Source organism: Nitrosomonas marina (assembly GCF_900110145.1).
GTDB lineage: Bacteria > Pseudomonadota > Gammaproteobacteria > Burkholderiales > Nitrosomonadaceae > Nitrosomonas > Nitrosomonas marina.
The window spans coordinates 1-57,671 of record NZ_FOCP01000020.1 but is presented as its reverse complement, the minus strand read 5'-3'; the positions used below and the strand labels follow the sequence as shown (position 1 = coordinate 57,671).

The window sequence follows — 57,671 nt, the reverse complement described above, 5'->3', positions numbered from 1 at the left end:
TGCATACCCGGAGGATCGTCGATGCCGGTTCTACCGGGTGAGATTATGATGGAAACAGATATGGATTATGATTCCATTGCTAAAGCGGGTTCAATGCTGGGATCTGGCGCTGTCATAATTATGGATGAAACGACCTGTATGGTGAGAGCTCTTGAACGTTTATCGTATTTCTATTTTGAGGAATCCTGTGGTCAGTGCACTCCCTGTCGTGAAGGCACAGGATGGCTTTATCGCATCATAAATCGTATTGAACATGGAAAGGGCCGTCAAGAAGATATTGAGCTGCTTGACGATATAGCTGACAACATTCAGGGTAGGACAATTTGTGCGCTAGGTGATGCTGCAGCAATGCCAGTTCGAGCCATGATTCAGCATTTCAGAGATGAGTTTGTATATCATATTGAACATAAGAAGTGCATGGTGTGAGTAAGTGAGTGTTTGATTGGCATCCCAAATGAATATGCTTCGCTTTATTTAACACGAAATTTTTAAAAAAGAATTGTAGCCGATGGTCAATATTGAAATCGACGGTAAAACTGTTTCCGTACCTAAAGGCAGCACCATTATGGATGGTGCCAAAGAAATCGGAATTTATATTCCACATTTTTGTTATCACAAAAAGTTATCGATAGCGGCAAATTGTCGGATGTGTCTGGTTCAGGTAGAAAAAGCGCCTAAGCCATTGCCAGCCTGTGCTACGCCAGTTATGGATGGTATGAAAGTGTATACCCATTCTAAGCAGGCCGTGACGGCACAAAAGGGTGTTATGGAGTTTTTGTTGATTAACCATCCTCTGGACTGTCCGATTTGTGACCAAGGCGGTGAGTGTCAACTGCAAGACCTTGCGGTTGGCTATGGTTCAAGTGGATCGCGCTATCAGGAAGCAAAACGGGTGGTTACCAATAAAAACCTGGGGCCACTGATTTCTACTGATATGACTCGATGCATTCATTGTACTCGGTGCGTGCGTTTCGGCCAAGAAATCGCAGGTATTATGGAACTTGGAATGGCTGGTCGCGGTGAACACTCAGAAATTCTGTCTTTTGTTGGTAAAACAGTTGATTCAGAATTATCAGGGAATGTAATAGATTTATGCCCTGTGGGCGCTTTAGTCAGTAAACCTTTTCGTTATACGGCTCGTACATGGGAGTTGTCACGTAGGAAATCGATAAGCCCGCACTGTGGTCTGGGATCGAATTTGGTTGTTCAAGTAAAACAGAATCGCGTTATGCGAGTACTTCCTCGAGATAACGAAGCGATTAATGAATGCTGGCTTTCAGACAAGGACCGCTTTGCCTATGAAGGCTTAAATTCGGAAGATAGATTGACGCGGCCGATGATCAAACAGAATGGAGTTTGGAAGCAATGCGGTTGGCAGGAAGCGCTGGAATTTGCAGCGAACAATATACTGATGATCAAGGAAAAATATGGTGCTCAAGGACTGGGTGCACTCGGCTCTGCACATAGTACAACAGAGGAGTTATATCTGCTTCAAAAATTGATGCGCGAATATGGAAGTGGCAATATTGATCACCGATTACGTCAATCAGATTTCAGTGCTGATAAGCAATTGCATGGTATTCCATGGCTAGGTACGAGTATTGCGGAAATATCTGAGCAGAAATCAATTCTGATAGTTGGTAGTACATTAAGAAAAGACCACCCGCTGATTGCACAAAGAATCAGACAGGCGGTAAAGAAAGGCATGGCGCTTAATGTTATCAACCCGGTAGATGACGATTTGTTGACTAAAGTTAGCAATAAAGTCATTGCTGCTCCGGATATGATTGCGAGAACACTGGCTGGCGTGCTAAAGGAGGTGTCAGCGGCGAAAGGCATTGAATATCCGCACGAACTTAAAGAAATACTGTCCTCTATTCAAGATGAAGAAACATCGCAAACTAAAGCCATTGCCCTGAGTTTGATAGAAAATACACCAGCTGCGGTGTATCTAGGGAATTTGGTGCAGCATCATCCGGATTATACAAAGATTCATATTTTATCAAATGCAATTGCTGAGGTATCCGGGGCGGCATTTGGAGTATTGGGTGAAGCAGCTAATAGTGTAGGTGCATACATGGCTGGAGCCATACCTGATTTAACTGGCCTGTCAGCAGCGGTTGGATTATATACAGGAGCACCTGCTGGGCTGAATGCTGCGCAAATGCTTGGCGGGACTGTTGAAAATAAATGCCGCGGTTTTATCCTCATGAACGTGGAACCTGAATTCGATACGTATAATGCTCAGCAAGCAATGAACACAATGAAAGCATCAGATTTCGTGGTGTCTCTGAGCATCTACAAAGGGAACGTACATGAATATGCTGATGTAATGCTACCTATCACACCATTTACTGAAACTTCCGGAACATTTGTCAATACAGAAGGGCTCGCCCAAAGTTTTAATGGCGTTGTTTCTCCTCTCGGTGAAGCGAGGCCTGCTTGGAAAGTATTGCGAGTATTGGCAAATTTATTGAGTTTGAATGGTTTTGAATATGAAACGGTTGAGCAGGTGCGCGATGATATTTTTTTAACAGACGTCGACTTGGATAAATACTTGAGCAACAGTATTAGAGGTTCAGTTTTAGACTTTGGTGTTCATCAAGAAGGTATTATTCAGCGTATTGGAGAAATACCTATATACCAAGCTGACCCGATAGTGCGTCGGGCAGATTCTCTACAGGAGACACACGATGCGAATTCTATCAAAGCTTGGCTAGCTTCTTCTTTAATGAGAACACTTGATGTTAAATCTGGTGACGAAATTCGAATAATACAAGGAGAGGAGGCAATAAAATTGGAAGCAGCATGTGATGATAGATTGCCAGCCAATTGTGTACGCTTACCTGGCGCTCATCCAAAAACATATGCATTAGGCGCACTGTTTGGAGCGGTAACAATAGAAAAAATTTAATGCATTGAGGATTAGGATTTATTAATGGAATCTATACGTCAGATATTCGAACAGCTTTTTGGCTTTGAATGGGGGGGGATGCTATATACGCTTGCATCCAATGTAACATTTATATCCGCAATTATTGTGCCATTGTTGCTGGGAGTTGCGTATCTTACATTTGCAGAACGTAAGATCATCGCGTATATGCAGATCCGTGTCGGGCCTAATCGAGTTACATTTTTTGGCATACCATGGTTGCGGGGTTGGGGGCAGCCAATAGCCGATGCGGTGAAAGCCTTAATGAAAGAAATTGTTATTCCGACCGGAGCAAACAAGTTTCTTTTTATTCTTGCACCAATACTGACGATTATGCCAGCCCTAGCTGCTTGGGCGGTTGTGCCTTTCTCTGCAGAACTTGTGCTGGCTGATATTAATGCGGGATTGTTGTATATCTTAGCAATGACATCGATGGGGGTTTATGGTGTGATCATAGCTGGGTGGGCATCAAATTCAAAATATGCCTTCTTGGGTGCGATGCGTTCTGCAGCACAGGTAGTATCCTATGAACTTGCGATGGGATTTGCGCTAGTGTGCGTTCTCATGATGTCTCAAAGTCTGAATCTGGGAGATATCGTTAATGGACAGCAAGGTGATAGTTTGTTGAGCTGGTATCTGATTCCGCTATTTCCAATGTTCTTGGTTTATTTTATTTCAGGTGTAGCTGAAACCAATCGTGCCCCATTTGATGTGGCAGAAGGTGAGTCAGAAATTGTAGCCGGCTTTCACGTAGATTATTCGGGTATGGCTTTCACAGTGTTCTTTCTAGCTGAATACGCGAATATGATATTGGTCGCAACCTTGACCGCAATCTTGTTTCTGGGTGGATGGTTACCGCCATTGGATATTGCACCATTGAATATGATTCCGGGATTTATCTGGTTACTGTTGAAAATAGCGTTTTTATTATTCTTTTTTCTTTGGTTTCGCGCTACATTTCCTCGTTATCGCTATGATCAAATTATGAGATTGGGCTGGAAAGTATTTATTCCAATAACAATTATTTGGATTGTTGTTCTGGGTGGTATCATGCAGTTGCCTGAAACTGTGCGGGGTGATTTTCCGCTCAATCTTTGGTTCTAGAAAAGAGAGCAAATTATGAATCGAATCAAAAAATTTTTTAGTACTTTTCTGCTATTGGAACTGTGGAAAGGCATGCTGGTTACAGGGCGTTATCTTTTTAAACCCAAAATAACAGTACATTACCCGGAAGAAAAGACGCCCCAGTCACCGCGTTTTCGGGGACTACATGCCCTGAGACGCTATCCAAACGGCGAAGAACGTTGTATAGCCTGTAAATTGTGCGAAGCAGTCTGCCCAGCTATGGCAATTACAATAGACTCGGAACAACGGGAAGATGGCACAAGAAGAACAACAAGATATGATATTGATCTTGCTAAGTGCATTTTTTGTGGATTCTGTGAGGAGTCCTGTCCTGTTGATTCAATTGTTGAAACGAGAATTCTTGAATATCATGGCGAGAAACGGGGCGACTTGATTTATACGAAAGAAATGTTGCTGGCAATAGGTGACCGCTATGAAGAACAGATTGCCAAAGATCGAGAATCAGATGCGCCTTATCGCTGAAATGAACGGATAGAAACTGATGAATTTCCAGGATTTTATATTTTATTTTTTTTCAACCGTATTAATTGCGTCAGCTTTGGGGGTGATTACCGTTCGTAATCCGGTGTATTCGGCGCTGCTACTGGTTCTGGCATTTGTCACCTGCGCTGGTATCTGGCTGCTGTTAGAAGCAGAATTTTTAGCTATTACACTTGTGCTTGTATATGTTGGTGCTGTGATGGTGCTGTTTTTGTTTGTTGTGATGATGCTTGATATAAACTTGGAAAAACTGAAGGAAGGATTCTGGAAGTGGTTTCCTCTTGGTGGCCTTGTGGCGCTGGTGATGGTTGTCGAGATTGCTATGATTATGTTTGGACAGCATTTTAGTCTTGAAGAGATGCCTGCACCGGAGCCAAAAACTGCAGATTATAGTAATACCAAAGAATTAGGACGGTTGTTGTACACAGAGTACGTTTATGCTTTTGAACTAGCTGCTGTTTTGTTACTAGTTGCAATGATCGCCGCAATTGCCCTCACCTTGCGTCACCGTGAAGATAAGAAAACATTAGACATCGCTAAACAGGTAAACGTGAAAAAAGCGGAACGACTTCGTATTGTTTCCATGCAGGCAGAAAGAAAGAAATAAAAAACAGATTGTTAGTGAAATTTATTTGAAAAAAAAATAAGAGGAAGTCAGCTTGGTTTCGTTGTCTCATTATCTCGTACTGGGTGCGATTTTATTTTCGATTGGAATAGTAGGCATATTTCTCAATAGAAAAAATGTCATCATTATTTTGATGTCAATTGAGTTAATGCTACTTGCAGTGAATATGAATTTCGTTGCTTTTTCACACTATTTACAGGATATATCAGGACAGGTTTTCGTCTTTTTCATCCTAACAGTCGCTGCGGCTGAAGCTGCTATTGGGCTGGCGATACTGGTCGTATTATTTCGTAATCTAAAAACAATTAATGTAGATGATTTGGATCGTTTAAAGGGTTAGTTTGGTTACGACACGGATCCGAATAAAAAAATAACCGACATTTAGATATATAGACAGACATGCAGACACTTTATTTACTGGTTCCGCTTGCGCCTTTGGTGGGTGCAATTGTTGCCGGATTATTTGGCCGTTATATAGGTACGGTTTGGAGTCATCGAATTACTATTTCGTTCGTATTTATTTCCTTTCTCGCGTCTTTAATTATTTTTCGGGATGTTTTAAACGGCAATGTATTTAATGGAACAGTATACACTTGGCTTGTGACAGGCGATACAAGCTTCGAAATTGGTTTTTTGATCGACCAGCTATCAGCTACCATGATGGTGGTTGTCAGCTTAGTCTCGCTGATGGTCCACATATATACCATTGGATATATGCAGGGAGATCCAGGGTATCAACGGTTCTTTAGCTACATCTCCTTGTTTACATTTTCGATGATGATGCTGGTCATGTCGAATAACTTTTTACAGCTCTTTTTTGGCTGGGAAGCTGTTGGGTTGGTGTCATATTTGCTTATCGGCTTCTGGTATACGCGTCCAACAGCCACGTATGCAAATTTAAAAGCCTTTCTCGTTAACAGGGTTGGTGATTTTGGGTTTTTGCTGGGGATAGCACTGGTATTGATGCATTTCGGCACATTGGATTATGCAGGTGTATTTGCGCAGGCACCTGACTTGGCAGGCGAGAGCTTTGAATTTATTCCTGGTTCTTCATGGCTTGTTATTACCGTTATTTGCATTCTGTTATTTATAGGTGCAATGGGTAAATCGGCGCAGTTCCCCTTGCATGTTTGGCTGCCAGACTCAATGGAAGGTCCTACACCTATTTCTGCATTGATACATGCCGCGACAATGGTGACTGCGGGGATTTTTATGGTGGCACGTATGTCGCCATTGTTCGAGCTTTCTGATGTGGCGCTCTCGGTCGTTTTAGTTGCGGGTGGAATTACAACGCTATTTATGGCATTTGTTGCTGTCGTACAGAACGATATCAAACGGGTTGTTGCGTACTCCACATTGTCACAACTTGGTTATATGACTGTCGCTCTTGGAGCATCAGCTTATTCAGCAGCGATATTTCATTTAATGACTCATGCTTTTTTCAAAGCTGTATTGTTCCTAGGTGCTGGATCAGTGATTATTGCGATGCATCATGAACAGAATATGGAAAAAATGGGAGGGTTAAAGAAATACATGCCCATTACATACTGGACGATGTTCATTGCAGCATTGGCCAGTGCTGGAGTACCTGGGTTTTCCGGCTTCTTTTCAAAAGACGCAATTATAGAAGCGGTTGCATTTGCTGATATTCCTTATGCAGGATTTGCTTATTTCTGTGTGCTGGCGACGGTATTTGTTACTGCGTTATATACATTCAGATTACTTTTTATGACATTTCACGGTAAACCGAGGATGGACGAACATACCAAATCGCATCTGCACGAATCACCTTGGGTAGTGACGTTACCGTTGGTGGTTTTAGCTATACCGACTGTCGGTGCAGGTTGGTTTATCGGTCCAATCGTATTCGGAGATTATTTTGAAAATGTTATATACGTACTTCCTGAGCATGCAGCAATAGAAAAATTGGCCGCCGAATTTACCGGAATAGGTGGAATGATGCTGCATGCACTAGTGACGGCTCCATTTTGGTTATCACTTGCCGGTATACTGACTGCATGGTACTTGTATACGATAAGAACTGATATTCCGGCGAAAATAAAGACAATATTTGGCCCTGTTTATACGATATTGGATAAAAAATATTACATTGATGAATTGTATTCTTGGTTGTTTGCCGGCGGTGCGCGTGCACTAGGCTCCGGTCTATGGAAAATTGGGGATATTAAATTAATTGATGGATTTATAGTTAATGGATCGGCCAAATTGGTTGCTGGGTTTGCTGTTTTAGCAAAACGTTTTCAGACCGGATACATTTATCATTATGCTTTCACCATGATAGTTGGTATCTTTGCTATTCTAACTATATGGCTATACTAAGTCCATGAATTAAAATATAATTCCTTTCCAATAAAAACGCAACGAATAACTCTAACAAATAGAACGGAAATGACATGCTGTTTGGTTTCCCGCTTTTAAGTCTGATTATATGGTTACCAATCCTCGTTGGTATCGCAATCCTTGCGACGGGAGGTGATCGAAATGCACCATTGGCCCGCTGGATAGCGCTAACAGGTTCAATTTTGGGCTTTTTAATAGCCCTTCCACTCTATACCGGATTTGATCCAGCAACTAGCGCGATGCAATTTGTTGAAAATCATGTCTGGTTTGAACGTCTGAATGTTTATTACCATATCGGCGTTGATGGCATATCCATGCCGTTAATTTTGTTGAACTGTTTTACAACGCCTTTAGTTGTAATCGCAGGTTGGCAGATCATACAGGAACGCGTATCCCAATATATGGGAGCATTTCTGATAATGTCGGGTATTGTAAATGGCGTTTTTGCGTCTATGGATGCTGTATTGTTTTATGTCTTCTGGGAGGCGTCACTAATACCGATGTTTTTGATTATCGGTATCTGGGGAGGACCTAACAGGGTTTATGCTGCCATCAAATTTTTCCTGTATACCCTGCTCGGATCGCTGCTTATGTTAGTCGCTTTCATTTATCTTTATCAATCGTCGGGAGGCAGCTTCTCGATTATTGACTATCACCAATTACCCATACCGCTAAGTGCGCAGATACTCATTTTTGTAGCGTTCTTGCTTGCATTTGCTGTAAAAGTACCTATGTGGCCAGTACATACATGGTTGCCAGATGCGCACGTGGAAGCACCAACCGGTGGTTCTGTGGTGCTGGCAGCCATCATGTTGAAGCTAGGTGGTTACGGTTTCTTAAGATTTTCATTACCGATCGCTCCTGATGCAAGTCATTATCTGGCTGAAATGATGATTGCACTATCGTTAATTGCTGTGGTGTATATAGGCCTTGTCGCATTGATGCAGGCGGATATGAAAAAATTGATTGCATATTCATCTATTGCACATATGGGGTTTGTGACGCTTGGATTATTTTTATTTAATGCTTATGGAATAGAAGGCGCCATGGTGCAGATGATTTCCCATGGATTCATATCCGGAGCCATGTTCTTATGTGTCGGTGTTTTATACGATAGATTGCATTCTAGGCAGATTGCCGATTACGGTGGCGTCGTAAATAAAATGCCTGCTTTTGCAGCTTTCTTTATGCTGTTTGCGATGGCAAATGCAGGACTGCCGGGAACCAGTGGGTTCGTTGGTGAATTTATGGTTATTATGGGTGCAGTTAAAGTAAATTTTTGGTATGCATTTCTTGCTGCAACCACGCTGATTTTTGGTGCAGCCTATACTTTATGGATGTATAAGCGCGTTATCTTTGGCGCTATAGCCAGTCCATCAGTGGAAGGATTGCGGGATTTGTCCAAACGCGAGTTTGTGTTGTTAGCCATTTTAGCCATTGCGGTTTTGTGGCTTGGCGTGTATCCATTCCCATTGACCGATGTTATGCATGTGACAGTCGATAATCTGCTGGATCATATTAGTAACAGCAAATTGTAGTGAGTTATAAGAATAATAAATTTCTCGAGATGAGGATGATTTATAAATGAATTTTTTACCACCTGATTTTACACCAGCTTATTCTGAAATTTTTTTACTGATCATGGTATGCGTAATAATGCTGGCAGATCTTGCAACTGGTGAAAAAAAACGTTACATCACTTATTATCTTGCACAGGTTGCATTAATTGGGTGTGGATTGCTGACATTTGTCTCATTTTCAACGGAGACAATTTATACATTCTCAGGAATGTTTGTTGACGATACTATGGCGGACATTCTAAAAATAATGGTTTATGTCACTGTGTCGGCTGTCTTGATTTATTCATATACCTATGTGAGCGAACGTGGAATTTTGACAGGTGAATTTTTCAGCCTTATTCTCTTTGCGACGCTTGGAATGATGGTCATGATTTCAGCCAGTCATTTCTTGACGCTCTATATAGGACTGGAATTGTTGTCTTTGTCTTTATATGCGTTGGTTGCGTTACGTCGTGATTCCTTTGCAGCAACAGAGGCAGCCATGAAATTTTTCGTACTTGGAGCACTGGCCTCAGGCTTCCTCCTCTATGGTATGTCTATGGTTTACGGTGCGACCGGCTCATTACATATTTTAAACGTATCGGAAGCCATTCATGATGGCGTGGGAAATCATGATGTACTTGTTATCGGCCTTGTCTTTATTGTTGCAGGCATCAGCTTCAAACTGAGCGCCGCGCCGTTTCATATGTGGGCTCCCGATGTCTATGAAGGTGCGCCAACTGCAATCACTTTGTTTATCGGCTCGGCTCCAAAATTTGCAGCATTTGCTTTTGTGATGCGCCTGCTCATAGAAGGAATGGGTGCGATGGTTGCTGACTGGCAGGGTATGCTTGTGATACTTGCTGTATTGTCAATGGCAATTGGAAATATAGTGGCAATAGCTCAAACGAATATTAAACGCATGCTGGCATACTCTACTATCTCGCATATGGGTTTCCTGATTCTGGGATTTATAAGCGCAGACTGGAATGGATACAGTGCCTCACTCTTTTATGTAATTACATATGTATTGATGACACTGGGAACTTTTGCAATGATAATGATCTTGTCGCGCAGTGGTTTTGAGGCGGAAAAGATCAGCGATTTTAAGGGACTTAGTAAAAGAAATGGATGGTATGCGTTGATGACTATGCTACTTATGTTTTCATTGGCCGGCATTCCACCCATGGTAGGCTTTTATGCCAAGCTAGCAGTCTTACAAGCCGTCGTAAATGCTGGATTCGTCTGGCTTGCAGTTGCTGCAGTTATTTTCTCTTTGATCGGTGCATTTTATTATTTACGAATAGTTAAATTTATGTATTTCGATGCGCCAGAAACAGAAGAACCACTAACAGTCAAAGGCGACGTAAAATTGTTGGTCAGCGCAAACTGTCTAGCAGTTCTTGTACTTGGTATTTTTCCTCAGTCGTTGATGGGACTGAGCCTTTACGCCATTCAGAATTCAATGTGACTGAAACTGGTCTGAATAAATTAGCGAACATACAAATCCATATTTCTGGATTTGAATAGATTTCTGTAATTAATACCCAGCGCTTGTTATCTAGCGCGTCGATTTAATTCTATCGCTCCAAATAAGAATTTTTTCCCGCATTTACTTGATATTAGGGAATTTATCCCCATTCTTTTTCAATTGACTGTTTGAAGGAGAGAACTGTGCAAATGGAAACAACTAAAGAACATCTGAACTTTCAGGCGGAGGCCAAACAATTACTCAAACTGATGATTCATTCCTTATACAGCAATAAGGAGATATTTTTACGGGAATTGATTTCGAACGCATCAGATGCGACCGATAAGCTGAGATTTGAGGGATTAACTGATGCTGCGCTGTATGAATCCGACTCTGACTTGAGAATTCAAGTCAGTTATGATGTTGACGCCCGCACGATAACTGTTACGGATAACGGTATTGGTATGTCCCGACAGGAAGTTATTGATCACATAGGCACTATAGCCAAATCGGGTACTAGGGAGTTTTTTGAATCATTAACTGGCGACCAAGCTAAAGATGCACATTTGATAGGCCAGTTTGGAGTGGGCTTTTACTCAGCGTTCATAGTTGCAGACAAAGTAACGATCAAAACACGGCGCGCTGGTCTCACAAGTGAACATGGTGTGTGTTGGGAATCCAGTGGTGAGGGTGATTATAGCCTAGAGACGATTCACAAGGAAACACGTGGTACCGAGATTATTCTCCATTTGCGTGAAGGAGAAGACGATTTGCTAAATGGTATGCGGTTACGCAATATTATCCGTAAGTATTCGGACCACATTACCTTGCCAATCCTGATGAAAAAAGAAGAATGGTCGGATGAAGAGAAGAAAAATAAAATAATTGACGAGGATGAGGCCATCAATCAGGCGAGCGCATTGTGGGCACGGCCAAAGAGTGAAATAACTGTGGAGCAATATCATGAATTTTACAAGCATGTCGCACATGACTTTGAGCCGCCGTTGACATATGTGCATGCCCGTGTTGAAGGTCGACAGGAATATACACAATTGCTCTATATTCCGTCACGCGCACCATTTGATCTATTTGACAGGGAACACCGTCATGGTATTAAACTCTATGTACAGCGTGTTTTCATCATGGATGATGCAGATAAACTGATGCCCAATTATCTGCGTTTTGTTCGTGGCGTTATTGATTCAAACAGCTTGCCACTAAATGTATCGCGTGAAATATTACAGGAGTCGAAAGATATCGAGGCCATCAGAGCGGGTTCTATCAAAAAGGTGTTGGGAATGATAGAAGATCTTGCCAAAGGTGAGTCTGATGATGAAAAAGACAAATTCAGCACATTTTATCGAGAATTTGGTCAAGTCTTAAAAGAAGGAGTGGGTGAGGATTTTACCAATCGGGACCGGATTGCCAAATTGCTTCGCTTTGTAACAACTGCCAGTGAATCTGAAGAGCCAGGGGTTTCCCTCGAAGATTATATCGGCCGTATGAAAGAAGGGCAGGAAAAAATATACTTTATAACTGCGGATACTCTCAAAGCAGCTAAAAGCAGCCCTCACTTGGAAGTATTCCGAAAAAAAGGAATAGAAGTATTGTTGCTAGCAGACAGGGTTGACGAATGGCTTGTCAGTCATTTGACTGAGTTCAATAGTAAACAACTGCAGTCTGTTGCCAAAGGTGGTTTAGACCTTGGCAATCTTGAGGATGAAGCAGAAAAAGAAGAGCAACAAAAAGAAGCTGATGAATATCAGGAACTCGTCGAACGAATGAAAAGAACACTGGAAGATAAGGTGAAGGACATTCGCGTGACGCTACGCTTGACCGAGTCTCCAGCTTGTCTTGTTGCTGATAATTATGATATGGGCGGTAATTTGGAGCGTCTGCTGAAGCAAGCTGGACAGAAAATAAATCATTCCAAGCCTATTCTTGAAATAAATCCGCATCATCCAATGCTAAAACGGCTTAAAACGGAAAACAGTCATTTTGATGACTGGAGCCACATTCTTTTCGACCAAGCATTATTGGCCGAAGGCGGTCAGCCAGATGATCCTGCATTGTTCGTTAAAAGACTTAATGACTTGCTTTTATCGGCAACTTTGAGTGGACGCTAAATCATTAAAACCGACCACCTGTGCTTAAAAATAAGCTTCCATCAAGTCGCACATATACCTGCTGGAAGCTTATTGATTAAGTCAGCTTTGGAACGGTTTCTTTCTTATGGATGGTTTCATTCGGTTTGCCATGTCATAGATCTTCAAAGTGAAACGAGCAGACAAAAGCAATAGATCTTTCCTCACGTAAAAACAATTTTCATATTCACAAAATTCCTATTCAGAGCCGTTACTCATGGCTTTTGCAAACCCCTGTTGAAAAATTGTTTTGTTGTGAAGTTGGTGCGTCTGTCTCTCTCGCTTTGTTTTGTTCATGTCTTGTCACGCAATAATACAGGTGCAACTTTAGTACAATTTCAGAGTCTATTGGGTTTAGGCTAGAAATACTATTTTTCGTAAATTCAGAAAAATAGAATAAAAATAGTGAATAAATCCATAAATCATCAGAAAGTCACTACGGTTGTCCGCTCCTATCAGGCGAAGATACTTGCGCCTTTTGCGGTTCTCGGTATATGTACGGAAGAGGACTGGCTGACGGAAATCGATTATCTACCGCTAAATTCACCGCTCAAAGCTCCGATAACACCATTAGCAAAAGAGGTATGCGCACAATTGGCAGCGTATTTGGCCGACCCACGCTATACGTTTGATCTTTCATTACATGTCAGTGGGACAGTGCATCAACAGCGAGTGTGGGAGAAAATTCAACAGGTTCCAAGTGGCCAGACCTGCAGTTATGCAGCGATTGCAGCAACGATTCATTCGGCACCAAGAGCTGTTGGGCAGGCATGCGGCGCTAATAAAATTCCAATTGTTATACCTTGCCATAGGGTTGTCGCAAAAAATGGTGGTTTAGGAGGTTTTATGAATGCCAGGGAAGGAGAACCGTTGGAAATAAAACGATGGTTATTACAGCATGAGAGTATCTGAACAGAACGCGGAAGTACTCGATGAGTTTTTCGATGTATTATGGCTAGAGGACGGTCTTTCTCGCAATACATTGCAAAGTTATCGAAACGATCTGCAACTTTTTGCTGATTGGCTTTACAAACATTCTCATCGAAAGCGCGAATCGCTGATAGATGCTACGCATGCTGATTTACTTGATTTTCTGGCTGACAGAGTATCGGCCAAAGTGAAAGCGAGTACAACAAGCAGGGAATTGTCGAGTTTAAAACGATTTTATAGGTATTTATTGCGTCAGGGAAAAATTCAGGTTGATCCGAGCCTGAATATTGCAACACCTAAACTGCTGAGGAACCTGCCGGAAAGCCTGACAGAAGCCGAAGTTGAGCAGTTATTGAATGCGCCCAACTTGAACAATCCTTTGGGGCTGCGGGACCGAGCAATGCTCGAAGTGTTATATGCCAGCGGGTTGCGGGTCTCTGAATTGATTAACTTGAAGTATTCACAGGTCAGTCAGGACATGGGTATCGTCCGGGTAATGGGGAAAGGAAGAAAAGAACGGCTGACTCCGTTGGGCGAAGAATCACTCGATTGGTTAAACCGATACACACGTCAGTCAAGACCTTTATTGCTTCAAGGGATTGTGACTGATACAGTTTTCGTTACATCACGCGGGGGTGCTATGACTCGTCAGGCATTCTGGTATTTGATCAAACGGCACGCACAAACAGTAGGAATAAAAAAACATCTTTCACCGCATACACTGAGGCATGCATTTGCTACACATCTGCTCAATCATGGTGCTGATTTACGCGTGGTGCAGCTATTACTCGGTCATGCAGATATTTCGACGACGCAAATCTATACACACATCGCCAGAGAACGTTTAAAGCAACTGCACAGCAAGCACCATCCTCGAGGATAAAATCGCAGATTATACTATTACACGTGCAAGTGGAGATCAAATGGATAGCGTGTAAAGCACAAAAGTGCGGCGACTACTCTTCCCTGCGCAACTGTGGAAACAGAATTACATCGCGAATGCTTTGACTGTCTGTAAATAACATTACCAGTCGATCTATACCGATACCTTCGCCCGCCGTAGGTGGTAAACCATATTCCAAGGCACGTATATAGTCGGCATCATAATGCATGGCTTCGTGATCACCTGCTTCCTTTGCCTTGGCCTGCGCCAAAAACCTTTCCGCCTGATCGTCTGGATCATTTAATTCTGAAAAACCGTTGGCGATTTCACGGCCCGCTATATACAGTTCGAATCGATCTGTGATATCCGGGTTAGCGTTACTGCGCCGGGCCAACGGAGAGACTTCTGCGGGATAATCAATGATAAATATCGGGTCGAACAATAAATGTTCAGTTGTCTCGTCAAACAGCGATAGCTGCAAGCCGCCTATACCGTCATTTGGATTATAATGAATACCGAGTTGAGTCAAACGTTCAGCCAAAAATTCGCGACTTGACAGTTGTTTCTCTGAGTATTCGGGGTGAAATGTCATGATGGCCTGGGTGATGGTCATTCGCTTGAAAGGTTTGCTGAAATCAATAACCTGTTGTTGATATTGCAGTGATGTGGCCCCCAAAACGGTCTCGGCAACAAAACGCAGCATGTTTTCTGTAAAATCCATCAGATAGGTATAATCCTGGTAAGCTTCATAGAATTCAAGCATGGTGAATTCGGGATTATGCCGTGTGGAAATACCTTCATTTCTGAAATTACGGTTGATTTCGAAAACTTTTTCCATACCACCGACAACCAGGCGTTTAAGATACAGCTCGGGAGCCACTCGAAGAAATAATTCCATATCGAGTGCATTATGATGTGTGGAGAAAGGGCGCGCTGTTGCTCCACCAGGTATCGGGTGCATCATCGGCGTTTCCACTTCCAAATATTCGTGTTTGACAAGAAAATCACGAATGGCCTGGATAATCTTGGATCGCAGAGTAAAAACTTTTCGTGTTTCTTCGTTTGTAATCAGATCGAGGTAACGCTGTCGGTATTTTTGCTCTTGATCGGTAAGACCATGAAATTTTTCCGGTAATGGACGCAAGGATTTTGTCAGCAACTGCAAGTCGGTAACCCGGATAGATAACTCGCCTGTTTTGGTTTTAAACAGCGTGCCTTCGGCACCTAGAATGTCACCAAGATCATAGTGCTTGAATGCTGCATGCACTGTTTCACCGGTATGATCATTCGAGATATATAGCTGGATACGTCCGCTCATATCCTGGATGGTTGCAAAACTAGCTTTGCCCATAACACGTTTGAGTACCATGCGACCAGCAACTTTTGCCTTGATTTCTTGCTCATCAAACGATTCTTTCGATTGTTCGCCATACTGGGTGTGCAATGCTGCTGCAAGATTTTCACGCCGGTAAGTATTTGGAAATGCGTTGCCGTTTTGCCGCAATGCTTCAAGCTTGGCGCGACGCTCGGATACGATCTGGTTTTCATCGTGCTGAGATTGAACGGATGGTTTTTCCTGTGACATGTTTGGTTTGTTTCGTGTTGTGGCTCATCGGTAGTTTAGGGGAAGTATTATACGCAAAACAGTCAGACTTACGCAGTAAACTGCAATCTGTATTCTCCGGCAGATAAAAAATTTGATTTTTTCTAAACAATATACCTGTGTGACTCAGTATATAGATGATCATTCATACTCGCAGAATGATATACTCGCTCGGAAAAATAAACGAACATTATCTTTCGGTTGAGAAATCATACTATTAAAAATTTAATTGCAATTTTTCTTGGTGTACTGACTGTACCCGGTTTTGCGCCCTTTTATTTGTTTCCATTGCCCGTGATTACACTGGCTTTTTTGTTTTATCTTTGGCGTGACGCCGCTTCTGCGACTCGGGTATTTGCGTTAGGCTTTTGGTATGGTATGGGTTTGTTTGGCGCCGGCGTTACCTGGTTGTATGTCAGTCTGCATGATTTTGGTGCCATGCCGCCAGCTATTGCTATTTTTGCGCTGGTGTTACTTTGTGCTTATTTGTCATTTTTTCCTGCGGTTACAGGCTGGGTAACTGTTCGCATGGGCCGGACTGAACCATACGCCTGGATAATGATTGTTGCGGCGATCTGGGTGCTGATGGAATGGTTGCGTGGAACTTTGTTTACCGGCTTTCCCTGGCTAGCACTTGGTTATTCTCAGGTTCCCGCAAGCCCTTTGGCCGGATTCGCTCCGATTATGGGTGTTTATGGCGTTTCCCTGGTATTGGTTTTAAGCGCCGCACTACTCAGTTTTTTGATTCAAAGGAGCAGAATCGTCTGGCGCCTTGGTGTATTTCTAGGAGGGATCTGGTTAATCGGATTCAGTATGCAGTTTATCAACTGGACTAAACCTGTTGACGAACCAGTCTCTGTTAGTTTGTTACAGGGCAATATCGAGCAGGATCTAAAATGGCGCGAGGATCATATAGAAAAAACGATGCATACATACGCGCAGCTGATACTCGAGAGTAACAGCCGTCTGATAGTAACCCCCGAAATTTCGATACCGCTTTTCAACGATGCAGTGCCACCTGAATATCTGGCTTATCTGGCTGATCATGCAAAAGAAAATAACGGCGACGTGCTCATTGGTTTGGCTGAACACGCGACAAACGGTAATGATACCTATTACAACAGCATGTTTAGCTTTGGAGCCTCGCCTGAACAGGTGTATCGTAAACACCATTTGGTTCCGTTTGGGGAGTTTATTCCATTTAAGCCGATATTTGGCTGGATAATTGATGTATTGCAAATTCCGCTATCAGACTTTTCGCGTGGCAGTTCCGATCAGCAGCCGTTGCAGCTGGCCGGACAACAGGTTGGCGTTAATATCTGTTACGAGGATGTTTTCGGCGAAGAAATTATTAAGCAGTTACCGCAGGCAACACTGCTGGTTAATGTCAGTAATGATGCATGGTTTGGTCGATCTATCGGCCCGCATCAGCATTTGCAGATATCGCAAATGCGTGCTTTGGAAACCGGGCGTTACATGCTGCGTGCTACCAATACGGGCTTAACGGCCATTATTAATGAACGAGGCAGTGTTTTGGAGCAAATACCTGTTTTTACTACTGCCGGGCTCCATGGAAGCGCTCAGGGGTTTACCGGAGCAACACCTTATGTGAAGCTGGGAAATTATTTTGTACTGGTGTTGATCGGTATTTTACTCGGAACCGCATGGATCGTATCGCACAGAATTGGACGCAATACCTAGTTTAGTTTTGCGTAGCTTCTGATTGCTGATCAAAGGCAGAGAATAAGCGAACTTTCAGTATCGGGCAACTTCGACAATCTTTAACAGTTACCAGCTTATATCCTGTTTAATAACGGGTAGTTCGCAGCCTCAGTTTGAACAGGCCATCTCATTCGTGACGTCTGAATCGGCCAATTTTTCCCTTAACATATTCAACACTCGGGCTTGAATTTCACCGTCAATCCAGGCTTCCACCGGTAATGCCCAAATCCTGTCTTTTTGAAATTTCTGACATTGAATCGCTTCTTCTTCCAGCATGATAATTACTTCTGCTTCAATAGCTGAAAAATCCTGTTCTACAAACCGGTGATCATCTGTGACGGATTGCATTTTGCCTTTGAGACCATTTTGCTGTAATTGGTTGGCTAGCCATTGTGTATTACCGTATGTAGCAAAAGCCTGTACTGATCTGTCCTTGAGATCAGAGACTGGATGCCGGCCATCGGGACTGGATAAATTGTAGACCATGTTACCAACCAGCTTCATATGATAAGTTGGTGCCCAATCGCTGGTATCGAAACGCAATTTTCGTGGACTGTTGATTACTACAGCATCAACACTATGCAAACGTTTTAAACCGGCGCGCAACGGGCCAGCGGGTAACAATAATCCGTTTCCAAAGCTGGCTTCATTAAAATCGGCAACGGCAATTTCAAAATCACGCTCCAGGCGTGGGTATTGCAAACCAAAGGTACATATGATGATGTTACAGTCAGGATGTGCTTGCAGCAACGCCTGAGCAACATCTGCGGGATTATTGCCCGCCCAGACAGGGCAGGTATGTTCTAAACGTTTTCCAAGCAGCAACGCTTTGCTGCGTACCCTGGCATGTTCACTCAGTTTCGTTAAGGCCTCAGGCTGTCCGGGCCGATCGGGGTCTCCCTGAGTAACAATACCGGGTGACAAGCCCCGTCCCTTCAGCATTTCGACAAGCCATAACACCAGCGGTGTCTTACCACCATCGTCAATTGTAATACTGTCGACAACAATCACCGGGACTGGAAGCTTGACCAAAGGAAAAAAGTCCAGCCAATAACATAATTTGCGTATTTTAAAAAATAAATTTAGTAACAGGCTTAGTGGCCAAAGTAATAGATGTAATGGTGTAACACGATGCCAGTACAAATCTGACAGTTTCATGGCAACCCTCCGTAAGCTATAATACTTACAATTACTTAGAAAAATTTTATAATATTTTTTGACGTTAAATGTGAAAATTCTCACACGGATTTTGTGAATAATGCAAGCTGCTTTTATTTGGTTATGTGTTCGATAGGTGAAAATTACAATCTTAACCAAACCATTAGACACATCAAACTGATCAAACGTTTTAACTGGTTTCGAAAAATTATATAAATACTCAGGACGCTGGGCTGGAATAGTTAATCGACCGAGCTTCGTGTATGAGATCCAATCGAATTTTCAGCATAGCGTGTGCAAAAAATTAATCATCCAGCGTAAATACTGATAAAGACGTGAGTCAGTTTTGATTATTTTTGAAAAAATTGATCAATCCATTGGTGGAGGCGTCATGCGTTGAAACCGGCCCATTCTGCTCCAGTTCGGGAAGAATTTTGTTGCTGAGTTGTTTTCCCAGTTCAACGCCCCATTGATCAAATGGATTGACGTTCCAGATGACGCTTTGAACAAAAACCTTATGTTCATACATTGCAATCAATGTACCCAGGGTTCTGGGAGTCAGCTTCTTATACAAAATGGAGGTTGTCGGACGATTCCCGGGAAAGGTTTTATGCGGTAGCAGTTTCTCGATATATTCTGCAGACAGCCCTTCAGATTCTAGATCATTCCGTACTTCATCTTCATTCTTGCCCCGCATCAGTGCTTCAGTCTGGGCGAAAAAATTTGCAAGTAGTAACAGATGATGGTTGCCGATTGGATGCTGGCTCTGGCAGGGTGCAAGAAAATCAGCGGAAATATTTTGCGTTCCCTGGTGCAATAACTGATAAAAGGCATGCTGACCGTTTGTTCCGGGTTCTCCCCAGATTACAATACCTGTTTGGTAGTCAACTTCCTGGCCGTCCCGTGAAATCCGTTTACCATTACTTTCCATTTCCAATTGTTGCAGATAAGCGGAAAAACGGTGCAGGTACTGATCATAAGGCAGCACAGCATGAGACCGGATGTCATTGAAGTTTATATGCCAGACGGCAAGAAGCGCCAGCATGACTGGTATGTTTTTATCAAGTGGAGCCGTTGAGAAATGTTGATCCATAGCATCAGCACCCGCGAGCAGCGCTTCAAAATGATCCATGCCGACCATTAATGCGATTGACAATCCTATAGAAGACCATAGTGAATAACGTCCGCCAACCCAATCCCAGAATTCAAACATATTGTCAGCGTCGATGCCGAATGTCTTTACCGCGTCAAGGTTGGTGGAAACGGCAATAAAATGCTTTGACACGGCATCTCTACTGCCACTGTTTGCAACAAACCAATCACGCGCTGAATGTGCATTTGTCATGGTTTCTTGCGTAGTAAAAGTCTTTGAGGCAATGATAAACAGCGTTGTGGCAGGGTTGATCTGATGCAATGTTTCATAAAGCTGGACGCCGTCGACGTTCGAAACGAAATGGGCCTTGAGCCTTTCTGAACAATAAGGCTGGAGTGCTTCGGTGACCATAAGCGGTCCGAGATCCGATCCGCCGATGCCTATGTTGACGATGTCTGTAATGGGTTTGCCGGAGTAACCCAGATATTCGCCATTTCGTACAGCGAATGAAAAACGCTTCATTTTCTGCAGTTCATGCTTTACTCTGTGTGTGACATCTTCACCACCAAGCATCACGGGTTTCTTGCTGCGTAAAGCAGTGTGAAGAACTGCTCGGTTCTCGGTATGATTAATTTTTTCACCAAGAAACATTCGATCAATCCATGTTTCCAGATTTTGCTGACGGGCAAGGGTCAGTAGTAGATCGACGGTCTGTTGCGTGATGGGCTGTTTCGAAAAATCAACCAGTATATCTTCGAAGCATAGAGAGAATTTATTGAAACGCTGTTTATCCAGCTCGAGCAGATCACGCACAGAATGTTGCTTGCTGGTGGATTGGTGCGCTTTGAGATCAAGCCAGGCTTGTGATTCGGTCAGTAGAGACATGATCGGGTGCTGGTTGTGTTAACGGTAAACAACATTTTAATGTTTGCACACTAGTGTCGATATACTTCAAGCGTGACAGTTAATTCCTGCATCTGGATCGCCCATTGAAGTTGTAGTGTCACTGCCTGCATAATTTTCTCAAATCCGTGTTCCGATTGGGAAACTGTGAAATGTGGTTGCGCACTGAACTCAGCAGGTGCAGAAGTACTCAATATGATACGGCCGCCAAGTGTGTCATCGTCCAAAGTGATCCTGTGCAACTTTGTCAATTTCAGCAGTTGACCGAAGCTGCCCATGTCGCTGTCGTTATAAATAAAGCGTCCGCCCACGCCGTCGCAACTGGGCATGGCCAAATTGATTTCGGTTCGAAAAAGACTGTCGGATTTCTCAGTAAAACTATATCGGACACTTAAGTGGTTATCTGTTAGCGAGAACATTTTTTCAATAGACTGCTGGCTGTTTTCAGTTTGAAAATAAATAGCGTTCAAATCAGAAGCGGTATACTGATAACTAATAAATGTGCCGTCGATGCTGTCCAGAAACAATTGGCGCTGATGTGAGTCGGGCTCAAGGTCCGCAGCATGAATAATATGTTTATTTACTACCCGATCATGTGCAGAACTGATACCGTCTCCCATTTTGTGCGAATTTTGATGCGCATCTTGACCGTCCAGCTGCACGTTTTGATAGTAATGCTCAGTCTGACGTTGAAGGGTATCGCCAAAATTATGATTAAGCTGATAGGCGTCAAACTCTACAATACTGGCATGACAGTCACGCTTCATAATGATCTGGTGTATACTGTTTTGTAAAAAGATTTCATCCAGGCCGTCAAGATCGAAGTCTTTTATCTGAACGGTTTCACGGGGCTTGCAGTGATCAAGCATGGCCTCAAGTTCGATTAAGTTTTTGTAAATAGCACGGCGCAGGTGCGGTAGATACAGCCCACCGAACAAGCCGTGCCAGTACGCATCATTGGCCTGTGTGGCGTACAGTTTTTGTTGCATAGGTGGTGTGCGTTGATTATCCGGTAATTCGGCCAGACGTGCTGAAAGGCCCAGCATGCGCTTATGCATCCAGTTTGATTCTGGATAGCGAGACAGAAAATTCTTCCATATGCCCCCGCGCAGATACGCTTTTTTTTGTTCGTACCAGCCAGCTGCTTTGGATTCCTTGACCAGATATTCAAATGACTGGGCTGATTGAGCGGGCAGTGTCCAGGTGTTCATTTCAACATATGAAGTTGTGGGCAGATAAACAACCCCCTGAGTATTTGCGGTCGCATGATAATCACGGTAGTGACGTACCCTGATTTTTGGGGATGCCAGAACGCCTTGAATAAACTGTTCGAGCCATCCTTTCTCGTAAACCCATTGATAGGTTTCCGGCCATATACCGAACTTTTCGATATCATCAAAATAAATTGCAGCATGAGGCTTGTTGTCGTTGCTGTCCCAGTGCCGGTCTGCCAGTGATTCAAGATACCCGATGGCATCGCCGGCGGGAGAGAAGGGTAATTTATACCGTAATGTTTCGGAAATGGGAAAGATATCCAGCTTGTGAGCATCTTCCTCAGTCGTGTAAAAACCATTCAGCTGTTCGGCAGGCATACCTGTACAAAGAAAATGGTAATCGTCCACAATAACATAACGAATACCGCAGACAGTCAGCGCTGGCACTACAGTAGATTCCCAGACACGCTCGGTCAACCAGGCACCCTGAGGGCGCTGACCCAGCATTGCAGAAAGTTTGCTTGAGAAAGTCTCGATCTGCCCGATACGATCGCGATATGGTATTACAGCCAGAACGGGCTCAGTGTCACCTGCACCGAACAATTCAACCTGCCCGCGCTCAACCATTGCTTTAAGTAAAGTCATGTCATTTGGGTAATGTTCGAACAGGTACTCAAGCAGCCATCCGGAAAAATGCACTGCAAAATGAAAATCAGGATAACGGTAAAGTGTTTCCAGGAATGGCCTGTAACAACGAAAATGAGCGTCCTCGAGCACTTCAGGAAAATTGCCTATCGGTTGGTGTGCGTGCACGCCAAAGAGTAACGATACCTGCCGCTGCATAAGAATATCCCCGTTTGAATTGATATAACGATACGCCTAAACAGTATAATCGACTATACGTTGCATGGGAAAAATCGATAATCGATTAAAGTGTCAACAAAATAGTATTTACTGTCGATGCGCGTCTACTATGTTGACCGCCGCATCGTACCGCCTTCCATAGCGTGCTTGTCACCTTTGCTGATCGGTTCGCGTAATGTCGGCGGTACCGGCTGCTTCAGCAGGCGGTAGAGATTCGCCAGGTTATCCCTGAATAGCTGATCAAACCGGGCCACAGTATCTGCCTGATTATAATCACCTAACCACCAGAACCAGTCAGAACTTTCGCATGATGCGAGCTGGAGATTTGCCTCGCTTTTTTCCTGTGCAGTCAATTTGTCGTCCTGTATGACAGTGTCATATTTTTCTTTTGCGGCACAAAGCAGATCCCAGGCATGATTTTTTTGTGTATCGCCTATCCAGGTGGAGAATGTACCGTAAACCCAACTTCCCGCCGACATTGCAGGCAGCGTCACGACCTGCTTGGCGTGACTGGCTGAACCGACGTAATCCCGGAATGTGGTTGTATGGATGCTGGTATGACTTTTCAGCAGACTGTACAGATCATCGAGAAAATAAAAAGCATTGTATGGATAAAATTCCCAGGCATTTTCACCATCAAGTATGACGCTGACAACCGGGTTTTCACCCGGTTGTGCATGAAGTGCGATCTGCTCGAGAGACTGAATAAAGTGTTGAGCGGCGTCACGGCCATACCATTTGGAATATTCAAATCCAATTAAATCGGAAAGCTGGTCGTCCCGAAAAAAGCAGATCAGGCTTTCACTGCCATGGATGCGGTAAGGGCGGTACAGATAACGGTTACGATCGGGTATATCCGAATCCGGATAAGAGAGGCGCAAGCTGTTCGCTAACACCCCCTCACTACTTGCACACCAATGGCAACCGGATTTTTCAAGCATCTGAATCAGCGAGTGCGAGACTGCGCCTTCCGCCGGCCATATCCCGGCGGGCTGGATATCAAATCGCTGTAGATGACTTTTTATGGCGGATGTTAAATGAAAGGCTGCGCGGTCGCGGCCGCCTGGATATTGTTTTTTTGCTGGCAGTGCGATTTCGGGCAGGCTGTCTCGTGCTGAACTAAAGTCAATTAAGAGCGGCGTGAGTGGGTGATAATGCGGCGTTGTTGATAATTCTATCTGCCCATTCTCGGCCAGTCTGCGGTAACGGGGTATCAGTGTCCGGATCAATTCCCCGATCAGGTTAAACAGATGTGTTCTGTCAGAATAATCATAATTATCACACTTCTGCATAAGTTGCTGGATTATTTTGTGGCTCCGTCTGACGCTTTCACCTGTCCATGCCAGGTGGTACCAGACCAGCAGATCAGAAAAATAACGCCCGGAAAACTGAATCAATCCATCTGCGTTTGATTTATGCAGGGTGTCATACAAATCATGCAGTCGCTTGTAAGCCGGATACGGTTTGAGCATGGTATCGTGATTGCTTTTGAAGCAGGTGCTTAAAATGCATTCGCGATCCTTATCGGAGATCTTGTCCAGTTCAGGTGTAATCAGCAGGCGAAGTAAGGGGTCTCGAAGTTGGCCTGTAGAAAATTGTGCCTGATAGTCCTCAATTTGATCCAGCAGTATCGGTACGAAATTTACCACTGCCCTGGTTTCTGGATGGTTTTCCAAATGGTATGCCATGTCAGTATAATCCTTGATGGCGTGCAGATAAACCCAGGGCATTTGAAATTCACGGGTGTCATAATGACGGTAATCTGGCTGATGCATGTGCCACAGCAGGATAAGGTCAATCTGTTGCATGCAGTGAATACTATTCCAGATAGTGTATTCTTTGACCGAGCATTTCAGGTGTGATCAATGTGATGCCTTTGTCGGTTACATGAAATTTTTTACTGTCTGCAATTGCATCGAAACCGACTTCGAGACCCTCTGGAATTTTGCAGTTCTTTTCAACTACAACCCGCTTCAGTCTGGCATTGCGCCCGATATCGACATTGGGCAGGATTACAGCATCCTCGACGCTGCTGAAGCTGCGTACCTGCACATTGGAAAACAGCAATGATCGACGTACCGTACCACCGCTGATGATGCATCCGCCGGATACCATAGAATCGAATGCCTGACCTCGACGTTTATCATCGTCGAAAACAAATTTTGCGGGTGGCAATTGCTCCTGATAAGTCCAGATCGGCCAGTTTTTATCGTACATATTCAGGTCCGGCGTGACAGTTGTCAAATCTATGTTGGCTTCCCAGTAGGCGTCGACTGTGCCGACATCTCGCCAGTAAGGTATGCCTGCCGCCATATTGACGCAACTGTCCATGAAACGGTGCGCATAGACATGGTTTCGCGGAACCAGATAAGGAATCAGGTCTTTACCGAAATCGTGTGCGGAATTTTCATCATGATGATCGCGGATTAATTGATCGAATAGAAAATCCGTATTGAATACATAAATACCCATGCTGACAAGCGCTTTATCGGGATGTCCCGGCATGGCTGGCGGATCAGCCGGTTTTTCAATAAAATCGACGACGCGCCAGTTGTCATCTACGGCTATAATACCGAATGCACTTGCTTCTTTCAGTGGTACTTCAACGCAGGCAACTGTCAGATCTGCATTTTTTTCGACATGTTCGGCAAGCAGTTTGCGGTAATTCATTTTATAAACATGATCGCCACCCAGAATAAGCACATAATCAGCATGATGACGGCGCAGATAATCGAGATTCTGGAATACAGCGTCAGCAGTTCCCTGGTACCACGTTTCTTTGATCTGTTGCTGCGCCGGTAACAATTCAACATACTCATTAAAACGCCCGTCAAGAAAACTCCAGCCACGTTGTATGTGCCGGATCAGGCTCTGGGCTTTATACTGAGTTACAACGCAGATCTGCCGTACACCTGAGTTGACGCAGTTTGATAGCGGAAAATCGATGATGCGAAACTTTCCCCCGAAAGGTACTGCCGGTTTTGCGCGCCAGTCAGTCAATTGTTTCAGCCGTGTACCGCGGCCTCCTGCCAGAATAAGCGCGATAATGTTGCGGTTTATTGAGTTCCGTGCAGTACCTGAATTGAAGTGTTGTTTCATTTGGAATTATCGCTTCAATTGATTAAAAATCTGTCTCCTTAGCAGGAGCCTGTATGTCCAGTCAGGGTATTTTTTGACAACAGCACACACCTTTCGGGTTAATCGAAAAAAACCGGGCTGGAATATTTGCAACAGCTTTTACAATTAAATTCCTCGCATATTTTACGATTGCTACCGTACTACGAAATCCGTAATTAGGCAAATAAAGACACGTTATAATTTATGCATGATATTGCATACTTTGAAACAATCAGAAAAACATTTATCCGTGCATCCGCTTCTGGTTGAACTGGTGAGCGGTCGGTTACACGATCCTTTCTCATATTTGGGCATTCACAGAACGTCAGGATCTTTTCATGTTCGCGTGTTTCGACCGGATGTCAGATCTGTCTGGATTAGAACAGTACAGGGGTTTGAGGCGATGCAACGTATACATGATGCGGGCGTATTTGAATGGCAGGGAACAACGCAGCCGCCTACGCCGGTGTTACTCAAATTAGAGGTCATGTATCAGGCGCCTGGTGTGTTGCGTGTGTACGAGGCATATGATCCGTATTCGTTTCCATTGCAGATCACAGACCATGATCTGTATTTGTTTAATGAAGGCAAATTGCATCAGGCCTATCGAACACTGGGCGTGCAGCGTGTTAACAATAGTGGTGTTGATGGGTTGCGTTTTTCAGTCTGGGCGCCCAATGCCGAACGTGTCAGCGTCGTTGGCGATTTCAACCGTTGGGATGGACGCGTTCATTCAATGGCAGCACATCATTCCAGCGGTGTATGGGAATTGTTCATTCCTGAACTGCCAGCAGGTTCATTCTATAAATTCGAAATCCGTAATCGGCAAAGTGGTGAAATTCAGCTAAAAGCCGATCCTTACGCAATGCGCTACGAGCTGCGTCCGGGGACAGCTGCGCTAACGCCAGTCGCAAATGGTTATTTTCAATGGCATGATACCAATTGGATGGAAAAACGTGCGGATAGGAGTTGGTTGCATGCACCGGTGAATATTCTGGAAGTACACGCAGGATCGTGGAAACGACATCCGGATGGACGATTTTACAGCTACCGTGAACTGGCGCAGCATCTGTTGCCTTATGCGCAGGAAATGGGTTTTACCCATATTGAGCTCATGCCGATTTCAGAACATCCATTCGATGAGTCCTGGGGTTATCAAACCACCGGTTATTTTGCCGCGTCCAGTCGCTATGGTTCGCCCGAGGATCTCAAAATGTTTGTCGATAGCTGTCATCAGGCCGATATCGGCGTAATTCTCGACTGGGTGCCGGGACATTTTCCGCAAGATATTTTTGCGCTGGCCCGTTTCGACGGGACGGCTCTGTATGAACATGAGGATCCACGTCTGGGTTTACACCAAGACTGGGGCACTTTTATTTTCAATTATGGTCGCAACGAAGTGAAATCGTTTCTGCTGTCGAGTGCGCATTACTGGCTATCAGAATTTCATTTTGACGGATTGCGTGTCGACGCCGTTGCTTCCATGCTTTATCTTGATTATTCGCGTAAGGAAGGTGAATGGGTTCCCAATCGGTACGGTGGCCGCGAGAATCTGGAAGCAATTGATTTTTTGCGCGAACTCAACATATTGGTGCATGATGAATTTCCGGGTGCTATGACATTTGCTGAAGAGTCTACCAGCTGGCCTGCGGTGTCACGTCCGGTCTATACAGGTGGCCTGGGGTTCTCCATGAAATGGAATCTGGGTTGGATGCACGATACTCTGTCGTATATGCGTCAGGATCCGGTCTATCGGTGTTATCACCATGATCAACTGACTTTCGGCCAGGTATATGCATACACGGAAAATTTTGTATTGCCTTTTTCACATGATGAAGTTGTTCATGGAAAAGGTTCGTTGTTTAACAAAATGCCTGGAGATGGCTGGCAACAATACGCTAATCTGCGTTTGTTATTCACGTATCAAATGACTTTCCCGGGAAAAAAACTGAATTTCATGGGAAATGATTTTGCGCAACAGGACGAATGGCAGTTAAACCGGGGTCTGGATTGGAAATTACTGGAGAACAGACCGAATCTCGGCGTTCAGGCTGTGTTGCGTGATTTGAATCATTTGTATAAAAATACACCAGCGCTACACGAGCTCGATTTTTCGCCCGAAGGTTTTTCCTGGATTGACTGTCACGATGCAGAACATTCGATTATCAGCTATCTGCGTCGGGCAAAAAACGGATGTTTTGTCGTGGTTATTCTGAACTTTACACCAATGCCGCGTGAAAGTTACCGTATTGGTGTTCCCGCTACGGGTATCTACCAGGAATTGTTTAACAGTGATTCGGTATATTACGGTGGCAGCAACACCGGTAATGCCGGACAGATTATTGCTGGCAGGGAGCCATGGATGGGTCTGCCTTGTTCGCTCAAAATAACCCTGCCGCCGCTGGCCGGGCTGATATTAACCCAGAAGGGATAAAGTGAGAGACCAATAATTTCATTTGTTGCGCCGAAGTGTTAGACAGCGGCGGAAAAACTGAAAACATTCTCCGTTACCTTGTCGGTATTTTACTGGCGGTTTCTGTTTGCCAACGGCGAGCCAGACAGCTGTGCTCACGGTGCTGCAAAACTGAACGACAGTTTTCATTATCCTGCGAGCGTAATGCTATGGGATTACAGTGCTTACGCCAGGGCGATCTGACTGGAACAGGCGCGAATTGACCGTGCATGTGCTCAGAAAAACCGCGACATACTTGTCAACCGGTACGCCCCGGGCCTATTCGAAATGGAAACCGTATTGTCGCTGGTGCAATGAAAATGAAAAGAGACCTGTGCAGATGTCAGAGGATGGGTTTCTATATATTCGTAAACACAAACCGACAATAAAACGTCATCATGACCGCTTTCCAGGTGTCATACAATTGATACGGTATGAGCACGTCCTATTTTATTTTCACTTGCTGCACCTGCATCGGCCAAACCCCTTTCTTCACCGCCTGCCGTCCGTCAAATACGATATAACTCTGCCGCCCGTAATGCGGCAGTGGACGGATGAGCGCTTCAAGTGAGACTTTATCCTGCGCGGAGACTATAACCATTGGTGAATCTTCAGGTCCGGTCAACGTCCAGATTTGCGCGGTTCCTTTTTCAAGCACTTCCTCGGGTTTTTCAGGCAAACCACGTGACTCAAGCCAGGCATCGATTTCATGCTGCAGTCCGATGACCAATGTGGGGCTACCAGTTAAAAATTGATCGGCTGTCAAAATTTTCGGTGTGCGACGTTGTAATTTCTCGGCCAGTGCTGCGGCGGTTTGCTGTGTTTCATCGTTGTCCGATAATATAACAGTGGTCGTGGTTGGATTGACCATGACTTCACGCAGAATAGGTAGTGCTTCGCCGGGTGCGAGCAGGCGGAATAGACGGGTATCCGGATCAAGGATCACAGATTGTGTTTTTTCGCTAAGATCAAGCGTAAATGTCTGCATCGTTTGCTGCAGGTCGAGCAGATGTGACTTCTCGCCTTCATCGGTCAGGATGGCTACCGGCACACGCAGTTGATAAGCCGGCTCTGGCTGTTGCAGTGTGATATGCAGGCGATGACCGAAATCGGTCGGTTCTTGCCAGGCTTCGGTGATAGTCAGACTTGGAGCACCGGTGCGGTTCAGCCATTGATCAAAAAAGAACGATAAGTCCTGGGCTGAGATGATCTCAAATATGCTTTGCAGATTTGACCAGGTTGTGACTTTAAAGCGCTGCATGTTCCATAATCCCTGTATCGAGCGATTAAACAGTTCATCGCCGATCAAGTCGCGCAGCATGAAAAAAAACATCGCGGCCTTGTGATAGCCGACAATTTTGGATGCACCGTGCGTGCGCGAGGTAAAAGCCGTTAACGGCGCATCCTGACCAGGTTCCAGTGCGGCAAAATCACGCAGCCAGCCCTGACGCATTTCGCGAGCTGCCTTGGCACTTTCTTGTTCTTTATACGTATAGTCAGCCATGAAGGTCGTCAATCCTTCGGACCAGTTGCCGCTTTTATAATCGGGATACACCCCGTTGCCCCACCAGTTGTGCAGCACTTCGTGACCAAGAGAGGTGTTTTTGATAAACGGCAGTCGCAGCACATTAATACCGAGGTAAGTCAGCGTTGGCATGCCAAATCCGGTTGGCGTCGGGCTGGAAACAATACTGAATTCGGTATAGGGGTAAGCGCCAATCCATGATTCATATAATTCGAAATAGCGTTTGACGGTTGCCAGATAGTCGTCTGCCAGCTGGCTGATCTGTGGATGAAAATAAGTACGTAGCCGAATCGGTGAATTTTTGATGCCGCTATAGTGATCTGATTCAATTTCATAAGGTCCTGCCATCAAATCAATACCACCGGCAGGATGGTTAAATTCGAAGCGCGCGCGGTAGCCGGTGTCTTCATCCTGTTCGTCGATTAGTTTTCCTGGCACCAGGCCGCGCTGGCCGGCGGGCAGTGTCATCTGTAGGGTATAACGGACCAGACCATTGGCGACGCGCGGATACCAGTTTGCTGCATCCGGAAGAAATGTTCCTGCTTCTCCGCTCACGGCAATCGGTCTTCCGAGCGTCTGTTCATGATCAATCGCTTCATCAAGCGGGTGCAGCTTTCCGCGCCAGTGAATTTCGATTCGGTGCGGACGAAGAATGGTGTACGGAATTTGCCAGTAATGCGACTGCTCTGAATCGGTTTGTGGTGCGTATGGCATGTCATCTATAAATGCCTGGGTGACTTCGAACTGTTTGTCAAGCAACAGGGTGTGCTCGCGGGTTTTATTGAATGTAATAACGCTTTTACCTTCCAGCATACGGGTTGAAGGGTCGATATTCACTGCAATGTTGTAAACGATAGAGCCTTCATGGGAAATGTCACTGCCGGGTATGGATGCAGCAGAGGTGCTATTGATAAAATATGACAATACAAAAAAAGATATCAAGCGAATTGTTTGAATGTTTAACATGATTCCGAAGAATTATCGCGGCACATGAGATGCCGTTTAGCAGGTTTGTCAGACAGGTAATTGAGTTGTTTCTGGTATCGAAAACACATCGTTAGAGCGTATCAAGGGACCGTCAGCGGCGGAAATTTGGCAACAATTTCTCTCTCGCTATCATCACGTTTTATTTTGAGCGGCAGCCACGTTCCCGGGGCATGTCGTTTGACAATATTAATCACATCATCGGTCGTTTCAAGCGCCATACCCGCCATTTCCAGAATAACATCTGCGCTTTGCAGACCGGAGGCTTCGGCAATACTGCCTTTCTCGACCTGCAGCACCAGGGCGCCACCGCGTGCCATTTCAAAGCGGATGCCAAGACGTTGATATTTTGGTTGTTCGAAAGCACCCGAAGCATGCGGCAGTACGCCAAAGACGGCGTCAGCGACCCCTGCAACAAGCTGTTTGCAGGATTTATTGATATCCCACGGCAGCAACGACACGATATCCTCGATACCGAGATCGCGTAATTGGTGCGGTACGCCATATCCATGTACGACATGACCCGAACCCATTATGCCGACCACCAGTGGTGTTTTGGTGTAGCCGGGATGACTCAAGATCTGGTGCAATGCCTGCGCCATGGCGCGATCCCACAGTTGCTGGCCGGCGTAGAAGCGTTTGAAATCCGGGTCGTCGTACCCAATCTGGCCGTCTTTTTTGTCTTTACGATCATGCTGTTGGTAAATCGGCAAAAGAAAGTCGAGATACGCTTGGCTCGGTTCTGCCGGACGAGTTAATCCCTCGCGTTCTTCGACTGGGACGCCGTGAAAACCTCTCTCGGAAACCAGTCGACGCAGGCGCTGCTCGATATTCAATGCAATCATCGGAATATGATTCATGCGCGCAAAATGAAATAGCGGCAGATAAAGTGCTGGATCGGTATTCCACACCTTGTCCCATTCGGATGCCGCAAGAAATTCCTGCTCAGTTAATTCGCCAGCAGTCCACTGGTCGAGTACAGGCTGGACGCGGCGCGGAAACATTTCAAAACCGATAACCATTTCAGGACGTAAGGCATGCATCGCTGCAAGCATTTGTAGCTGCCAACGATGGTGATCAGCATTGACATGGGTTTCGCCAAGAAGTACGACCGAGTTTTTGACCGCCTGATCAATGATGTCGGCATAAACCGCTGCTCCACTGCCAGGTATTATCCAGTTTCCAAGCGGTACGCAGTCTGTCCGGGCTGGTTTATTAGCGGGTTTGATGCTGGTCGCGGAGAAGTCTGCAGTGTTGGCTGGCGCGTTCGTGATTGTGCAGGCGAGGTACGTCAGCAATCCCAGTGTGGCGAGTTTTTTAGTTAATGTTGTATCATTTTTCATTGTTAATATGTTTGATTGTTATCCTACCCATTTACGGGCATTTCTGAAAAGACGTATCCAGGGGGCGTCTTCAAGTGTCCGTGTACGCCGGACTGAATCATTCGGTTCGGGCGGGTACCATGAGTGTTGTGCAATGCGGAAAACACGCTCAGGGTGTGGCATGAGTATATTAAAGCGCCCGTCCGGGGTTGTCAGTCCGGTGATGCCGCGCGGCGAACCGTTCGGATTACCAGGATATGTTTCCGTGACTTTGCCAAAGTTATCGATATATCGCAAGGTTACCAGTGCTTCGCAGTCCGCTTCACTGCTGCTGCTTATATCTGCACGGCCCTCGCCATGTGCAACAACTACCGGCAAGCGGCTGCCTGACATGCCTTCGAACAATATCGATGGGCCCGCCTGTACTTCTACCATGACAAAGCGTGACTCAAATTGTTCCGAATAATTGCGTATAAATCGTGGCCAGTGTTCTGCGCCCGGAATAATGGTATGAAGATGACTCATCATCTGGCAGCCGTTACAAACACCAAGCGCGAATGTATCCGAACGCTGGAAAAACGCTTCAAACGTTTCGCGAACTTGTGTATTGAATAGTATCGATTTGGCCCACCCCTCGCCGGCGCCAAGCACGTCACCGTAGGAGAAACCGCCGCATGCAGCCAGTCCTTTAAATGCGTCTAGTGAGATTCTGCCGGAAATGATGTCACTCATATGTACGTCGGTTGCCGTAAAACCAGCGCGGTCAAATGCAGCAGCCATCTCTATATGCCCGTTAACGCCCTGCTCACGCAGAATTGCTATGGCAGGACGGGTTCGCGTTCGTCGAATAAAAGGAGCAGCAATGTTGTCTTCCACATCAAAGCTGAGCGCAACATGCAATCCCGGGTCATCACTGACCAAAATGCGGTCATATTCCTGTTGTGCACAATCAGAATGATCGCGCAATTTCTGCATTCGATAGGTTGTTTCAGACCATGCGCGTTGCAGATCAATGCGTTTTTCCGACAATACAGGTTGATTGTTGCGCATTAGTCGCAGCTCGTCTACAGAGTTGAGGGAGCCGATGACAAAGCTCATGCCCTGTAGTCCGGCTTCGGCCAGTGTGTTCATGACAAATGATCGTTTTCCGCTTCGGATTTGAATGACTGCGCCCAGTTCTTCGTTAAACAACACAGCTAGCAAGCGTTCAATGAAACGCCCGTTTAAATCAACAGAACGCAATTCGGCTCCGTCGATGTCGCTTGACAACATGTCGAAGCAAAGCTGGTCAAGGTTGACAGTGATGCCGGTATGACCGGCAAAAATCATTTCACACAGCGTGACGAAAAGGCCACCATCTGAGCGATCGTGGTAAGCTAGTATCGCATCCGCTTTGTTAAGTTGCTGGATGGCGGTAAAAAATGCTGTAAGCCTGTCAGCACCGGACTGTCCGTCAATATCCGGCGCCTCATGGCCGATCTGTTTATAAACTTGCGCCAGTGCAGATCCGCCCAAACGGTTTTTACCCTGACCAAGATCGATCAGTATTAACTCAGTTTCACCGCAATCGGTACGTAACTGTGGCGTCAGTGTGCGGCGTACATCGCCGACTCTGGAGAAAGCGGATATGATTAGCGACAGGGGTGCAGTTACGGCTTTGTCAATGGATAATCCGGTTTGCGCATCTATATCCTGCCATGTCGTTTTCATTGACATCGAATCCTTACCCACCGGGATGCTGATACCTAACTGCGGACATAGCTCCATACCGATGGCATGCACGGCATCATACAAACCGGCATCTTCACCCGGATGTCCGGCCGCTGCCATCCAGTTTGCTGACAGCTTGATGTCACTGATCTGTTGTATCGAGGCTGCGGACATGTTAGTAACAGCTTCGCCCACCGCCATACGCGCAGAGGCTGCGGGACTAATTAAAGCCACCGGCGTTCGTTCGCCGATAGCAAATGCTTCACCAAAATATGTCTGATATCCCATCATGGTGACAGCCACATCAGCGACAGGTATCTGCCAGGGACCTATCATCTGATCGCGCGCTGTCATACCGCCGACAGAACGGTCGCCTATACTGATGAGAAATGTCTTGTCCGCAACTGCTGGTAGCCTCAAGACCCGGTAGGCTGCTTCTCTCAAATCGATTTCATGGGTCTGGAAAACCGGCAATGGCTGTATTCGATGAGTGACATCACGTGTCATTTTGGGTGGTTTGCCAAGTAATACCGGTAACGCCATATCGACAGGAGCAGTCATTGACGCATGTTGTTCATCGACTACTACGACTTGAGTTTCTTCGGTTGCTACGCCGACCACTGAATATGGACATCGCTCACGTTCGCAGATTTCCTGAAACTTTTTGAGCGATTCCGGATGAATTGCAAGCACATAACGTTCCTGAGCCTCATTGCTCCAGATCTGCATCGGTGACATGCCGGATTCTTCGACGGGTATGGCGCGTAAATCGAAGCGTCCCCCATGCCCTGCGTCATGTACCAGTTCTGGAAAAGCATTTGACAGACCGCCTGCGCCGACATCATGGATAAACAGGATGGGATTCTCTATTCCCGAACGCTCTAGTTGCCAGCAGCGATCTATCACTTCCTGTGCACGACGCTGCATTTCGGGATTGCCTCGCTGCACCGAATCGTAATCCAGTGCCTCGGCATTCGTACCGGCATCCATACTCGATGCCGCGCCACCGCCGAGGCCGATCAACATGCCGGGTCCGCCTAACTGGATCAGTAAAGTACCGGAAGAAAATTTTTCTTTGCGGACATGTTTGGCCGAGATTTGCCCGATACCTCCCGCAAGCATGATCGGTTTGTGGTAGCCGCGCATTTCACCTGCGACTTTTTCTTCGAAAGTGCGAAAATAACCCGCAAGATTCGGACGTCCGAATTCATTATTGAACGCCGCGCCGCCAATTGGTCCATCAAGCATAATCTGCAGAGCTGAGGCGATGCGATGAGGTTTGCCATATATGGTTTTTCGGTTGGTGTCGCAATATTCCCATGGTTGTGCAAAATCTGGAATATTTAAATTGGATACTGAAAATCCGGTCAATCCCGCTTTTGGTCTAGCTCCACGGCCCGTTGCGCCTTCATCACGTATTTCTCCGCCTACACCCGTCGCCGCTCCCGGGAAAGGGGAAATTGCGGTGGGGTGATTGTGCGTTTCAACTTTCATCAGCAGGTGTGTCTGTTCCTGCTTGTACAAATAGTGATGATTTTCTCCCGGATAAAATCGGGCAATTTTTGCGCCTTCGATAATACTCGCATTATCCGCGTAAGCAACCAGCGTATTTTGTGGATTCTGGTGATGAGTATGTCTGATCATTTCGAAAAGGGTGCGATTGCGCCTGTTCCCATCTATAATCCAGTCGGCATTGAAGATTTTGTGACGGCAATGTTCGGAGTTCGCCTGTGCGAACATCATCAGTTCCACGTCTGTAGGATTGCGTCCGCTTTGCCGAAAATACTGCGCAAGATATTCAATTTCGTCGGCCGATAGCGCAAGACCCATTTCTGTATTGGCCTCCTCAAGCGCCTGCAACCCTCTGGAATGAAAATCAATGATATGAAGCGGTTGTGGAGTCAAATGATAAAATAACCGTTCTGCATCATCAAAAGACCGTAAAACTGTTTCGGTCATGCGATCATGCAACAATGACTGCAGAGACTGTTGCTGTTCGGGGCGAAAAGGACGGTCTGTCCGTATAGTATAAGCAATACCGCGCTCAATTCGTTCGACATGCTTCAATCCGCAATGATGTGCGATGTCGGTGGCCTTGCTCGACCAGGGTGAAATAGTGCCCGGACGGGGAACCACAAGCGCGAGAGGCAATGTTGCTGCTGCAGGACGTTGGGATTGGCAGCTGTTAAGTAACTTCTCAAGCATTGACGTTTCTGTTTTGGTTAATGTGCGACTGATTGCACAGAAATACCAAAATTCAGCATAAATGTGAGAAACTTGTAAATCCAGTGCGTTGAATGCACAAATCAGTTTTTCCAGCCTGAATGCAGATAACGCATGACCGCCACAAAATCGAAGCATCGGGAAATTTTACCAAAATCAAAATCATCATTTTACACGAGAAATAATTCTTTCTACTGATACTGGCAGACCAGATGATAAGAACAATCACCCCGGTCTACTTGACCGATGAAATACGCACAATAGAGCAAACTGTTTTTGCCTTGCCTGAACCACCGGATTTAATGGAGAAGGCTGGACGCGCAACTGCAGAGATTGCTAGAAAATATTTTGTCCTGAATTGTGACAGCCGTGTTCTCGTGCTGGCCGGTCCCGGTAACAACGGTGGCGATGCTTTTGTAGCCGCACGGTATTTGAAACATTGGGGATATGCAGTGACTGTGGTATTCAACGGTGATCCTGATCGTCAATCACAGGATGCCAAACAGGCCAGGCTGGCATGGCAGAATGGCGAAGAAAATATTTTTTCGGAGATTCCGGGAACCGGGAACGGCCAGAAATGGGATCTGATCATTGATGGCATTTTTGGCATCGGTCTGCTGCAGGATCGCCCGATGGCGGATCAATACCTGAGCTGGATTAATGCCGTCAATGCCATGCAAAAGCCTGTGTTGGCAATTGATATACCATCCGGGCTTGGAAGTGATGATGGCAGCGTTTACGGCGCAGTGATCAACGCTGACATTACCCTTACTTTTATCAGTCCCAAACCGGGTATTCTGACCCACTATGGCCCGCAATATAGTGGCAGGATCATTATCTGCGATCTGGATCTTGATCCGGTAGCTATCATGCCACCCCGCGCATGGATGATTAACCGGAAACTGGCCAGTATTTTATTGCCTTCGCCACGTGCAGCTAACAGTCATAAAGGCAGCTTTGGCAATATCGGTATTCTGGGCGGCAACAATGGCATGACCGGTGCAGCTATTCTGGCTGGCCGTGCGGCACTGCATGCCGGTGCCGGGCGCGTCTATCTGAGTATACTGGCAACCTCGGCACCCGATGTCGACATTGTGCATCCGGAGTTGATGATACGCTCGCCATCGGAATTGTTTGATCTGGATACGCTAGATTGTTTGGTGATCGGGCCGGGCATGGGTATGAATGAATATACTTATGGCTGGCTGGAGCGAACGCTTGATACTGATTTACCCTTAGTGCTGGACGCTGATGCACTGAACCATATTGCTTTTCACAGTGAATTGGCTAGAAGACTCAAGCAACGGGAAGCACCTGCCATATTAACACCTCATCCGGCTGAAGCGGCGCGGCTTTTGGATACTGATACGTCTGTAATACAAGGCAATCGTCAGATTGCCGCAATCAGTCTGTCGGAGAAATTCTGTTGCCAGGTTTTACTGAAAGGCGCGGGCAGTATCTGCGCCAGACCAGATGGAACTTGTTTTTTCAATACCAGCGGTAATCCGGGTTTGAGTAGCGCAGGCACTGGTGATGTGCTCTCTGGTATTATCGGAGCGTTAATTGTACAGGGACAAACCCCGGAGGATGCGCTACTACTGGCTGTTTACCTGCATGGTGCCGCAGCCGATGAATTACTGAAACGGAATAACGGACCGGTGGGAATGACAGCTTCGGAAGTTATTACCGCCGCACGATTATTGTTGAACGACTGGATTTATAAGAAAAGCTGATTGCGTAAATAACTGAATGGGTGAAAGGAAACGAATTAACAATCCGGGTGGCAGCTGATTTTAATCGGATTGTACACTGCAAAGCCGGTTAGTCGGGTGCAAGGACAGCTTGATGCGTACTAATGATCTGCTTGCTGACCTTATTAACGATCGATGAGTCGGGTGGTAAATCAAGATCCTGGCCCGGTAGATTGTATTGTACGGGCCAGGTGACTGAGTGGAATGATCTCGTTTAACCGGCTTGTTCATTGCGTCTTCTGATAAATCCAATCAAGCCGATGCCGAATAATGCCAGCATGGATGGCTCGGGGATTGGATTGACGGATTCTGTAATCAGAACGAAATCATTATAGTCGGTGTCACCGCCGCCGTATATATCTTCCCAGGCCATGATATATTCATTTGTGCTCCAGATTCCTGGAAGTGTTGCAGGAAGGTCAATTGTATCAGTGCCTTGTCCTTGAAAAGCGACCATGTGGTCAATGCCGTCGTTATTTAAATCTGTATCACTATAAAAAATGTTCCCGCCAGTGTTTAGAAAATAGCCGAACGCATTTCCTGAAAAATCAATACCGGTATCAGCGAAGTTGATAATTACAGATCCGTCATTTGCAAAAGATAACAGCTTTTGTGCACCTGCTCCTTCTATTCCAGAAAACAAAGTTACCTGTTTGGATGGGTCGCTGGCATCATAAATGCCGACGGTATTAGTATTTGCATTGCCGGCTAGTTCAATAATGATTTGAGCAAATGAACCGCCGCTTCCGGATATCTGCCAATATTCATCTAAGAGAATTTGATCTGTATTGACATTAGTGCTGCTGACATTGTTTATCGGTGCCACGGTTATGTCATTTAAAATGCCCTGCAGTGATGCGCCGCCATCACCGAATGTAACTGTTGCATGCGCTGATCCGGCTGCCACCAGACTTATAGCTGCAGCCATAGTTGTTTTGAAAGCTGTGCCGTATTGTTTCTTCATGTTCATTTCTCCTTTGATCCGTTTTTTTGCAATTCTTTGAAAAATTACCGGATCAGGTGCTGATTTCGGATTGAAATCGGCACATGCCCGGATTTATTGATCTACGATCAGTGCAACAGTCGTTCTGCGAAGCTCGATTGCTTCAATCGAGACATAAGCTGACATCTTTTATGGGTAGCTATTCTTGATGGTTTAGGATATTTGAACCATTGGACAATGGTACAGATGAGTAGGTGATTGAAAAAAACATGTGGATATACAGATGGATATGAATAAAATATTTATGTATGTTCTGAGCAGGGATATGCAACTCGTGCTGTTGTTCAGTTTGAATACACAGCAAATATTCGCCTGTTTTCGTTGATAAACAAACCAGGTGATGTTTGAGCGCGTATTCAATGTGTTTTTTGATGACAATGAAAGAAGTGGCGTGTTTTCCTCAAAGCAGGACCTTGTCGACGGAGAAAGTGGTCGAGATGATTGTGCGCATGGACTAAAGTACAGTATGTGATTCGAGTGATGCTCGATAGGATGGCTGAGCCGAAATTGTCGGAAAGAACAAAGCACGCTGGCAATAATCGACCCTGAGCAGAAAGATGTATCCGTCCCGGTTGATCAGGAATTGGACTCTTAGGTACTGATGCTGTTAATGTACGTTACGTGGATTATGCGAGTGCGTTATTTTATGAAAGAGGAAAGGCGGAATTTTTACAGATCACTCTATGCACAACCTGATGCGCCATTGACGGTTATTCAGGTTAACTATCGCATTTTGATGCTGAAAATCAGGATGTACCCGGATCAGGATTATGCAGAACTGCGTTCTAATGCGCTCAAAATGGCCATGGCGGTGTTAAACGATCCACTAAAACGCGCAGTATATGACCGCAATTTGCGAAAGCGATATCCTATCAGGATGTTAAGCCTTGGATCTTTTGCAACGGGTATTGTCAGGGGTATCCCTGATTGTACTGAATCTCGGCCAAACCGACGCAATTATTACCGGGTTCTCCAGATACAGCCGGATGCTCCAGCTGAAATTATTATCGCCAGTTACCAGGCCTTGCTGCAGTATCCCTATCAGAACGTCGATTTGCTGGGAGAAGCGTATGCGGTTCTTGCAAACCCAGCGGCGCGGATGCGATATGATGCCTATCTCGCCGGCAAATGGAAATATTCTGAAAAAACATTGATGCCGGTAGGGAAAAAAAGGCGTGCCGGTCGTTCGGATTTTGGCAGCGATGCTACTTCGCCGGTCGTCGACGAATCCGGGGCGTCATTGTCATATTGCGTATTTTGTCACACAGCGTATACAAAACAAGTTGGCCCCTATCAGCAACATGCTTGCCTGGAATGTGGCAGTCCGCTGCCTGTTCCCGCCGAAACGCTCCCTGAGCCAAAACAACGTACAAACATACGAATCAGCATGTACGGGGAATTTCAATACTATCTGTTCTGGCCAGATTTGCCCAGTAAAGGCATAATTCAGGATTTGTCGCCGCGAGGTGCACGTTTTCTGGCCGAGACGTCTCTCAGTTTGAATGATGTTATCAAAATTGAAGCACCTAATTTTCGAGCTGTTGCAGAAGTGGTCCATCAACACAGGATACAGGCTTTCGCATCTGTCGGTGCATGCTTTCTTACAGTTAAATTTGAGCAGGAGCGTGGAAGTTTTCTAGCAGTCAGGGTCTGACTATCGAATATTCTGGTTGAGTATGGAAAATGCTGCTATTTGTTTTATTTTTCCTAAAATTTCCGTCAATCTCTCGCGCTTGCCGTAAAACCCTGTAAAATTCGACTATTCCAAATATAGCAAACGCTGCCTAAGATTTTTTCATGAGCAAGCATACTTTTCAGGAAATTATTTTTATTTTGCAACAGTATTGGGCAAGGCAGGGCTGCGCCATTTTGCAACCTTTCGATACCGAGGTGGGTGCCGGAACCAGTCATACTGCGACTTTTTTACGCGCGCTTGGTCCTGAGCCGTGGAAGGCGGCTTATGTACAGCCATCTCGTCGTCCCAAGGATGGTCGCTATGGTGATAATCCTAATCGTCTACAGCATTATTACCAGTTTCAGGTGGTATTTAAACCTGCACCCAGTAATATTCTGGATTTGTATTTTGATTCATTGCGAGAACTCGGTCTGGATTTGCAAAAAAACGATGTGCGGCTGGTCGAGGACGACTGGGAGAATCCCACACTCGGCGCCTGGGGTCTGGGCTGGGAAGCATGGTTAAACGGGATGGAAGTGACGCAATTTACCTATTTCCAGCAGGTTGGGGGAATCAATTGTAAGCCGATCACCGGGGAAATCACTTATGGTCTGGAGCGTCTGGCCATGTATTTGCAGGGCGTCGAGAACGTTTTTGATCTGGTCTGGACCGAAGGCCTGAAATATCGAGATGTCTACCACCAGAATGAAGTTGAGCAGTCGGTTTATAACTTTGAACAGAGCGATCCGGAATACTTGTTTTGCGCATTTTCCAGTCATGAGACACAGGCGCAGCGCTTAATTGAACTGCGTTTGCCATTACCGGGCTATGAGCATGTGCTGAAAGCAGCACATATTTTTAATTTGCTGGATGCGCGTGGTTCAATTTCGGTAACCGAGCGCGCTGCGTATATAGGCCGCATTCGCGCACTTTCGCGTGATGTGGCGCAGGCCTATTACGCCAGCCGTGAACAGCTTGATCCGCCGTTTCCTCTGGCACCACGTAGCTGGGTGGCGCAAATGCCTGCATCTGTACTTTCAAAAATTACCGCATGATAGCCAGAAACTTATTGATTGAATTAGGCGTGGAAGAACTGCCGCCCCAGTCGCTAGAACTGCTGGGTTGCAGTTTTGCTGAATCGATTATTTCAAGTTTACAAGCACAAGGGTTTATAATCGATGTACAGGCAACAACATTCAAGGTTTATGCGTCACCCAGGCGTCTAGCTGTGTGGATACCGAATGTCGTGTCACAGGCGGCAGATAAATCCGTTTCACGGAAACTCATGCCGGTAACAGTCGGACTGGACGAAAAAGGCCGACCAACGCCGCCGCTGTTGAAAAAGCTGGCCAGCTTGGGGGCGGGCGCTGACGCTGTTGCCGAGCTCAAACGTGTCCGTGATGGTAAAACGGACACATTATTTCTGGATACTGTTGTCACTGGGACGAAGCTGACTGATGGGCTGCAAACTGCGCTTGACGAGACTATTGGCCGGTTGCCGATACCTAAAGTGATGACATATCAGCTTGCAGACGGTTGGGAAAGTGTCAATTTTGTACGTCCTGCTCATACCCTGGTTGCTTTGCATGGCCCGGAAATCATACCGGTCAGGCTATTGGGGTTAGACGCGGGCCGTGAGACGCTGGGACACCGGTTTGAAGCAAGCCAATTATTGATTCAGCTGCAAAATGCAGATAGTTATGCACAGCAACTGCTGGAAGAAGGGGCCGTTATCGCTGGTTTTGATGATCGTCGTAATGAAATCATCCAGCAGCTGGATGCAGCGTCCAAAAAAGCAGGGCTGAAATTGTTTCAGGACGATACATTGCTTAACGAAGTTACTGCGCTGGTGGAGTGGCCCAATGTACTGATTGGCCAGTTCGACCCCGAATTTCTCGAGGTGCCGCATGAATGCCTGATATTGACGATGAAAGCCAATCAGAAATATTTTCCGCTGATGGATGCAAATGCAAAGCTGGCGAATAAATTTTTGCTGGTTTCGAATATCCGCCCGGCCGACCCATCGCTTGTTATTACCGGCAATGAGCGCGTTGTGCGCTCGCGTTTGGCCGATGCCAAATTTTTCTTTGATCAGGATCGCAAGAAGTCGCTGGAGTCTCGATTACCCGGGCTTGACCAGGTGGTCTATCACAACAAGCTTGGCACCCAGGGTGACCGTATTCAGCGTGTTCGAGTTATCGCCCGGTCTATTGCACTGCTACTTGGCGGTGAAGCGTTGGCGGATGATGCGGGTAAAGCGACATTATTATCCAAGACGGACCTGTTGACAGAAATGGTCGGCGAGTTTCCAGAGTTACAAGGTATCATGGGATATTATTATGCATTGCATGACGGGCATGCAGAAACAATAGCGCAGGCTATTGCGGATCATTATAAACCGCGTTTCTCCGGGGATTCATTACCGCGCAATATGGTTGGAATTTGTGTTGCGCTGGCTGATAAGCTTGAAACGCTGACCGGTTTATTCGGTATCGGTCAAGTGCCAACGGGCGACAAAGATCCGTTTGCGCTTCGGCGACATGCGTTGGGTGTGATCCGTATCTTGATTGAAAAAGAATTACCCTTGTCGCTGGATTTCCTGCTCAAGGAAGCCCGGCTTGCATTTGACGAGAAATATCCAGAAACAGCGATCTCGCCATTACAGTTCATATATGACCGCCTGGCGGGAAATCTGCGTGAACAGGGCTATACGCCGCAGACTATTGATGCTGTACTGAGCCAGGCGCCAGCAATCCTCAAAGACATCCCCAAACGGCTTGAAGCCGTGCGTGCTTTTGAAAAGCTCCCTGAAGCCCCTAGCCTCGCGGCTGCCAATAAACGCGTGCATAATATCCTGGAAAAAAGCACAGAAAGCGATGCAGTCATTCACAGCCAAATAAACACGGGTTTGCTTAAAGAACCGGCCGAAACTGCTCTGTACGATGCATTGATGCAGGCCAAGCCGCAGGCAGACAGTGCATTTGAATCCGGTGAATATACGCGTTCGCTGCAGTCGCTTGCCGCCCTCAAGGAACCTGTTGATACATTTTTTGACCATGTAATGGTCAATACGGATGATGCTGGTCTTCGGATCAACCGGTTGTGTTTGCTCAAAATGATGCATCAGGCAATGAACCGGGTAGCCGATCTTTCCAAGCTGGCTGGTTGAAATGAAACTGGTTATTCTTGATCATAACGGCGTCATTAATCAGAGCAGCGAAGCGTTTATAAAGACTCCTGATGAGTGGGAACCAATTCCTAACAGTATAGAGGCCATTGCGCGTCTGACGCATTTCGGTTATCGGATTGTAACCGCTACCAATCAATCCGGGATTGGTCGAGGCCTGCTTGACATGGTCACGTTTAATGCTATTAACGATAAAATGTATAAAGCAGTGGCCCAGGCTGGTGGACGGATTGATTCTATTTTTTTCTGCCCGCATACCCATGCTGACAAATGTCGTTGTCGCAAGCCAAAAACCGGCATGTTTGAAGAAATCATGCAGCGTTATGGAACGGATCTTAAAAATACGCCGACGATTGGAGACGCCTTGCGTGATTTGCTGGTAGCGGACGCTGTAGGCGCTTTACCGATTCTCGTGTTGACCGGTAAAGGCAAAGCAACCCGGGAATTGAACAAACTGCCGCCGCGCACTCAGGTATATGACGATCTGGCTGCTGCGGTTGATGCCATCGTGGGATTCGCATGATGCTGCCGTTTTTGCGTTCTGCCTGTTACATGTTGCTGCTCGTCATAATCACACCACCATATGCGATTTTCACGCTAACATGTTTTCCATTGTCCGCGCATGCGCGCTATCGTGTCACATCAACCTGGACGCGCATGATTCTGTTTTTACTGCAGCATGTCTGTGGTTTGCGCTATCGTTTGCTGGGTGCTGAGAATATTCCGAAAACCCCGAGTATCGTGTTATCTAAACATCAATCAGCCTGGGAGACACTGGCTTTTCAGAAAATTTTTCCACCGCAGGTATGGGTTCTGAAAAAAGAACTGCTACGGATTCCATTTTTTGGCTGGGGGCTGGCAATGACCAATCCCATTGCTATTGACCGTAGCGCTGGAAGAAGTGCGCTAGACCAGGTCGTGGAGCAGGGACAGGAACGACTGAGAAGTGGTTTTTGGGTGGTGATTTTTCCAGAGGGTACGCGCATGCCGCCTGGCAAGCGGGGGAGCTATCGTATCGGTGGCGCTTGGCTGGCGACCCATACCAACACGCTGGTCGTACCGGTCGCCCACAATGCTGGTGAATTCTGGGCTAGAAACGCTTTTGTCAAAAAACCCGGTATCATTACCGTCAGTATCGGCAAACCAATTGATCCGACGGGAATGGAGGCTAATGAACTTAACGCCAAAGTGGAAAAATGGATCGAAACCGAAGTGGTGCGTATCAGTCAGCGACAGGCGGCGATCAATAGTAGCGTTATACAGACTGAAGCCAGAAATCAGTGATGTTGCGTCAAATTCACCTGGCCGGTGAAACTGTTAATTATCGGATCAAACGCAGCGGACGCAAATCGGTTGGTTTGAGAATCTGTCATCAGGGTCTGCAGGTTAATGCCCCACATGATCTTACGAATGCTCAAATAGATGCAGTCGTTCTCGGTAAAACAGGCTGGATTCTTGAAAAATTGGCCATCTGGCGCAATAAACTCTCACGAGATCCAGTAGAAGGTTTTTTGCCGGGCACAGCAGTGTTTCCCTTACTGGGCGACTTATGGAAGCCAGGAATAGCGGTAAACGGCCAACTTTGCATGGTGCCCGCCGGTTCCGCTGAAAAGAAATTGCCTGATCAGTATTTGTCTTCGGAGGTTTTCCGGAAATGGATGATAGACTGGTATCGGCAGCGTGCCCTTGCCTGTTTCAGTGAGCGCTTGACGCTGTATGCGGATCGACTCAACTTGCCTTATCCGCCATTCAAACTCTCACACGCCAAGACACGCTGGGGCAGCTGTAGCAGCAGCGGCGTCATTCGATTAAATGTACGTCTTGTGCAATTGCCGCTGCCTCTGGTTGATTATGTCGTCGCTCATGAGTTATGTCATTTGTTTGAAATGAACCATTCAGGCGCGTTCTGGAAGCGAGTTGCTACCATTTATCCGGATTATCAACATGCGCGCAGGGAATTGCGCAACTACTAGTCTGCTCATGATCCTGAAGCCCCGGCTGACCAGGGCTTGTATGCTGAAAGCAGTCATTTTACGAGTGTTGTTTGAATTGGGCCGCACCGCGATCGCTTTAGAATCAACAGTTAACAGCAGACAGCTGTTCGGCTCTTGGTTGTGTTGCTGGTTCCCTGGATTGCAGTTCGTCAGCTACCAATCTTAACAGAGTGCATATCGTCCAGCTGCTTTAAGCCGAAGGCCAAAATTGATCAGTTCAGACAACGTCATGCCGTTGCCTACAAAATAGCCCTGAACGGCATCGCAACCAAGTATCTGAAGGTGCTTATAGGTTTCCATATTCTCGACGCCTTCAGCGATAATATCCAGATTAAGTTGATGGCCAATATTGATCATTGAGCTGACAATATGTTCGTGTGCGGGATACATCAGCATGTCTTTAACAAAGGTTCTGTCGATTTTGATTTCGTCCAGTGGCAACAGCAATAACCGTTCCATAGATGAATAACCCGTTCCGAAATCGTCCATTGCAAGTTTGAAACCGATATTTTTCAGGGCATGTATTGTCTCTAATGAGTTGGTTTGGTCCTCCATGATAGTCGTTTCTGTTAATTCAATCATGATATCGCCAGGCGGTATGCACCAGATATTGGCAGCCTGTTCGATTAATTCGACCAGTTCAGTGTCGTTTAAATCGTCAGCGGATAAGTTGATTGAAACACCTGTGCTAAGACCTGCTTTGCGATACTCCTGGCATTGTCTCAGCGCTGTGTTGAGAACCCACAGAGTCAGCTTGGTCATCAATTCAGTACCTTCTGCTGCTTGTACGAGTTTGTCTGGCGAAATGAATCCCCGACTGGAATGATTCCAGCGTAATAATGCCTCAGCCGATCTGATTGTTCCCGTGCTTGTCCACAGTTGTGGTTGAAAAACCAGTTGTAGTTCGCCGGTGTCGATTGCCCGGTCAAGTTCTGACCAGATATCCATACCGGAAAGCAACAACTCCTTTTCATTCTCGTCGTATAAGCGAATCGATTCCCGGTTGCGCTGTGCATGATGGAGCGCGGTGCTGGCGTTGCGCATGAGCTGTTTAAGATTGTCTTTCCTGGTACCATTCAGCGCCACACCAATGCGGGGCAGCAAGCTGATTCGCCGATGATTGAAGTAGTGGGTTTGTGTAAAAACACGCATGATTTTGTGTGCTGCCAGAATCGCATGATTCGTAGTCAGCAAATCAGAAAGGAGACAGCAGATCTGATGGCGCCCACTTGGTCCGGTAATATCCTTGGCATTTAAAGCGCTTTGTATTTGTTGAACCAGGTTGCCGAGAATTTCGTCGACTTCAGCATATCCCAGGATACCATCAAGTTTTGGCAACCCCTCCAGATTAATAATGATGACGGCGCTATGCTGGTGTGCATTGTTCGCGTCCAGCAGGATTCTTGAAGCAGCTTGCAGAAAGGCTTGATAACTATGGACTGGCATTGCTAAGTTTTGAAATGTTTTATAAATAATAACTGGCAGAGTCAATACCATAAGCGCCATGTGGCAGATCCTGCACAATAGTGTATGGTGTACCGTCCGGTCCGGGTCTCATCAGTCTGAGGTTTCGAGTTTCAGGCATTGTATAAGGTTGTTTGTTGGCGTCGAGTATCACCATGACAGAGGGCAGGGATCTATTGGAGCGGCTGTGTGACAATACGATAGCTACTTCGCCCGAGTTTAGTTCCACCAGGCTGCCCACAGGAAAAAAACCAAGACAGTGTGCAAACTGTTCAACCAGTGTTGCATTTAACCCATAACGGGCCAGTGTTTTTAGTTGATTAAAAACCTGAAATGCACAGTTTGACGAAGCATTTGCTTGTGACTTGCAAAGTTCCAGGTAATTGTCAACAATTGCGGCCATGCGTGCATAAGTATTCAACTGATTGGCGCTGAGTCCTCGCGGATACCCGCACCCATCCTCACGTTCGTGATGCTGCGCAACAATTTCATAAACTGATGTGGGTATGTCGCCTGACTGTTTAATCATTTTTTCACCAAGTAGCACATGTTGTTTCAATAGGTTCACATCGACAGTGTCGAGCATATCCTGAGTGGTGGTCATTTTTTGATGTAACTGCAGCTTGCCGATATCCATAAACATGCCGCCTAATCCCAGCATTGAAAGTTCATTTCGTGGGAGCCCCAGATGTCTGCCAAAAGCCATCAATAGAATGGAGTGTTTCACGGCTTCGTCATAAAGCGTTTCACCGGAAGATTTGAGTTGTGCGAGTAACAGCATTGCATCGGGGTTTCTTACGATGCTGTCCCGCAATGCATATACTGTGTTTTGTGCGCCGCTTACTTCAAGATATTGATTGCGCTTAAAGTCGCTGGTGATTTCTTTGATGATATCGTGCGCAAACTGATGCACCCGGGTAGCAACTGGAAGTTCTTCCTCGACTGTACACGCGTCAACATAAACCTGATTACCATGAAAGTGTGTTTTTTCAACAACTGCTCTAGGTGTCTGACGAATTTTTCCGACTTTCCTGGTGGTTTCACGGATGAGTACTTTATTCAGTGCATCATGTCTGGTTTTGTAGGTTTCTTTTGTCAGTATTTGATCAAATTTTCCCAGTCGATATTTTTGGATTATGTGTGATTCGCATCGATTGATATCTACATAAACATACCTGCAGTGTCGTTCAAGCTCTAGTATGTCTTCCATGTCGGTAATCAGAATACCCTGAATCGAATATGGCGTCTCCAGCCAGGGGCGGTCAAGCTGGCTCACATACATGCCGAATTTCAGGTCCCGTACCTTTACTTTGTGGGTCGTATTACTGGCTTGCATGTCAATATCGATATAAAAACGGTTCTGCCGAATGTCGAGACCCCTGTTTTTAAGTGGTTTCTGTTTGTATGTATGAGTATGCTGTGCATATCGTTGACAAAACGTATCGTCAAAAAATTGTTAAGTATTATCCGGTATCATTTTTGGCGGCCTTCTGATAATTAGCTTCGTTGGCTGCCCATTAGAATCTTGACTATAGGCCTGTTCTGAATATCTTTTCATTAATTGCACCCGCTATATCTAATATCGCGAATCGTAAATGGATCCAGCGGTCTATAAATCTGATTTATACACTTTTTTTTCCAAAACCAGATATTGAAAAAGGCAGTGAAATCGCCATATTTATCCTGCGAAACGATCAACGAAGAGCTGCTTTTCTGAAAATCATGGCCTGCAGAAATGGATGCAACCATGAACTAAACTTCCCGGACGTACTATTTATTAGGTCAATGCTGCAAAGTGTTTGACAGGTTGGGTTAACAAAAAATCCGAAAGCAATTGCTATAACAGATACGCTATGTTTACAAAATCTGTGAACCTGATTTGAAACTTGTTCTCAAAGGGTATTTCTCAAAGGAATACTTCTCGTTTGAAAACGCAGGTTATGACGCTTGAAACTCATGTGTGTATAAAATATGGAGTGATGTGGTGAGTTTGTTCACTCCTTACAGACTTTTAACCATAGTCACTGGTTAAGTGTAATGTAATAGTACGATTTGTTATCTATTAAAAAAGGTAAAAGATGTATCGATAAACGCATGATTAAAAATACATTATTACGCAAAAAAAGAAAACAGCGAGTCACTTTGTGCTGCAAGACTTGATTGTCGGAATGTTGATGGCAAGACAGAGAGATTTTTACACATCAAGAGATTGTTTCGTACAATAACGCCCTGCCATGGTATTTGCTTGGGATACATTATGATTGATTCATCGAAAACTGTAAGCATGCATCAAAATGAGTTCTGAAAATATTCACAGAAAAGCGTTTACACAGCTTTCCCGCGAACTCGAACAGCAGATTGTCGGACAGCAGGTGCTGGTACAACGGTTGCTGCTGACATTATTATGTGACGGTCACCTGCTACTGGAGGGAGCGCCTGGACTTGCCAAAACACGTGCGATTAAATCGCTTGCCCGTGGTCTTGAGGCGGATTTTCACCGTATCCAGTTTACACCTGATTTATTACCGGCTGATTTGACTGGCAGTGATGTTTATCATCCAGAAACCGGCAGTTTTTCCTTCAACGAAGGGCCCATGTTTCATAATGTGATTCTCGCTGACGAAATTAACCGTGCACCTGCCAAGGTACAATCTGCCCTGCTTGAAGCGATGGAAGAGCGGCAGGTTACTGTCGGCGCGAACAGCTATCCGTTGCCGCCGCTATTTCTGGTAATGGCTACGCAGAACCCGATTGAACAGGAAGGAACCTATCCGTTGCCAGAAGCGCAACTCGACCGTTTCCTGCTGCACGTGCGTGTTGGCTATCCGGACAAACACGCCAGCCGGAAAATTCTGCAAGTAGTTCGGCATGAGGCACTTTGCGCGCTGGACCATAAAATGCCTCTTGAGCTTCGAAAAGTAACGCAGAAACAGATTTTTACTGCCCGGCGTGAAATTATGCAGTTGCATCTGGCCGAGGCCGTGGAGGATTATATCGTGGAGATCATCGAGACAACGCGAAATCCCGGTCAATACGGACAGGAATTGTCCAGCTGGATACGCTGGGGTGCGAGCCCCCGCGGTGCGATTGCTATAGAGCGAGCAGCGCGCTCTATGGCCTGGTTGGCAGGGCGTGATTTTGTGACACCTGAGGATGTGCAAAATGTTGCACCAGATGCGCTACGCCACCGGATTTTGCTTAATTATGAGGCGGAAGCGGAAGGTATCACTGCTCAACAATGTATTGACCACATATTAGCCAGTGTGCCAGCACCATGAGCGAAGGCGTTACCCTGGAACTAAAAAACCTGATTCGCATGCGTGCAGCTGCACGAGGCCTGGAACTCGGTGCGCGCAGACGCGTTTTGTCGAGGCAGGCGGGCGGTTATCTTTCTGTTTATCATGGCAGGGGTATGGAATTTGATGAAGTGCGCGCATACCAGGCCGGTGATGATGCACGAACCATTGACTGGCGTGTAACCGCCCGGCGCGGTCGTCCGCATACCAAACTGTTTCGTGAAGAACGCGAACGTCCGGTGCTGTTTCTCGTTGATCTGCATCCGGGTATGTTTTTTGGCAGTCGCGTGCAATACAAATCTGTACTTGCGGGCAGGTTATGTGCATTACTTGGCTGGGCTGCCGTCAATGCGGGTGACCGTGTTGGCGGTATTGTTCAGGCGGCAGACGGGCATCGCGAAATTTTTCCGGCCACACGCGAGGTTGGATTGTTATCGATGCTGAAAGCGATGGTACAATTACAGCCTTCAAGACCGGGGGATATGAGAACTGGTCGTCTGGACGACGCACTCGCCCGGATGGTTCGGATTGTTCTGCCAGGCAGCATGGTTGTCATTTTCAGTGATTTCAGGGAGCTTGGAAACAGTGCTGAGAAATACCTGAGCGCCTTGGTGCGTCATAATGATGTGATTGGTGCATTACTTTACGATCCACTGGAAGCAACGCCTCCGCCACCGGGCTTGTATCACCTTGGTACCAGCCGGCATTATATGACTGTCGATACAGGCCGTGAGGCTGCTTTCGGACAGTGGCAGAGACAATTTCAGTTGCATTGTGAAAAAATCCGCAGCGTCTGTGCGCGCCATGCCATTCACTTTATGAAAATCGCCACGACCGACCCTATGGTTCCTGCTTTGCGTTCGGGTTTGGCCCGGCAGAATAAAACCAATGATTGAAGATCCACTTGCAGCACTGCGTCCACTGCATACGCCCGTGCCTGTCAGCTGGTGGCCGCCTGCGCCGGGCTGGTGGATTGCCGTGTTGCTGTTAACAGTGTGCGGTATTTTGATTTACCGATACAGAAAAAAACGGGTCGCACAGCGTGCAGCGCTTTATGAACTGAAATGGCTGGCTGGTAACCGGCATGATGTGAATCAGCCTGTCTCGCGTTTGAATCAGCTGCTGAAACGGTATGCACTGGTCTGCTGGTCTGCAAAAGAAGTAGCAGGGCTATCCGGCCAGTCCTGGCTTGTTTTTCTTGATAACAATGGTGGCAACGGGCGGTTTTCCAACGGCCCCGGCCGTTTGCTGTTATCAGGCCCATATCAAGAGGTGCACGCTGATCTGGATGAACTGATCGATCTGGCGCGTCAGTGGATTAAAACGAACCTGCCAAAAAAGTGAAGGATGTTTGAATTTGCATGGCCTTGGATGTTTCTGTGTTTACCGTTGCCCTGGCTTCTCAGGCATTATCTGCCGCCTGCTATAAGCGTTAATCGGGGTATTTTATTTGCACCGTTTGCCGGCTCCATTTCAGACGGTTTTGCTGAAACGCGCCGACAGTCGATACGTTCGCCACGCTTGTGGGGGCTGTTCATATGCTGGCTGCTGCTGGTCACTGCTGCGGCCAGGCCGCAATGGATTGGTGAGGAAACTGAACTTCCCGAGACTGGGCGCGATTTGATTCTGGCTGTCGATGTGTCCGGCAGTATGGAGATTGCTGATATGGGTGATGGGCATGCCAACCGTATGGATGTCGTCAAACAGGTGGCCGGTGACTTCATCCGTCGCCGCGAGGGGGACCGTATCGGATTGATTCTGTTTGGCAGCGAGGCTTATCTGCAGACGCCGCTGACGTTCGATCACGCAACCGTGGCAAACCTGCTGCAGGGTACCGCAATCGGTATAGCCGGACGCGAAACAGCGATCGGTGATGCTATCGGCATGGCGATCAAGCATCTGAAAGGTTTGCGGCATGATGCCGAAGATGCTGTCCTGGTGCTGCTGACCGATGGCGCCAATAACGCAGGTCATGTGCAGCCGCGCAAAGCCGCCGAGCTTGCCCAACTACAGGGGTTGCGTATTTACACCATTGGTGTGGGCGGCGAAGCGCACGAGATGCAGACCCTGTTTGGTATGCGTATGGTAAATCCTGCGTCAGATCTGGACGAAGCGACGTTGCAAATGATTGCCGACTTGACAGGCGGAAAGTATTTTCGCGCTACCGACCGGGATACGCTTCAGGATATCTACCGTCAGCTGGACCGCCTCGAACCTACGATGGAAGGTGGTCGTCTCGTTCGCCCCACATCTGAACTTTTTGTCTGGCCACTCGGTCTCGCACTGTTAATGAGTTTTTTGCTCGTACAATACATGTGGAGAATGAAATAAACCCCGTTTATGTTATGAACGAATTTCATTTCTTACGTCCATTATGGTTCCTGGCGTTGATACCGGTCATATGGCTGCTCATATTGCTCTGGCGCAGGCAGTCGGCCGGTGAAGCCTGGCGAAGGGTCATTGACCGGCAACTGCTGTCCGGTTTGTGGCTGGAGAAGCCTGGCCGATCGGCGCGTTTGCCATTGTTGATACTTGCCGCGGGCTGGGTGTTGACCGTCTGCGCACTTGCTGGTCCGGTGTGGGAACGCCAGCCCGAGGCTGTGTGGCAAGCACAATTATCGCGGATTCTAATACTCGATTTGTCACCGTCGATGGACGCGCGCGATCTGGCACCCTCGCGTCTGGAGCGTGCGCGTTTTAAGATCATGGATATACTTGACCGCTCCAGGGAAGGGCGTACCGGTATAGTCGTATTTGCCGGTGAGCCACATATTGTTACACCGCTTACCGAGGATACCAGAACCATTCAGAATCTGGTTACGGCACTGCGGACGGATATCATGCCGGTAAGTGGTGATTATGCTGCACCGGCTTTGCAGATGGCGATGGAATTGCTGAATCTGAAAGGCATTCGCGCAGGTGAATTGCTATTAATTACCGACGGTATTGAGGATCCGGCAGCGGCCCTGTCTCAGGCGAGGGAATTACATGACCAGGGGCACACACTTTCCGTGCTGGGTATCGGCAGCGAACTGGGAGGTGCGATTGTGCGTGATGGCATAACCGAAGTAATTCGCTTTGATCCGTCACCGCTCCAGGAACTTGCACGCGCCGGCGGTGGCGCATTCAGCAGGCTGACGACCGATGACCGGGATTTGAACCGTTTGTTAGTGGAAGTATCCTCTGCAGGTGATTTTGAGCAAATGTCAGACGGCGCTGGCGGTGTCGAGCGTTGGGTGGAGAGTGGAGTCTGGCTGTTGCCTGTTATTGTATTACTGGCCGCTGTATCATTCCGGCGGGGCTGGTTGCTGGGGTATGCGTTATTTTTCGTTGCACCACCGCCTGGTCACGCCTTTGGCTGGCAGGATTTATGGCTACGAGCTGATCAACAGGCGTACAGATATCTGCAGCAGGGCGATCCGCAGACCGCCGCGCAGCAGTTTCGAGACCCGAACTGGCGCGGTACGGCGTTATACGAAGCTGGTGAATTTGAAGCAGCCGCAAAAGCGTTTGCCGAGTCGGATGATCCTGATGCACTTTATAACCAGGGCAATGCACTTGCGCGCGCGGGCGAGATTGAGCGGGCCATGAATGCCTATCGCGAAGTATTACAGGAAAATCCTGCGCATGAAGACGCAAAAGCCAATCTAGAATTGCTGGAGAAACTGTTGCAAGACCAGCAACTAGACGATGAACCGGCGCATCAAAATGATGAAAGCGAACAGGATGAAAAAGGAGAGGATAAAAAGGAAAGCGGCGATGAGCGCAATGAAGAGAATGGCTCAGAAAGTGATTCTAAACAAGACAACATGACGCAGACTGAAGACGAAGCGAAAAACGACAATAACGAGGCTAATGGTGATAGCAGCGAGTTGCATGCTGATGATGGGCAACGCGAGTCGCAACCCACTGATGCGGTGCAATCAGATCATGACGATCAATACCCGGAAGATCAGCAAGTTAATCAGTCGAATGCGTCAGTCCATGATGACAGGGCCGATGAGAATGAGCCGCTGTCAAGCGAGGAAGAGCTGGCGCTGGAACAGTGGCTTCGGCAGATTCCCGAGGACCCTGCCGGCCTGCTGCGCCGAAAATTCATGTTGGAACATCATCAGCGAAGACAGAGATGAGTCATATTAAATACTTCTTTCATTCCATCATGTTTTTGTTTTGCCTGCTATTGGGTCCTGTACAGGCTGTTGCGGCGTTGACCGCACAATTGGATCGCGAGCGCATAACCGAGGGTGAGACTGTACGGTTGATTATCGAGGCCGCAGGTCAGATATCGGCTATGCCCGATACGCGTGTATTGGAGCAGGATTTTGAAATCGCCGGTACCATGAGTGGCAGCCGCGTCAATATTATTAATGGCAAAATGGATTCGCGCACGACCTGGACGATTTCGCTGATTCCCCTGCGCAGCGGTCAATTGACCATTCCACCGTTGCATATTAACAATGAATATACGCCTGAACTGACCCTGCAGGTGGTAGCAGCGTCTGCCGACAATGAGCCCGATGCAGCTGCACCGATTTTTCTGGAAACCAGCGTTGACAAAACCGATCCCTACGTGCAGGGAATGGTTCGGTATACCCAGCGGGTATTTTTTGCTGTCAATCTGGCGCAGGGCAGCTTGGGCGAACCTGAACATGAAAACATGATGGTGAGCAAGCTCGGTGAAGATCGCGAGTATACAACCCAGCGTAATGGCCGAAGCTACACGGTGATTGAGCGTGAGTTTGTGGTTTTTCCACAGGTCAGTGGCAAACTGGTGATTCCGGCCGCGGTCCTGAATGCACAAATACCGGAAACCTCCAATCGACAGGATCCTTTTTTTGACCGCTTCTTTTCCAGTACCCGTCCGGTCCGGTTGCGCGGAGAAGCGATTACGCTGGATGTTCGGCCGCGTCCTGACCAAAGTAAATCACCCTACTGGCTGCCTGCCGAAGCCGTTGAACTGCACGAAACCTGGCAACCTGATAACAGTCAAATCAGTATGGGCGAACCGGTTACGCGCAATATTTCTATTAAAGCGCTGGGCGTGACAGGAGAACAGCTGCCTGAATTAAAATTGACAGACCCCGAAGGTTTCAAGCTCTATCCCGACCGCGCGCAATCGAACACGCAAAACCAGTCGGGCACAGTCCAGGGAGAAAAAACACTGCGCCTGGCATACATGCCGACCCAACCCGGAAAATATACCCTTCCGGCCTTTACCTTACACTGGTGGGACACTGCCACTGACAGCGAACAGGTCGCTAAGCTGCCGGAACGCACGGTGGAAGTGCTTCCGGCTGCCGGGCAACAACAGGATGCCGCGACTAACATGCCGGATGTCGGCTATGGACCGGATCGTTCAGCACGACAATCCACAGAACAGGCCGGCGGCCAGCTGTTTCCGGCAGACCGAACGGGCCGTTTTACGGGTTCACCGACTGTTGGTGATTCCGGCTGGTTCTGGTTAGCGTTGCTATTTGCTACACTGTGGCTGATAACACTCGGCCTGTTCTGGCGCGTGCACCGTATGCAACGTATGCCGCTTCAGCCGAATGGCGCAGAAAAGTCGCCCTTTGAAGAACTTGAAAATGCCAGGCAGGCCAGAAAACGGTTTCTCGCCGCCTGTCAGTCAAACAATCCGCAGCAGGCGCGTCATCTTCTGCTCAAATGGGCTGCATGCCACTGGCCCGATTCTCCGCCTAGAGGACTTGACGAACTCTCATCGCGCCTGAACGATCCGGCCATTGATGCAACGTTAACGCAACTGGATCGTGTGCTGTATCAGAATAACCAGGAAAACTGGGACGGGCAGGAACTGGCGAAACTGATTACTGAATTGCCGAAAACTGTTCATGCGTCAAAAGATGACAGGGGTGGCAGTGCTTTGCCTGAATTGTATTCCTAAGAACCTGTTCAAGATTTCACTGAAGAGTGCATTACGGCGTTAAAATCGAACTAAAAGTGCTCACATACTGTGTGTATGTTCCGCTTTTGAGTTCAATTTTGTATTGCATTCCTAGGTCGAGATCTTGAACATTCTCTAGGAGAAAAAACTAATAATATCTGACATTTTATTCTTCCAATATATCGATGAGCGGCGTTGGAAAAAACGTATCGACGAATAATACGCTTTGATGGGATAACAGGGACAAACTGTTAGTATAGATATGTATCCTGGATTTCGAATTCTGGTGGATCTAACACGGTTTGTTAAAATAAAAGCTAAATTGACCAGATGCCATAAAACTTAAGGAGATATCATGAAGTTTGCCATTATAGATGTCATTGTTGACGCTTGACGCAATACATTGCGTCATTCCGGACGTCTAATTCTAGTTATGCGGACTCAAGAACCGAATGACTGCCCAATCAATAGCTAAGGAATGGCGACTGTTTCTAATCGAAAAAGTTTTTGTGCGTAACTATAGAATTGCTTCAAATCTTGATGGCACTGACATGGTCCAAAATCCGATACTGGAAAAATTTCTTCCATGACTCCTGTATATAAAAATGACGTCAATACTTGACGAGGCATTAGAAGGGGAAATCAAGAAGCACCATGGACGAATGCCAAAAAAGTATTCGAAAACTTTAGGAGGTAGAATCTCTTTCGCCTCCGACAATAATATGATCAATAACGGCGACAACCTCCATGATGTTAGAGGCCGTCGCAATGATACCGCTCACGAAATAAGTGCCACCGTTATCTGGGACGAACTGGAAGCCGATTCCTTCGAAATTGAAATGGCTCTGCAAAATCTTAACCTTGTTGGGAATAGACCAGAATTGTAAGCGTCCGGCGCGACCATCTATAATTTTTCTTGTTTTAATGCTTCGATAAATTCCGGCGTTAACGGCAACAACTCATCAATACGGCTATTAG

General features: G+C 46.5%; 40 protein-coding genes (1 of these 40 running past the window's edge). 28 read left to right on the top strand and 12 right to left on the bottom strand.

Annotated elements, in window-relative coordinates:
- From nuoF to xerD, 12 genes are all read left to right on the top strand, one after another.
- Positions 1 to 426, top strand: the 3' end of a protein-coding gene (gene nuoF / locus BMX44_RS12750) for an NADH-quinone oxidoreductase subunit NuoF (protein ID WP_090633670.1). The gene continues 852 nt to the left of window position 1, outside the view; 426 of the gene's 1,278 nt are visible here — the last part of the coding sequence; its start codon lies beyond the left edge, outside the window; its stop codon occupies positions 424 to 426.
- 82 nt (positions 427 to 508) lie between these two features.
- Complete coding sequence (nuoG, locus tag BMX44_RS12745; protein ID WP_090633668.1) at positions 509 to 2,914, top strand: NADH-quinone oxidoreductase subunit NuoG; 2,406 nt, start codon at positions 509 to 511, stop codon at positions 2,912 to 2,914.
- Between the two features lie 24 nt (positions 2,915 to 2,938).
- Positions 2,939 to 4,036 carry an NADH-quinone oxidoreductase subunit NuoH gene (gene nuoH / locus BMX44_RS12740; RefSeq protein WP_090633666.1) on the top strand — a complete coding sequence of 366 codons (1,098 nt, stop codon included), beginning with the start codon at positions 2,939 to 2,941 and terminating at the stop codon, positions 4,034 to 4,036.
- A gap of 15 nt (positions 4,037 to 4,051) precedes the next feature.
- Positions 4,052 to 4,540, top strand: coding sequence for an NADH-quinone oxidoreductase subunit NuoI (gene nuoI / locus BMX44_RS12735; RefSeq protein ID WP_090633664.1), 489 nt, complete (start codon positions 4,052 to 4,054; stop codon positions 4,538 to 4,540).
- Positions 4,541 to 4,559: 19 nt separating this feature from the next.
- Entirely contained in the window at positions 4,560 to 5,165 is a 606-nt protein-coding gene (locus BMX44_RS12730; RefSeq protein WP_090633662.1) for an NADH-quinone oxidoreductase subunit J, read from the top strand.
- Positions 5,166 to 5,217: 52 nt separating this feature from the next.
- Positions 5,218 to 5,523: an NADH-quinone oxidoreductase subunit NuoK gene (gene nuoK / locus BMX44_RS12725; RefSeq protein WP_090633661.1), complete on the top strand. Its 306-nt coding sequence runs from the start codon at positions 5,218 to 5,220 to the stop codon at positions 5,521 to 5,523.
- 59 nt (positions 5,524 to 5,582) lie between these two features.
- Positions 5,583 to 7,523, top strand: a complete 1,941-nt coding sequence (gene nuoL, locus BMX44_RS12720; protein WP_090633659.1) for an NADH-quinone oxidoreductase subunit L — start codon at positions 5,583 to 5,585, stop codon at positions 7,521 to 7,523.
- Positions 7,524 to 7,597: 74 nt separating this feature from the next.
- Complete coding sequence (locus BMX44_RS12715) at positions 7,598 to 9,082, top strand: NADH-quinone oxidoreductase subunit M (RefSeq protein ID WP_090633657.1); 1,485 nt, start codon at positions 7,598 to 7,600, stop codon at positions 9,080 to 9,082.
- A 46-nt stretch (positions 9,083 to 9,128) separates the two neighbouring features.
- Positions 9,129 to 10,574: an NADH-quinone oxidoreductase subunit NuoN gene (nuoN, locus tag BMX44_RS12710; protein WP_090633655.1), complete on the top strand. Its 1,446-nt coding sequence runs from the start codon at positions 9,129 to 9,131 to the stop codon at positions 10,572 to 10,574.
- A 209-nt stretch (positions 10,575 to 10,783) separates the two neighbouring features.
- On the top strand, positions 10,784 to 12,700 hold the full coding sequence (gene htpG / locus BMX44_RS12705) for a molecular chaperone HtpG (RefSeq protein WP_090633653.1): 1,917 nt from the start codon (positions 10,784 to 10,786) through the stop codon (positions 12,698 to 12,700).
- Positions 12,701 to 13,123: 423 nt separating this feature from the next.
- Complete coding sequence (locus BMX44_RS12700; RefSeq protein WP_090633651.1) at positions 13,124 to 13,630, top strand: methylated-DNA--[protein]-cysteine S-methyltransferase; 507 nt, start codon at positions 13,124 to 13,126, stop codon at positions 13,628 to 13,630.
- Positions 13,617 to 14,531 carry a site-specific tyrosine recombinase XerD gene (gene xerD / locus BMX44_RS12695; protein ID WP_090633648.1) on the top strand — a complete coding sequence of 305 codons (915 nt, stop codon included), beginning with the start codon at positions 13,617 to 13,619 and terminating at the stop codon, positions 14,529 to 14,531. The genes BMX44_RS12700 and xerD overlap by 14 nt, the downstream gene beginning before the upstream one ends.
- A gap of 73 nt (positions 14,532 to 14,604) precedes the next feature.
- On the opposite strand, the gene lysS is transcribed toward xerD, so the two are convergent.
- The gene (gene lysS / locus BMX44_RS12690) at positions 14,605 to 16,116 is read right to left on the bottom strand and encodes a lysine--tRNA ligase (protein ID WP_090633646.1); all 1,512 of its coding nucleotides are present in this window, start codon (positions 16,114 to 16,116) and stop codon (positions 14,605 to 14,607) included.
- A 234-nt stretch (positions 16,117 to 16,350) separates the two neighbouring features.
- Here lysS and lnt point away from each other — a divergent pair, with 234 nt between their 5' ends.
- Positions 16,351 to 17,835, top strand: coding sequence for an apolipoprotein N-acyltransferase (gene lnt, locus BMX44_RS12685; RefSeq protein ID WP_245738927.1), 1,485 nt, complete (start codon positions 16,351 to 16,353; stop codon positions 17,833 to 17,835).
- A gap of 129 nt (positions 17,836 to 17,964) precedes the next feature.
- Here the strand turns inward: lnt and lpxK are convergent, their stop codons facing one another.
- From lpxK to glgC, 5 genes are all read right to left on the bottom strand, one after another.
- Complete coding sequence (gene lpxK / locus BMX44_RS12680; protein WP_090633642.1) at positions 17,965 to 19,014, bottom strand: tetraacyldisaccharide 4'-kinase; 1,050 nt, start codon at positions 19,012 to 19,014, stop codon at positions 17,965 to 17,967.
- 340 nt (positions 19,015 to 19,354) lie between these two features.
- Positions 19,355 to 20,992 carry a glucose-6-phosphate isomerase gene (gene pgi / locus BMX44_RS12675; RefSeq protein WP_090633640.1) on the bottom strand — a complete coding sequence of 546 codons (1,638 nt, stop codon included), beginning with the start codon at positions 20,990 to 20,992 and terminating at the stop codon, positions 19,355 to 19,357.
- A 50-nt stretch (positions 20,993 to 21,042) separates the two neighbouring features.
- Positions 21,043 to 23,067: an alpha-amylase/4-alpha-glucanotransferase domain-containing protein gene (locus BMX44_RS12670; protein ID WP_090633638.1), complete on the bottom strand. Its 2,025-nt coding sequence runs from the start codon at positions 23,065 to 23,067 to the stop codon at positions 21,043 to 21,045.
- A gap of 128 nt (positions 23,068 to 23,195) precedes the next feature.
- Positions 23,196 to 24,896, bottom strand: a complete 1,701-nt coding sequence (locus BMX44_RS12665) for a glycoside hydrolase family 57 protein (protein WP_090633636.1) — start codon at positions 24,894 to 24,896, stop codon at positions 23,196 to 23,198.
- 10 nt (positions 24,897 to 24,906) lie between these two features.
- Entirely contained in the window at positions 24,907 to 26,187 is a 1,281-nt protein-coding gene (gene glgC, locus BMX44_RS12660; RefSeq protein ID WP_090633633.1) for a glucose-1-phosphate adenylyltransferase, read from the bottom strand.
- Between the two features lie 241 nt (positions 26,188 to 26,428).
- On the opposite strand from glgC, the gene glgB reads away from it, so the two are divergent.
- A complete protein-coding gene (gene glgB, locus BMX44_RS12655; protein WP_245738926.1) occupies positions 26,429 to 28,639 on the top strand; it encodes a 1,4-alpha-glucan branching protein GlgB in 2,211 nt (736 codons plus the stop codon).
- Positions 28,640 to 29,102: 463 nt separating this feature from the next.
- Here glgB and BMX44_RS12650 read toward each other — a convergent pair whose 3' ends face one another.
- From BMX44_RS12650 to purL, 3 genes are all read right to left on the bottom strand, one after another.
- Complete coding sequence (locus BMX44_RS12650) at positions 29,103 to 31,148, bottom strand: M1 family metallopeptidase (RefSeq protein ID WP_090633628.1); 2,046 nt, start codon at positions 31,146 to 31,148, stop codon at positions 29,103 to 29,105.
- Between the two features lie 101 nt (positions 31,149 to 31,249).
- Entirely contained in the window at positions 31,250 to 32,509 is a 1,260-nt protein-coding gene (locus BMX44_RS12645) for a ChaN family lipoprotein (RefSeq protein ID WP_090633626.1), read from the bottom strand.
- An 18-nt stretch (positions 32,510 to 32,527) separates the two neighbouring features.
- Positions 32,528 to 36,559 carry a phosphoribosylformylglycinamidine synthase gene (gene purL, locus BMX44_RS12640; protein WP_090633624.1) on the bottom strand — a complete coding sequence of 1,344 codons (4,032 nt, stop codon included), beginning with the start codon at positions 36,557 to 36,559 and terminating at the stop codon, positions 32,528 to 32,530.
- A 74-nt stretch (positions 36,560 to 36,633) separates the two neighbouring features.
- On the opposite strand from purL, the gene BMX44_RS12635 reads away from it, so the two are divergent.
- Complete coding sequence (locus BMX44_RS12635) at positions 36,634 to 38,154, top strand: NAD(P)H-hydrate dehydratase (protein ID WP_090633622.1); 1,521 nt, start codon at positions 36,634 to 36,636, stop codon at positions 38,152 to 38,154.
- 232 nt (positions 38,155 to 38,386) lie between these two features.
- Here the strand turns inward: BMX44_RS12635 and BMX44_RS12630 are convergent, their stop codons facing one another.
- Positions 38,387 to 39,136: a DUF4114 domain-containing protein gene (locus BMX44_RS12630; RefSeq protein ID WP_177167759.1), complete on the bottom strand. Its 750-nt coding sequence runs from the start codon at positions 39,134 to 39,136 to the stop codon at positions 38,387 to 38,389.
- A 685-nt stretch (positions 39,137 to 39,821) separates the two neighbouring features.
- Here BMX44_RS12630 and BMX44_RS12625 point away from each other — a divergent pair.
- The 6 genes from BMX44_RS12625 (at position 39,822) to BMX44_RS12600 (ending at position 46,010) form a co-directional block, all read left to right on the top strand.
- Positions 39,822 to 40,829, top strand: a complete 1,008-nt coding sequence (locus tag BMX44_RS12625) for a J domain-containing protein (protein WP_143056948.1) — start codon at positions 39,822 to 39,824, stop codon at positions 40,827 to 40,829.
- Positions 40,830 to 40,972: 143 nt separating this feature from the next.
- Positions 40,973 to 41,905, top strand: a complete 933-nt coding sequence (gene glyQ, locus BMX44_RS12620) for a glycine--tRNA ligase subunit alpha (protein WP_090633617.1) — start codon at positions 40,973 to 40,975, stop codon at positions 41,903 to 41,905.
- Positions 41,902 to 44,019 (top strand): glycine--tRNA ligase subunit beta, encoded by a 2,118-nt coding sequence (gene glyS / locus BMX44_RS12615; protein WP_090633612.1) that lies wholly within the window; start codon positions 41,902 to 41,904, stop codon positions 44,017 to 44,019. The genes glyQ and glyS overlap by 4 nt, the downstream gene beginning before the upstream one ends.
- A 1-nt stretch (position 44,020) precedes the next feature.
- Positions 44,021 to 44,560, top strand: coding sequence for a D-glycero-beta-D-manno-heptose 1,7-bisphosphate 7-phosphatase (gene gmhB / locus BMX44_RS12610; protein ID WP_090633610.1), 540 nt, complete (start codon positions 44,021 to 44,023; stop codon positions 44,558 to 44,560).
- Positions 44,557 to 45,321, top strand: coding sequence for a lysophospholipid acyltransferase family protein (locus BMX44_RS12605; protein ID WP_177167758.1), 765 nt, complete (start codon positions 44,557 to 44,559; stop codon positions 45,319 to 45,321). The genes gmhB and BMX44_RS12605 overlap by 4 nt, the downstream gene beginning before the upstream one ends.
- Positions 45,321 to 46,010 carry a M48 family metallopeptidase gene (locus BMX44_RS12600; RefSeq protein ID WP_090633606.1) on the top strand — a complete coding sequence of 230 codons (690 nt, stop codon included), beginning with the start codon at positions 45,321 to 45,323 and terminating at the stop codon, positions 46,008 to 46,010. The genes BMX44_RS12605 and BMX44_RS12600 overlap by 1 nt, the downstream gene beginning before the upstream one ends.
- 183 nt (positions 46,011 to 46,193) lie before the next feature.
- Here BMX44_RS12600 and BMX44_RS12595 read toward each other — a convergent pair whose 3' ends face one another.
- Together BMX44_RS12595 and BMX44_RS12590 are read right to left on the bottom strand one after the other, a co-directional pair.
- Positions 46,194 to 47,477 (bottom strand): putative bifunctional diguanylate cyclase/phosphodiesterase, encoded by a 1,284-nt coding sequence (locus BMX44_RS12595; RefSeq protein ID WP_177167757.1) that lies wholly within the window; start codon positions 47,475 to 47,477, stop codon positions 46,194 to 46,196.
- Between the two features lie 19 nt (positions 47,478 to 47,496).
- Positions 47,497 to 48,831 (bottom strand): HD-GYP domain-containing protein, encoded by a 1,335-nt coding sequence (locus tag BMX44_RS12590; RefSeq protein WP_090633602.1) that lies wholly within the window; start codon positions 48,829 to 48,831, stop codon positions 47,497 to 47,499.
- Between the two features lie 958 nt (positions 48,832 to 49,789).
- On the opposite strand from BMX44_RS12590, the gene BMX44_RS12580 reads away from it, so the two are divergent.
- The 7 genes from BMX44_RS12580 (at position 49,790) to BMX44_RS12550 (ending at position 57,580) form a co-directional block, all read left to right on the top strand.
- Positions 49,790 to 50,773 carry an AAA family ATPase gene (locus tag BMX44_RS12580; protein ID WP_090633598.1) on the top strand — a complete coding sequence of 328 codons (984 nt, stop codon included), beginning with the start codon at positions 49,790 to 49,792 and terminating at the stop codon, positions 50,771 to 50,773.
- Positions 50,770 to 51,687: a DUF58 domain-containing protein gene (locus BMX44_RS12575; protein WP_090633596.1), complete on the top strand. Its 918-nt coding sequence runs from the start codon at positions 50,770 to 50,772 to the stop codon at positions 51,685 to 51,687. Before BMX44_RS12580 ends, BMX44_RS12575 begins: the two co-directional genes overlap by 4 nt.
- Positions 51,680 to 52,135 (top strand): DUF4381 domain-containing protein, encoded by a 456-nt coding sequence (locus BMX44_RS12570; protein WP_090633594.1) that lies wholly within the window; start codon positions 51,680 to 51,682, stop codon positions 52,133 to 52,135. Before BMX44_RS12575 ends, BMX44_RS12570 begins: the two co-directional genes overlap by 8 nt.
- Before the next feature lie 3 nt (positions 52,136 to 52,138).
- Positions 52,139 to 53,122: a vWA domain-containing protein gene (locus tag BMX44_RS12565; RefSeq protein WP_090633592.1), complete on the top strand. Its 984-nt coding sequence runs from the start codon at positions 52,139 to 52,141 to the stop codon at positions 53,120 to 53,122.
- A gap of 14 nt (positions 53,123 to 53,136) precedes the next feature.
- A complete protein-coding gene (locus BMX44_RS12560; protein WP_143056947.1) occupies positions 53,137 to 54,921 on the top strand; it encodes a vWA domain-containing protein in 1,785 nt (594 codons plus the stop codon).
- The gene (locus BMX44_RS12555) at positions 54,918 to 56,693 is read left to right on the top strand and encodes a BatD family protein (RefSeq protein WP_090633588.1); all 1,776 of its coding nucleotides are present in this window, start codon (positions 54,918 to 54,920) and stop codon (positions 56,691 to 56,693) included. The genes BMX44_RS12560 and BMX44_RS12555 overlap by 4 nt, the downstream gene beginning before the upstream one ends.
- 605 nt (positions 56,694 to 57,298) lie before the next feature.
- Complete coding sequence (locus tag BMX44_RS12550) at positions 57,299 to 57,580, top strand: hypothetical protein (protein ID WP_090633586.1); 282 nt, start codon at positions 57,299 to 57,301, stop codon at positions 57,578 to 57,580.
- Positions 57,581 to 57,671 lie beyond the last annotated feature (91 nt).

Coding starts and splice junctions, on each gene's coding strand:
- BMX44_RS12630 (WP_177167759.1), bottom strand. CDS start 39,136: ATGAAGAAACAATACGGCACAGCTTTCAAAACAACTATGGCTGCAGCT.
- nuoL (WP_090633659.1), top strand. CDS start 5,583: ATGCAGACACTTTATTTACTGGTTCCGCTTGCGCCTTTGGTGGGTGCA.
- BMX44_RS12730 (WP_090633662.1), top strand. CDS start 4,560: ATGAATTTCCAGGATTTTATATTTTATTTTTTTTCAACCGTATTAATT.
- glyS (WP_090633612.1), top strand. CDS start 41,902: ATGATAGCCAGAAACTTATTGATTGAATTAGGCGTGGAAGAACTGCCG.
- BMX44_RS12590 (WP_090633602.1), bottom strand. CDS start 48,831: ATGCAAGCCAGTAATACGACCCACAAAGTAAAGGTACGGGACCTGAAA.
- BMX44_RS12605 (WP_177167758.1), top strand. CDS start 44,557: ATGATGCTGCCGTTTTTGCGTTCTGCCTGTTACATGTTGCTGCTCGTC.
- BMX44_RS12575 (WP_090633596.1), top strand. CDS start 50,770: ATGAGCGAAGGCGTTACCCTGGAACTAAAAAACCTGATTCGCATGCGT.
- BMX44_RS12555 (WP_090633588.1), top strand. CDS start 54,918: ATGAGTCATATTAAATACTTCTTTCATTCCATCATGTTTTTGTTTTGC.
- lpxK (WP_090633642.1), bottom strand. CDS start 19,014: ATGAAACTGTCAGATTTGTACTGGCATCGTGTTACACCATTACATCTA.
- BMX44_RS12670 (WP_090633638.1), bottom strand. CDS start 23,067: ATGCAGCGGCAGGTATCGTTACTCTTTGGCGTGCACGCACACCAACCG.
- nuoI (WP_090633664.1), top strand. CDS start 4,052: ATGAATCGAATCAAAAAATTTTTTAGTACTTTTCTGCTATTGGAACTG.
- nuoG (WP_090633668.1), top strand. CDS start 509: ATGGTCAATATTGAAATCGACGGTAAAACTGTTTCCGTACCTAAAGGC.
- BMX44_RS12580 (WP_090633598.1), top strand. CDS start 49,790: ATGAGTTCTGAAAATATTCACAGAAAAGCGTTTACACAGCTTTCCCGC.
- BMX44_RS12625 (WP_143056948.1), top strand. CDS start 39,822: ATGAAAGAGGAAAGGCGGAATTTTTACAGATCACTCTATGCACAACCT.
- pgi (WP_090633640.1), bottom strand. CDS start 20,992: ATGTCTCTACTGACCGAATCACAAGCCTGGCTTGATCTCAAAGCGCAC.
- BMX44_RS12560 (WP_143056947.1), top strand. CDS start 53,137: ATGAACGAATTTCATTTCTTACGTCCATTATGGTTCCTGGCGTTGATA.
- xerD (WP_090633648.1), top strand. CDS start 13,617: ATGAGAGTATCTGAACAGAACGCGGAAGTACTCGATGAGTTTTTCGAT.
- BMX44_RS12565 (WP_090633592.1), top strand. CDS start 52,139: ATGTTTGAATTTGCATGGCCTTGGATGTTTCTGTGTTTACCGTTGCCC.
- nuoN (WP_090633655.1), top strand. CDS start 9,129: ATGAATTTTTTACCACCTGATTTTACACCAGCTTATTCTGAAATTTTT.
- BMX44_RS12570 (WP_090633594.1), top strand. CDS start 51,680: ATGATTGAAGATCCACTTGCAGCACTGCGTCCACTGCATACGCCCGTG.
- BMX44_RS12650 (WP_090633628.1), bottom strand. CDS start 31,148: ATGTTAAACATTCAAACAATTCGCTTGATATCTTTTTTTGTATTGTCA.
- lysS (WP_090633646.1), bottom strand. CDS start 16,116: ATGTCACAGGAAAAACCATCCGTTCAATCTCAGCACGATGAAAACCAG.
- purL (WP_090633624.1), bottom strand. CDS start 36,559: ATGCTTCGATTTTGTGGCGGTCATGCGTTATCTGCATTCAGGCTGGAA.
- BMX44_RS12550 (WP_090633586.1), top strand. CDS start 57,299: ATGACGTCAATACTTGACGAGGCATTAGAAGGGGAAATCAAGAAGCAC.
- BMX44_RS12665 (WP_090633636.1), bottom strand. CDS start 24,896: ATGCAACAGATTGACCTTATCCTGCTGTGGCACATGCATCAGCCAGAT.
- glgC (WP_090633633.1), bottom strand. CDS start 26,187: ATGAAACAACACTTCAATTCAGGTACTGCACGGAACTCAATAAACCGC.
- nuoH (WP_090633666.1), top strand. CDS start 2,939: ATGGAATCTATACGTCAGATATTCGAACAGCTTTTTGGCTTTGAATGG.
- gmhB (WP_090633610.1), top strand. CDS start 44,021: ATGAAACTGGTTATTCTTGATCATAACGGCGTCATTAATCAGAGCAGC.
- BMX44_RS12595 (WP_177167757.1), bottom strand. CDS start 47,477: ATGCCAGTCCATAGTTATCAAGCCTTTCTGCAAGCTGCTTCAAGAATC.
- BMX44_RS12635 (WP_090633622.1), top strand. CDS start 36,634: ATGATAAGAACAATCACCCCGGTCTACTTGACCGATGAAATACGCACA.
- BMX44_RS12715 (WP_090633657.1), top strand. CDS start 7,598: ATGCTGTTTGGTTTCCCGCTTTTAAGTCTGATTATATGGTTACCAATC.
- BMX44_RS12645 (WP_090633626.1), bottom strand. CDS start 32,509: ATGAAAAATGATACAACATTAACTAAAAAACTCGCCACACTGGGATTG.
- glyQ (WP_090633617.1), top strand. CDS start 40,973: ATGAGCAAGCATACTTTTCAGGAAATTATTTTTATTTTGCAACAGTAT.
- htpG (WP_090633653.1), top strand. CDS start 10,784: ATGGAAACAACTAAAGAACATCTGAACTTTCAGGCGGAGGCCAAACAA.
- BMX44_RS12600 (WP_090633606.1), top strand. CDS start 45,321: ATGTTGCGTCAAATTCACCTGGCCGGTGAAACTGTTAATTATCGGATC.